Below are 57671 nucleotides of genomic sequence, written 5' to 3' on the forward strand. Positions count from 1 at the left end.
TTCTCAAGGAACGGACGCTTCCTTTGTACTCACCCGAGAGACTCTCTCAGGCTTTCCTCCGGGCGCTTCCCTTCGGTGTTTCCGACTCTATCAGATCTTTTCTCGATCCGATTTCCTCGGTGCTTTCCAGGTTCCCGCTTCCGCGTTTCCCTTTCCGGCTTTCCCGACTTTATCAGAAGTTCTGAGTCAGGATTTCCGCCCTGCCGGGGCTGGTCCCTGACGCTCATCGGCGCCGGGTTCCCCCGCTGGCGGAGCCGTAAACGTACTGGAGCGGGGACCCTCGATGCAAATCGAGGGTCCCCGCTCCCGGTTCACCCGCGTACGGAACCTGACCGACTGTCAGACCTCGACCACCACGGGCAGGATCATCGGTCTGCGCCGGTAGGTGTCCGAGACCCACTTGCCCAGGGTCCGCCGGATCAGCTGCTGGAGCTGGTGCGGTTCGACGACGCCGTCCTGCGCGGACCGCTCCAGCACCTCGGCGACCTTCGGGAGCACGGCAGTGAAGGCCGAGTCCTCGATGCCCGAGCCGCGGGCCTGCACATGGGGACCGCCGGTGATCTTGCCTGTGGAGGAGTCCACCACCACGAAGACCGAGATGATGCCCTCGTCGCCGAGGATCTTGCGGTCCTTGAGCGCCGGCTCTCCCACATCGCCGACCGAGAGGCCGTCGACGTAGACGTATCCCGCCTGGACCTTGCCCGAGATCTTCGCCTTGCCCTCGACGAGGTCGACGGCGATGCCGTCCTCGGCGATGACGATCCGGTCGTGCGGGACACCCGTGAGCGCGCCGAGTTCGGCGTTCGCCCGCAGGTGGCGCCACTCACCGTGGACCGGCATCAGGTTCTTCGGGCGGCAGATGTTGTAGAAGTACAGCAGCTCGCCCGCGGACGCGTGGCCCGAGACGTGCACCTTGGCGTTCCCCTTGTGCACGACATTGGCGCCCCAGCGGGTCAGACCGTTGATCACGCGGTACACCGCGTTCTCGTTGCCGGGGATGAGCGACGAGGCCAGGATCACCGTGTCGCCCTGGACGATGCGGATCTGGTGGTCCCGGTTCGCCATCCGGGACAGCGCCGCCATCGGCTCGCCCTGCGAGCCCGTGCACACCAGCACGATCTCGCTGTCGGGAAGGTCGTCCAGGGTCTTGACGTCCACCACCAGGCCGGGCGGCACCTTCAGGTAGCCGAGGTCCCGCGCGATACCCATGTTGCGGACCATGGACCGCCCCACGAAGGCGACCCGGCGGCCGTACTCGTGGGCGGCGTCCAGGATCTGCTGGATGCGGTGGACATGGCTGGCGAAGCTCGCCACGATGATCCGCTTGCGGGCGCCCGCGAAGACCTGGCGCAGGACGTTGGAGATGTCCCGCTCGGGCGCGGTGAACCCGGGGACCTCCGCGTTGGTGGAGTCGGAGAGAAGAAGGTCGATGCCTTCCTCGCTCAGCCGTGCGAACGCATGGAGGTCGGTGAGCCGGTTGTCCAGCGGCAGCTGGTCCATCTTGAAGTCGCCGGTGTGGACGACCATGCCGGCCGGGGTCCGGATGGCGACCGCCAGCGCGTCCGGGATGGAGTGGTTGACCGCGACGAACTCGCAGTCGAAGGGGCCGACGCGTTCCCGCTGGCCCTCCGCGACCTCGAGCGTGTACGGGCGGATGCGGTGCTCCTGGAGCTTCGCCTCGATCAGGGCGAGGGTCAGCTTGGAGCCGATCAGCGGGATGTCGGGCTTCTCCCGCAGCAGGTACGGGACGCCGCCGATGTGGTCCTCGTGGCCGTGGGTGAGGACGATGCCCTCCACGTCGTCGAGGCGATCACGGATCGACGAGAAGTCGGGCAGAATCAGGTCGATTCCGGGCTGCTCCTCCTCGGGGAAGAGCACTCCGCAGTCGACGATCAGCAGGCGGCCGCCGTACTCGAAGACGGTCATGTTCCGGCCGATTTCGCCCAGGCCGCCGAGCGGGGTGACTCTCAGGCCGCCTTCGGGCAGCTTCGGCGGCGGGCCGAGTTCGGGATGCGGATGACTCAAAAGACTCTCCTCACCACACGCGCCACGTACCGGTGGGGGCACGTGGCGCGCATGACGTTCGTGCAACAGCAGTTGTCGGTTGGAATGCAGGCACCTGAGTCCTGCCTATTCAGTTGTGAAGTCTGTGTCAGAGCTCTACCCCGCCGGCTGCAAGATCGATCTTGAGCTGGGCGGTCTCCTCGGGCGAAAGCTCCACCATGGGCGGGCGCAGCGGTCCGGCGGGCAGCCCCTGGAGCGCCAGCGCGGCCTTGGTGGTCATAACGCCCTGGGTGCGGAACATGCCGGTGAAGACCGGGAGCAGCTTCTGATGGATCTCCAGCGCCTTCTGGACGTCGCCGCCGGTGTAGGCCTCGGCCATGGCCCGCAGCTCCGGGGTGACGACATGGCCGACGACGGAGACGAAGCCGACCGCGCCCACCGAGAGCAGCGGCAGGTTCAGCATGTCGTCACCGGAGTACCAGGCCAGGCCGGACTGGGCGATGGCCCAGCTGGCACGGCCGAGGTCGCCCTTGGCGTCCTTGTTGGCGACGATCCGCGGGTGCTCGGCCAGCCGGACGATGGTCTCCGTGGTGATCGGGACGCCGCTGCGGCCCGGGATGTCGTAGAGCATCACGGGCAGCTCGGTGGCGTCGGCGATCGCCTTGAAGTGCCGGTACAGGCCCTCCTGGGGGGGCTTGTTGTAGTACGGCGTCACGGTCAGCAGTCCGTGGGCGCCGGCCTTCTCCGCCGCGTGCGCCAGCTCGATGCTGTGGCGGGTGTCGTTCGTGCCGACTCCGGCCACGACCTGGGCCCGGTCGCCGACGGCCGCCAGGACCGCTCGTACGAGCTCCGTTTTCTCCGCGTCGCTGGTGGTGGGCGACTCACCGGTGGTGCCATTGACGATCAGGCCGTCGTTGCCTGCGTCCACCAGGTGGGCGGCGAGCCGCTGCGCGCCGTCGAGGTCGAGCGCGCCGTCCGCCGTGAACGGCGTGACCATGGCGGTGAGGACCCGCCCGAAGGGGATCTGCGGAGTGGAGGTCGGAGCCATGGCATACACGCTACTCGTTGCTCAGGGCGGGGTCTGCCCGCGGGTGCGGGGAAAGTCCTGACAAAGGTGGAACCCGGCACTGCCTGCTCGGGGGTTCAAGCAGTGCCGGGTCCGTTTGATCAGGCTAGATGAACTTCTCGAAATGCCGCAATACGGACACTTCACTCGGCTGACCGCACATCTGTGCCCGGCCCAGCGGGCAGGGGCCTGATCGCAGGCGCCCGAAATTACGGCGCCACTCGGCCGTTGGCGTTGAAGGCCGCATGGGTCAGGGGCATGAGCGAGGCCCACTCCGCCTCCATGCGCTCGCCGACCATCTCGATCTCCCGCTGCGGGAAGGAAGGCACCTTGGCCAGCTCGTGCTGGGTGCGCAGACCGAGGAAGTGCATGAGCGAGCGGGCGTTGCAGGTGGCGTACATCGAGGAGAACAGGCCGACCGGGAGGACCGAACGGGCGACCTCGCGGGCCACACCCGCGGCGAGCATCTCCTGGTACGCCGCGTACGCCTGGACGTAGGTGTCCTCCATGACCCGGCCGACCAGCTCCTGCTGCGCCCGGGTTCCCTCCACGAACCGGTACTGGCCGGGGCGGCCCTCCTGCACCAGCTTGCGGGCCTCGTCGGGGACGTAGAAGACCGGCTCCAGCTCCCGGTAGCGCCCGCTCTCCTCGTTGTACGACCAGCCCACGCGGTGCCGCATGAACTCGCGGAAGACGAAGATCGGGGCGCTGATGAAGAACGTCATCGAGTTGTGCTCGAAGGGGCTGCCGTGCCGGTCCCGCATCAGGTAGTTGATCAGGCCCTTGGAGCGCTCCGGGTCCTTCTTCAGCTCGTCGAGGGACTGCTCGCCGGCGGTGGAGACACGGGCGGCCCAGAGCACGTCGGAGTCGGCCGCACTGTGCTTGACCAGCTCGACGGTGACATCGCTGCGGAAACTGGGCTTGAGGTCGTCGGCGGGGGTGTCGGTCACGGTGTGCAGGGTCCTTCCCATCACTGGCTCGGGCGGCGCCCACTCTACGGCCCGGCACCGACACCGGGGCGTTCGGCACCGGTCCACGACATCGGCGGCGAAGTTCCGCGAAATCGGCGAAAGGCGGGCACCCTTTCCCGATTCCGATCGTCTGTATGAGTGACGGCGCCCCGTTCGGGTCACCCGGTCATCAGCAAGCCCGGGGAACCCGGTCCCATCGAGCCCCCAGAGGAGAAGCACCCCCATGTTCCGTCGGCGCGAACCCGTACCGTTCGCCTTCCTCGCCGAAGCCGACTCCTTCCGCAGCAATGTCACCCGCCCACCCCGTGAGCGTGCCTCGGCCGGCCAGCTGGCCGGGCGCTGGCTGACGGGACTCACCATCGTGGCCGGGCTCGTGGGCGCCCTGGTCATCGGGACGCCCGCGATGTCGCACCAGTCGCCCGCGGCGACGCAGCACTCCGAGGCCTCCGACGGCCGCTGAGGCGCCGGGGGTGTCCCGCCGGCGCCGGGGGCCGCACTCCGTCGGACCCCCACAAGTGGTGGGCGGGGACACGGCTCGATAGCCTCACCGGGCACAGCCCCGTGACCGAGTGAGGATCAGTCGTGCCCCTGTCCTTTCTGACGGCCGACCGCGCTTTCGAGCAGGCAGCGGACGACAGCCCGCTGCCGTACGACGACCGCGACCGCTGGCGGCGTCCCTACCGTCCCGGCCCCTGGCGGGTCGCGGCCGCGGCGTTTCTGCTGCTCCTGGCCTCGTACGTGCTCTTCGCGGCTGTCGTCATCGCGCTCACCGGCACGATGTCCGGCGCCGTCCTGGTCCTGGTCATCGCGCTGGCCGTGGTCGCCGGAGCCCTGCGGCTGCTGCGCATGGGCGTCTGGGTGAGCGCACACGGGCTGCGCCGGGTGGGTTTCGTCCTCACGCGTACCGTCCCCTGGGGCCAGGTCGGCCCGGTGCGGACGACGCAGCAGCCGGTGCGCTGGCTCGGGCTTCCGCGCACGGTGCAGGGGCAGGCGCTGGTCCTCGTACGCCGCGATCGTGCGGACGAGGAGCTGCCGCCGCTGCTGACCACGCACAACGCCGACTTCCTGGCGCGCCCTGAGGCGTTCGACCGGGCCGCGGACACGGTCGAGGCGTGGGCCGCGGAGTACGCCGGGGCCGCACCGGCGGCGACCGCCGCCTGAGGCGCCGACTCACCAGGCAGGACGTTCGGAGAACACGGACCGGTATGGACGAGGGGCCGTCCCGCACAGTGCGGGACGGCCCCTCGTCCGTGTGTGTTCCGTTGGTACCGACGCTCAGGACGGGAGCGGTCTGCCCTCGTGCAGGGCGATCGCCCGCTGCATCGCCTTGCGGGCCCGGGGGGTGTCCCGGGCGTCGTGGTAGGCGACGGCCAGCCGGAACCAGCTGCGCCAGTCGTCCGGGGCGTCCTCCGTCTCGGCCTTGCGCCGGGCGAAGACCTCGTCGGCCGAGTCGCGGTCGATCCGGCCGCCGGACGTGCGCCTGAGTTCGTCGACCGGCAGACCGCCCTCGGCGTCCAGCTGGGCGGCGAGCCGGTTGGCCTTGCGGACGAACTGGGTGTTCTTCCACAGGAACCAGACGCCGATGACCGGCAGGATCAGCACCGCGATACCGAAGGGCACGGTGACGGCGGTGCCGGCCTGGATCAGCAGCACGCCCCGGCTGCCGACCAGGACGAAGTAGACGACCAGGACGGCGGCCGTGACGGCATAGGTGATCTTCGCGCGCATGGACCGGCTACTTCAGATCGAGGAAGTGTTCGAGGCCGAAGGTGAGGCCCGGGGTGGTCACGATGCGGCGGGCACCGAGCAGGATGCCCGGCATGAAGCTGCTGTGGTGCAGCGAGTCATGGCGGATGGTGAGGGTCTCGCCCTCCCCGCCGAGCAGTACCTCCTGGTGGGCGAGCAGGCCGCGCAGCCGGACCGCGTGCACCGGGACCCCGTCGACGTCTGCGCCGCGGGCGCCGTCCAGGGCGGTGACCGTGGCGTCGGGCTGCGGGACGCTGCCCGCCGCCCGCCGTGCGGCGGCGATCAGCTGCGCGGTGCGCGTGGCGGTGCCGCTGGGGGCGTCCGCCTTGTTTGGGTGGTGCAGCTCGACGACCTCGACGGACTCGAAGTACGGGGCGGCGACCTCGGCGAACTTCATGGTCAGCACGGCGCCGATGGAGAAGTTCGGGGCGATGAGGACGCCCGTCTCCGGGGACAGGGCCAGCCAGCCCTTCAGCTGCGCGAGGCGCTCCTCGGTCCAGCCCGTCGTGCCCACCACGGCGTGGATGCCGTGGCGCACACAGAAGTCGAGGTTGCCCATCACCGAGGCAGGGGTGGTCAGCTCGACGGCCACCTGGGCGTCCGTGTCGACCAGGGTCTCCAGCTTGTCGCCCCGGCTGAGGGCGGCCACCAGTTCCATGTCCTCGGCGGCTTCGACGGCCCGTACCGCCTCCGCACCGATGCGGCCCCTGGCGCCCAGGACCGCCACGCGCAGCTTGCTCATCTCTTGCTTCCTTACCGAAAGGGGGATTACGCGACCGCGTCGTGCAGACGGGACGCCTGCTTGTCCTTCAGCGGGCCGATGACGGACAGCGAGGGCCGCTGTCCGAGGACCTCGCGGGCCACGGACCGGACGTCGTCCGGGGTGACCTCGGCGATCCGGGCCAGCATGCCGTCGACGGACATCTGGTCGCCCCAGCACAGTTCGCTCTTGCCGATGCGGTTCATCAGCGCGCCGGTGTCCTCCAGGCCGAGGACCGTGGAGCCGCGGAGCTGGCCGATGGCGCGGGCGATCTCGTCGTCGGACAGGCCGTGCTCGGCCACCTGGTCCAGCTCGTCCCGGCAGATCTTCAGCACGTCGTGCACCTGGCTCGGTCGGCAGCCCGCGTAGACGCCGAACAGGCCGCAGTCGGCGAATCCGGAGGTGTACGAGTACACGCTGTAGGCGAGGCCCCGCTTCTCGCGGACCTCCTGGAAGAGCCGGGAGGACATGCCGCCGCCGAGTGCCGTGTTCAGCACCCCGAGGGCCCAGCGGCGGTCGTCGGTGCGGGCGAGGCCCGGCATGCCGAGGACGACGTGCGCCTGCTCGGTCTTCCGGCCCAGCAGCTCGACCCGGCCTGCCGTGCGGATGCCGCGGCGGCCGTCGCGCGGCCCGAGGGGCACGGCGTCCGGGCGGGTGAGCGCCCCGGCCTTCTCGAAGGCGGCGCGGACCTGGCGTACGACCTTGTTGTGGTCGACGTTTCCGGCGCAGGCGACGACCAGATGGGTGGGGTCGTAGTGCTTGCGGTAGAAGCGGCGGATGCGGTCCGCGGTCAGGGCGTTGACGGTGTCGACGGTGCCGAGGACCGGGCGGCCGAGCGGGGTGTCGCCGAGCATGGTGTGCGCGAAGAGGTCGTGCACGCAGTCGCCCGGGTCGTCCTCCGTCATCGCGATCTCCTCAAGGATCGCGCCGCGCTCGATGTCGACGTCCTCCTCGCGGATCAGCGAGCCGGTCAGCATGTCGCAGACGACGTCGATCGCCAGCGGCAGATCGGTGTCGAGCACGCGTGCGTAGTAGCACGTGTACTCCTTCGCCGTGAACGCGTTCATCTCACCGCCGACCGCGTCGATCGCGGCCGAGATGTCCAGCGCGCTGCGCCGTTCCGTGCCCTTGAAGAGCAGGTGCTCCAGATAGTGCGTGGCGCCGTTCAGGGACGGCGTCTCGTCGCGGGAGCCGACGTGCGCCCAGATGCCGAAGGTGGCGGAGCGCACCGAGGGCAGTGTCTCGGTGACGATGCGCAGTCCGCCCGGAAGCGTGGTCTTGCGTACGGTGCCGATGCCGTTCGCCCCCTTGATCAGGGTTTGGGTACGGGCGACGGCCCGCGCCTCCGAGGAGGTGCGGGCCGTCGCCTTCAAGCCACGGGACGTCACTTGTCGGTGTCGTCCTTCGCCTCGTCGCCCGCTTCCTCGCCCTCGATCACGGGGATCAGGGAGAGCTTGCCGCGGGAGTCGATCTCGGCGATCTCGACCTGGACCTTGCTGCCCACGCCGACGACGTCCTCGACGTTCTCCACGCGCTTGCCGCCGGCGAGCTTGCGGATCTGCGAGATGTGCAGCAGACCGTCCTTGCCGGGGAGCAGCGAGACGAACGCGCCGAAGGTGGTCGTCTTCACGACCGTGCCCAGGTAGCGCTCGCCGACCTCCGGCATGGTCGGGTTGGCGATGCCGTTGATCGTGGCACGGGCGGCCTCGGCGGCCGGGCCGTCGGCGGCACCGATGTAGATCGTGCCGTCGTCCTCGATCGTGATCTCGGCGCCGGTGTCCTCCTGGATCTGGTTGATCATCTTGCCCTTCGGGCCGATGACCTCACCGATCTTGTCGACCGGGATCTTGACGGTGATGATCCGCGGGGCGTGCGGGGACATCTCGTCGGGCCGGTCGATGGCCTCCATCATCACGTCGAGGATGTGGAGACGGGCGTCGCGGGCCTGCTTGAGGGCCGCGGCCAGGACGGAGGCCGGGATGCCGTCCAGCTTGGTGTCGAGCTGGAGGGCGGTCACGAACTCCTTGGTGCCGGCGACCTTGAAGTCCATGTCGCCGAAGGCGTCCTCCGCACCGAGGATGTCGGTGAGGGTGACGTAGTGCGTCTCGCCGTCGATCTCCTGGGAGATCAGGCCCATGGCGATACCGGCGACCGGGGCCTTCAGCGGCACACCGGCGTTCAGCAGCGACATGGTGGAGGCGCAGACCGAGCCCATGGACGTCGAGCCGTTGGAGCTCAGCGCCTCGGAGACCTGGCGGATCGCGTAGGGGAACTCCTCGCGCGTCGGCAGCACCGGCACGAGGGCGCGCTCGGCGAGAGCGCCGTGGCCGATCTCGCGGCGCTTCGGGGAGCCGACGCGGCCGGTCTCACCGGTGGAGTACGGCGGGAAGTTGTAGTTGTGCATGTAGCGCTTGCGGGTCACCGGGGAGAGGGTGTCCAGCTGCTGCTCCATGCGGAGCATGTTGAGGGTGGTGACGCCCAGGATCTGGGTCTCGCCACGCTCGAACACCGCGGAGCCGTGCACCCGCGGGATGGCCTCGACCTCGGCGGCCAGGGTGCGGATGTCGGTGACACCGCGGCCGTCGATGCGCTTCTTCTCCTTGATGACGCGCTCGCGGACCAGCTGCTTGGTGAGCGAGCGGTACGCCGCGGAGATCTCCTTCTCGCGGCCCTCGAACTCCGGCAGGAGCTTCTCGGCGGCGAGCTGCTTGACGCGGTCGAGCTCGGCCTCGCGCTCCTGCTTGCCGCCGATGGTGAGCGCCTGGGCCAGCTCGGGGCGGACGGCGGCGGTCAGCGCCTCCAGGACGTCGTCCTGGTAGTCGAGGAAGATCGGGAACTCGCCGGTCGGCTTGGCGGCCTTCGCGGCCAGGTCGGCCTGGGCCTTGCAGAGCACCTTGATGAAGGGCTTCGCGGCCTCGAGACCGGCGGCGACGACCTCCTCGGTGGGGGCCTCGGAGCCGCCCTTGACCAGCTGGATGGTCTTGTCGGTGGCCTCGGCCTCGACCATCATGATCGCGACGTCGCCGTCCTCGAGCACCCGGCCCGCGACGACCATGTCGAACACGGCGTCCTCGAGCTCGGTGTGCGTCGGGAAGGCGACCCACTGGCCGTTGATCAGCGCGACGCGGACGCCGCCGATCGGGCCGGAGAAGGGCAGGCCGGCCAGCTGGGTGGACGCGGACGCGGCGTTGATCGCGACGACGTCGTACAGGTGGTCGGGGTTGAGCGCCATGATGGTGGCGACGACCTGGATCTCGTTGCGCAGGCCCTTCTTGAAGGACGGGCGCAGCGGGCGGTCGATCAGCCGGCAGGTGAGGATGGCGTCCTCGGAGGGACGGCCCTCACGGCGGAAGAAGGAACCGGGGATCTTTCCGGCCGCGTACATCCGCTCCTCGACGTCGACCGTCAGAGGGAAGAAGTCGAGCTGGTCCTTGGGGTTCTTGGACGCGGTGGTGGCCGACAGGACCATCGTGTCGTCGTCCAGGTACGCGACGGCGGAGCCGGCGGCCTGCTTGGCCAGGCGGCCCGTCTCGAAGCGGATCGTGCGGGTGCCGAAGGAGCCGTTGTCGATAACGGCCTCGGCGTAGTGGGTCTCGTTCTCCACTAGCGTTTTCTCCTCGTCTTCGTCCTGTGCTGCCCGTGTGGCAGGGGGACGGTGGCGGAGAAGCGCGCCATCCGGTGCGGGCCGGTCTTCGATCGAAGCACCCGGGGTTCACTCCCCGGGGGCCACTACCGAGGACCGGCGGCGGCGAGGTGCGCTTCTCCTCGTTCGTTGTGCTGGGGCTGCGTCCGGCGGGGCCGGGCGCTCCGCCCACGGTGTCGTACTGGGTACTTCTTTTGTTGTGCGTTGTGCTACCACACTACAAAGCAGGGGTGACAGTCCGCACGTACAGCAAAGGGAGCGGCCCCCTTCTCGTGGGAACCGCTCCCTTCACGGCGTCTTACTTGGCGCCGCCGGCCGCACCGCGGCGGATGCCGAGGCGGTCGACCAGCGTACGGAAGCGCTGGATGTCCTTCTTGGCCAGGTACTGCAGCAGGCGGCGGCGCTGGCCGACCAGGATCAGCAGACCACGGCGGGAGTGGTGGTCGTGCTTGTGGGTCTTGAGGTGCTCGGTCAGGTCCGAGATACGGCGGGACAGCAGAGCGACCTGGACCTCGGGGGAGCCGGTGTCGCCCTCCTTGGTACCGAACTCGGACATGATCTGCTTCTTCGTAGCGGCGTCGAGCGACACGCGTACTCCTCGTAGTCTTCTGAGTGCCTCCGAGTGCCCCTGGTCTGCATCTCAGGAGAGCTTCTGTGACTCGGGAGGCCGGGCTCGCCGGGCGCGTCCTCCGGGATCCCTGTCGGCCCCTGGGGGCATGGGACGAGGTCCGGGAGTGCGTACACGAACGGCCGTCACACAGGGTACCAGCCCGCGGCCGACCGGTTTCCCCCACCTGTGATCCGGCGGCCGGTGCCCCCACCCGTGACCCGGCGGCCGGTGCCCTCAGCCGGCCCGCAGCAGCCGGTCCGCCACGACGACGGCGACCAGCCCGGTCACCAGCAGCCAGGTGCCGATCCTGGTCCGTCCCCGGCGGCTCAGCTCGATGACCACGCCGCACAGCAGGAGGGTGGCGCCGTAGACACCGACGGTGAGCAGCGAGGGCTGCTCGCGAAGCCCCACGACCAGGATGACAGCGGCCGCGGCCATGATCGTCCCGGCCACCGCGATACGTATACGGCGGGCCTGGCGGGGGGTGAGGGAGCGGTGGGGGTCTTCGTCGCCCTGGTCGTCGTCCTCATACCCCTGATCGTCCTGATCGCTGTGATCGCTGTGATCATCGTGCCACTCGGGCTCGGGCGGGTCCCCTTCTTCTGCTGCTCCGGCCGCTCCTGCCGCTCCGGCCGCTCCGGCCGCTCCGGCCGCTCCGGCCGCTCCTGGCTGAAGATCCCCCGGATTCTTCGGATCAGCCGGATTCTCCGGCTGATCCGGCTGCTCCGTCCCCCTGGCCCCCCTGCTCTCTCCTGCTCCCCCTGCTCCCCCGGTGTGCCGGGTCTCGTCGCCGTCGGATTCTTCTTGACGGATGTCGACGTTTCGTTCGTCGGTCGAGGTCATGGGGGCAGCGTAGAAGTGGAACAGCAGTTCGCGTCGGCAAAACTGCGGTCCCGGCCTCCGCTCGCGGGTCGTCGGGCATCGGCCGCCGGGGGCGTCAGATCCCGCCCCGCACCTTCCCGTAGACGCCGAGGACGGCCAGGCAGACCGGGACCAGGGAGAGCAGGACCAGGGAGTCCGCGAGGTCCAGCATCCTGCCCCAGAAGGGGGAGAGGCCCTTCTGCGGCACGATCAGGGCGATCGAGATCAGCAGCAGGACGCCGACCACGACCGAGGCGCCGAGCCACAGGGTCCTGATGTCGACGGGGCCGGAGTTGCCCTGGACCAGTTCGACCAGGATGTCGGCCGGGGGCGAGATCGCGAGGCCCAGGACCAGCAGGCCGAGGGTGCCGACACCGGCCACGAACAGGCAGGTCACCTGGGCGGTGTAGCGGAACAGGCGGGCGCGCAGCATCGCGGCGAGGCCGGTGCACAGGGCGAGCAGCTGGGCCCAGCCGCTGTCGCTGAAGCCGAGGACCGCGCCGCCCGCGCCGATGATGACCGCGGCGCAGCCGCCGACCAGTCCGAGCAGCAGTTCGTGGCCCCGGCTGGTCTGGGCGACGATGCGCTGGACGTCGACCGACTCCAGGTCGCCGTCCCGGCCCTCACGGCGGGCCCTGGCCAGATCCTCCGGGTTGCGGAAGCCGATGGGGAGTTTGGCGAAGCGGGCCGACCAGCCTGGCAGGAAGCCGATGACGGCCAGCGAGACGACCGCGGTGCCCGCGGCGATCTGGCGGGGCGCGGCGTCGGTGAGCACCCCGCAGAACACGGCGAGGGTGCCGATCGCGGCGGCGAGTGCGGCGGCCACGAAGGGGGCGTCGCCCTGCGGCAGCAGCATGATCAGCACGATCGAGAAGAGGAGGACGACGACACAGCCGACGAGGAACTGGATCCTGCCGGGGCCCTGGCCCGCGTCCTGGGGGATGACGCCGGAGCCCGCGATGAGGGCGTGCGGCAGGGCCGAGACACCGAGCGCGACGGCCGAACCGCGGTCGTCGTAGACGCGGGCGCGCACCCCGGCGAGTGCCGTCAGGGCGACAGCGACCACACCGGCGAGGATGCCCTGGAGGCCGTGCATGTCATGGCGTATCGGGTCCGCGAACCAGAAGACGAAGCCGAGCATGACGAGCAGCAGCGCGCCGGAGACCAGTCCGGCCACCCGCATCAGGTTGTCGTTCCAGCTGCGGAGGTCCTGCTTGACCGCGGCGGCGATCGCGTCCACCACGTCGTCGTGCACGGCCGGCGGCAGCGAGTCGGCGAAGGTGCGCAGCAGCAGCACCTCTCCGTCCCTGACCCGGTGCTCCAGCAACGACCGGCTCGCGTCGAGCACTTGGCCCTCGCGGCGTACGAGGTGGTAGCCGGCGGGGCTGGTGTCCGGCTGGACCAGGCCCGAGAGCCTGACGATCTCGGGAAAGAGGTCCTGAATCGGCAGGTCCTCCGGCAGCGCCACATCGACTCGGCTGTCCGGCGCTGCGATGGTGATTCGGCAGAAGCCTGTCGAAGTCCCCGTGCTCACCTGGTAGTTCCCCCTGATAGACAAGGCTTCTTCACGTCATTTTCACGTCCTCGCGCCGCTGGTGGGGCGCGGAGCGTCACCCTATCCGCTGCCGCCCGGGGGGCAGGGGCCGCCTGCCGCATTTCTCCCAGGACCCGCCAGGCATCTCCATCGTCCTGCCTCCTTTGCGCCTCGTGCGCATCAGTAGGATCGACGACTGCGCGGACGACGCCTACGCGAACGAGAAAAGGTCGCGGTACACGGGGGCGTCGGTACCAAGACGTGTCAATCGCGAAGGATGAGTGCATCGGTGAGCGTCGTCATCATCAAACGGCCGCCGCGGACAGCGCCCCCGGTCGTCCCGGACGGCGAGATCAGACTGGAGACGCCCCCCGAGATCCCGCGTGAGGGCGAGGAGAGCATGCTGATGACCCTGCTGCCCATGATGGGCATGCTGGGTTCCGTCGGCTTCTTCTTCATGCCGGGGCTTCCGTCCTATATGCGGGTGGTCGGCGGGCTGATGCTCGCCTCGACCGTGGCCATGGCGGCTGCCCAGTTCGCCAAGTCGCGTCAGGGCGGCGGCGCCGGGATGGCCCAGGACCGACGCGACTACTTCCGCTATCTCGAACAGGTCCGCAAGGACGTGCACAAGACCGCTGACCTTCAGCGGCGCAGCCAGCTCTTCCAGCACCCGGACCCGGACCAGTTGTGGGCGGTGGCGGTCGACAGCCGACGGCTGTGGGAACGGCGCCCGACCGACGGTGACTTCGCCTCCGTTCGCATCGGCCGCGGCATCCAGCAACTGAACACTCCGCTGGTGGCACCCGAGACGGCACCGAAGGAGGAGCTGGAGCCGCTGACCGCGGCAGCCATGAAGGCCTTCCTCGACGCGCACGGCAGCCTCTCCGAACTGCCGGTCGCGGTCTCGCTGCGCGCCTTCTACCACGTGACGGTGTGCGGGGAGCCCGACACGGTCTACGGCAACGCCCGCGCGGTGCTGGCGCAGCTGACGACGCTGCACTCGCCGGAGGACCTGATGGTGGCCGTGGTGGCGCACCCCTCCGCGGCACCCGAGTGGGACTGGGTCAAGTGGCTTCCGCACGCCCAGCATCCGAAGGCCAAGGACGGGGCGGGCTCGGCCCGGCTCCTCTTCGACGACCTCGGGGAGCTGGAGGAGGCGCTGGCGGACCAGCTGGAGGACCGGCCCCGCTGGAACCGTGACGCCAATCCGGTCTACGACCAGCCGCATCTGATCGTCGTACTCGACGGTGGCACGGTGCCCCCGGACTCCGAACTCGCCAGTACCGAGGGGCTCCAGGGCGTCACCTTCCTGGAGATCGCCCCGGGCGACCTGGAGGAGGAGCTGCGGGCCGGTCTGACGGTCTATGCGAAGCCCAAGGGGATGCGGCTGTTCGTCGGCCACGAGTCCGCGTACACCGGCAGGGCCGATGTGCTGAGCGCGGCGCAGGCCGAGTCCCTCGCGCGGCAGCTCTCGCCCTTCCGGGTCGGCTCCGCGGAGGAGGGCGAACCCCTGCTGTCCAACCTGGACTTCACCGATCTGATGGGGATCGGTGACGCGGGTGCCGTCGATGTCGCGCGCACCTGGCGGCCGCGCACCCTGCACGAGCGGCTGCGGGTGCCGATCGGTGTCGGCGAGAACGGCGAGCCGGTCATGCTGGACCTCAAGGAGGCCTCGCAGGAGGGCATGGGCCCGCACGGGCTGTGTGTCGGCGCGACCGGTTCCGGCAAGTCGGAGCTGCTGCGCACGCTGGTCCTCGGGCTCGCGGTGACGCACTCCTCGGAGACCCTGAACTTCATCCTCGCGGACTTCAAGGGCGGTGCGACCTTCGCGGGCATGGCGGACATGCCGCACACCGCCGCCGTCATCACCAACCTGGCGGACGACCTGACCCTGGTCGACCGTATGCGGGACGCGATCACCGGCGAGATGCAGCGCCGCCAGGAGCTGCTGCGCACCGCGGGCAACTACGCGAACCTGCACGACTACGAGAAGGCCCGGGCGGCGGGCGCCGCCCTGGAGCCGATGGCCTCACTGGTGATCGTGCTGGACGAGTTCTCCGAACTCCTCACCGCCAAGCCGGACTTCATCGACATGTTCATTCAGATCGGCCGGATCGGCCGGTCGCTGGGTGTGCATCTGCTGCTGGCGTCGCAGCGTCTGGAGGAGGGCAAGCTGCGGGGTCTGGACACCTATCTGTCGTACCGGATCGGTCTGCGGACCTTCTCCGCCGCCGAGTCCCGTACGGCGATCGGTGTGCCGGACGCCTACCATCTGCCGTCGATCCCCGGCTCGGGCTATCTGCGCTACGACACCGACACCATGGTCCGCTTCAAGGCGGCGTACGTGTCGGGGCCGTACCACGGCGAGGGTCCGTCCCGGGTGCACCGCTCCACCCAGCTGCGGCCCGCGCTGTTCACGGCGGAGCATGTGGCGCTGCCGCCGCAGCCGGTGGTCGAGGAGCCGGAGGCCGACAGCGGGGTGGAGGACGCGCTCGCCGACACGGTCCTGGACGTCGTCGTGGGCCGGATGGTGAACCAGGGGCCGCCCGCCCACCAGGTGTGGCTGCCGCCGCTGGAGGAGGCGCCCTCGCTGGACCAGTTGCTTCCCCAGCTGGCGGTGACCCCGGAGCGCGGTCTGACCGCACCCGACTACACGGCGCTCGGGCGGCTCAATGTGCCGGTGGGTCTGGTGGACAAGCCGTTCGAGCAGCGCCGCGATGTGCTGTACCGGGACTTCTCGGGCGGCGCGGGCCACGGTCTGTTCGTCGGCGGTCCGCAGTCCGGCAAGTCCACCCTGCTGCGCACCCTGGTCTCGTCCTTCGCGCTCACCCACACCCCGTCCGAAGTGCAGTTCTACTGCCTGGACTTCGGCGGCGGCGGCCTGATCTCGCTGGAGGAGCTGGCCCATGTCGGCGGGGTCGCGGGCCGGCTGGACGCGGAGAAGGTGCGCCGCACCGTCAGTGAGGTCGAGGGGCTGCTGAACGCGCGCGAGGAGTACTTCCGCGCGAACAACATCGACTCCATCCAGACCTACCGGCAGCGCCGGGCCGCCGGGCTGCTGCCCGACCAGCCCTGGGGGGACGTCTTCCTGGTCATCGACGGCTGGGCGACGTTCAAGATGGACTACGAGCTGCTGGAGGCGGCCGTCACCGACATCGCGACCCGCGGTCTCGGCTTCGGTGTGCATGTGATCCTGACCGCCAGCCGCTACACCGAGGTGCGGCCCGCGCTGAAGGACATGCTCCAGAACCGTATCGAGCTGCGGCTCGGCGACCCGACCGAGTCGGAGATCGACCGCAAGGTCGCCCAGAACGTGCCCGCCACCGTCCCGGGCCGCGGCCTGAGCCTGGACAAGCTGCACTTCATGACGGCGTTGCCCCGGGTCGACGGCTCCTCGGAGACCAAGGACCTGTCCGAGGCGACGGCGATCCTGGTCCGCGGTGTCAACGACAACTGGCCCGGCGCCCACGCCCCGGTCGTACGGCTGCTGCCCACGCTGCTGCCTGCGGAGCGGCTGCCCAAGGGGTACGAGCACCCGGAGCGCGGTGTCGCCATCGGTATCGACGAGTCGTCCCTCGCGCCGGTCTTCGTCGACTTCGAGGCCGATCCGCACTTCATCGTGTTCGGTGAGAGCGAGTCCGGTAAGTCCGCGATGCTGCGGCTGCTCATCAAGCAGATCACCGAGCGCTACACCCCGGACCAGGCGAAGATCGTCATGGGTGACTACCGGCGCGCCCATCTGGAGGGGGTGCCGGAGTCGCATCTGTCGCGCTACTGCGCCTCCGCGCCCGCCCTGACGGAGACGCTGGAGGGCCTGGCCGGGTCGATGGGCCGCCGTATGCCGGGCCCGGACGTCACGCCCGAGCAGCTGCGCAACCGCAGCTGGTACAGCAGCCCGGACGCGTTCGTCATCGTCGACGACTACGACCTGGTGGCGACGGGCATGAACCCGCTGGCCCCGCTGCTCGAATACCTGCCCTTCGCACGGGACATCGGCCTGCGCGTCATCATCGCGCGGTCCTCGGGCGGTGCCAGCCGCTCCCTGTACGAGCCGGTGATGCAGCGCCTGCGGGAACTGGGCGCGCAGGGCATCGTGCTCTCCGGCGACCGGACGGAGGGCGCCCTGCTCGGCAACATCGCGCCCTCCCAACTCCCGCCTGGACGCGGCAACTTCCACACGCGGCGGCGCGGCGGGCAGCTCATCCAGACCGGTTGGCTCCCGGCGCGGTTCTGAGGTCCGGACGGCATCGCCTGAAGCTGTGGAAGGGGCGGCACCGTCGGGTGCCGCCCCTTTGGCATGCGTGCGGGGTCGGCGCCGAGTGGGTCTACGCCGACGGGGTCGACGCCGAGGGGAGTCCGGTACTGGGTCGGGTCCCGAGTACGCCGCTAGTGTGGGCGGTAGAACAAGTATCGATTCACGGGGGGCACTTGTGGCGGACGACGGACTGCGCGCCGATCCCTCGGTCCTCAAGACCGAGGGCCACGCCATGTTCACGGTGGGCCAGGACTTCTCCCAGGCGGTGAAACGCCTGACGGACGGGCTGACCTCACTTGAGGGCGGCGGCACCCCGCCGTGGGGCGACGACGACATCGGCGAGAAGTTCGGGGTGGCCTACGAGGGTCTGCGCGACGGCATGTACCAGTCGATGGGCAGCCTGGCGGAACGTATCGCCGGGATGGGTGTGGCCTTCACCGAGATGGGCGTACGGCACGAGCGGAACGAGGGCGACGAGGACGCCGCCTGGCGTGACATCACCGCCGAGTACAACGGCCAGCTGGACATGCCGACGGGCCCGCACCATGTGCGCCGCCGCCAGGAGGCGTGATCGGGTCGCACCGGAGCGCCGGACCGTCCCCTTCCAAGCCCCGCCCCCTGCAACGGATTTGTGACAGCAACTCCTGAAGTCACCCGCGTCCGGATACGTAAGCTGTGCGCACGGCTGTTCGCTGCGCGATCCCCCTGAACGGGCGCGGAGTGGGACGCCGGTTGTCTACGGGGGTGTGCACTGCTGTGTCGATGATGCTGCCGGACGAACTCGAATGGGTTCTCGAAATGCTCGGCTACCGCTGGCCGACGGCAGACGAGGACAAGCTCAGGGAGTCCGCGAACCTGTGGCGCCGTTTCGGCGACGACGTCACAGGACTGCACACCGCGGCGAACGCCAGCGCGAGGACAGTGGTCGCCCACAACTCCGGTGCCTCGATCGACGCGTTCACCAAGACCTACGCCAAGTTCGACGGCGGCAACGGCTCCGACGGCTATCTGGCCAACGCGGCACAAGCCGCCTGCACCATCGCAAACGTGCTGGAGGCCTGCGCCTACCTCGTCGAACTCGCCAAGTGGGCGGTGATCGCCCAGCTGATCGCCCTGGCCTTCGAGATCGCCGCCGCCCAGGCCGCAGCGCCCTTCACCTTCGGCCTGTCCGAGGCAGGCGCACTCGGCGCCACCCAGGCCACCCGGCTCATCGTGCGCCGCCTCCTCGACGAGCTCAAAGAGGCGCTCATGGAGGCGATCGTCGAGGCGATGAAGGAACCCGCCATCTCGGCGATCGAGGCGATCATCACCGACCTCATCCGCCAGACGGTGAACGTCGGCTTCGGCGCCCAGCAGGGCTACGACCTCGGCACGACCGTCGCGGCCGGGGCGAACGCCGGCTGGGACGCCATCAAGCAGACCCCCCAGACCCTGGCCGAGGGGGTACGCGACAGCCTGGGCCAGAAGGCCGGCCACAGCTTCCACCACGCGATCGACAGCCGCAACAACGGGACCCACGGGGTTTCGGACGGGGCGGATGGGACGGATGGGGAGGGGGCGGACGGCGCGGGCATCGGGGAGGGAGACTCCGGCTCGGATTCCTCTGCGGACTCCTCATCCTCCTCCGATTCTTCCCCCGATTCCTCATCGAGTTCGTCCGATTCGTCATCGTCGACACGCTCGGACGAGGGTCCGGATTCGGGAGGGGACTCGAGAGGCGACTCGGGAACAGAGTCAGCCCCGGGGCGGCACATAGGCGGCGGGATATCCGCCGACATCGGTGGCGCCGATGGCACCGGTGTCCACACGCCCGATGTGGGCGGCGGCCCGGGCTCGGATTCCGATGCCCACTCCGGCAACCACTCCGGCCCCGGCTCCGGTCTGGTCTCCGACGGTGGCTCCCCCTCGGACGCACCGGCCCCGAGACATACGTCATCACTGGCGGACTTCGACGACCCCGCCCCCGGCGGACCTTCGCACACCCCCTCAGGCACCGACGCGCCGTCCAGCGCTCCCGGTACACCCGGCACCGGCCACTCGTCCGTCTCGGGCCTCTCCTCCCCCACCCCGCACTCCACCGCGCCCTCCCACCCGTCCTCCGACGGCACGGCGCCTTCGCCGGGCGGCGGCAGAGACGGCGGCATCAGCACATCCATCGACAGCCTGGCCGCGAGCGTCCCCACCCAGCCGCACGCCTCCCCCTCCTCCACACCCACCGACCACACCCCCGGCGGGACCGGCGGACGCCCGGACGGCGGCCCCACCGCCATGCCGACCGCGCCGACCACGGGCGACGGGTCGGCCCCGCGCCCCGCACAGAGCACGCCCGGCCCCACGTCCGCCACGGCAGGCTCCACCAGTCCGACGAGAAGCCCTTCGCCGGAGGGCCGCGCCTCCGGTCCCGTCGGAGGCCGAATACCGAGTTCGGCCGACGGGCGGCCATCCGGTGCGGGCAGCGGCCTCGTGTCCGGTACGAGGAGCGAAGGCCGCACCCCCGGCGCAGACGACGGCCGCACGCCGCGTACGCCGGAGGGGCGCCCCTCCGCCACTACCGACGGGCGCCCCTCCGGCACCGGTACGACCGACGGCCGCATACCGACTCAGCGCACCCCGGGGACCGCCTCGGACAACCGAACCACGCCACCGAGGAACACCCCGGGCGACCGCACAACTCCCCGTAACACACCCGACGAACGAACCGCACCCCGCACCGCCTCGGACGCCCGGGCCACTCCCCGTCAGGGCGAGCGCCCAAATCCCCGCAACACCCCGAACGAGAGTCCGAGTCCTCGCAACACCCCGAGCGACGGACCGAGCCCCCGCAACACCCCGAGCGACGGACCGAGTTCCCGCAACGCGCCAAACGACGGGCCGAACCCCCGCAACACTCCGGCAGACCGCACCACCCCCCGCAACAACCCCAGCACCGCACCGGGTGACCGCACCCCCACCCGCCCTCAAGACCCCAACGAAGCCCGGAGCGGGAGCGGGAGCGCAACCCCGGCCGCACCCCGTACTCCGAACCAGGAATCCAGCCGGACCACACCTCCCCCCAGCCCCTCCAACACCCCCTCGAACCGCACCCCGGCATCACCACCCCCCTCCCCGGACTCCCCCGACTCTCCCAACTCCCCCGCCCAGCAAGGCTCCGCCCAGACCCCCCGCGGCACCGGCACGCCCGGTACCCAGAACTCACCGGGCTCCCGCAGCACCCCCCAGCGGCCCAACCAGCCCGCGGGCACCACACCCGGCACCCCTCCCCACCCGAACGGCCCCCAGCAACCGGCCGCGCACCACCACACCCCCCAGTCGTCCGACGGCAGCCCGGACAACTCCCACCACCGCGGGCACGACCAGGTGACCCCGGTCCCCATCCATTCCGTCACCCCCGCGGCCACTCCCCCGACACCGCCGCCACCCACAGGCCACGCCGCCCCGCAGGCGCCGGGCGCGCCCCACGCCGATCCCGGGGCCTCCCCCCAGCAGCACCCGCACCAGGAAAGTCTGACCACCATCCGTGACGGCCTGGACCACTACCCGGGCGGTCTTACCGAACCCCACCCCGCAGACCAACAGGCCCTGGTCAACGCCGTACCGCACCAGCCGGACGGCACCCCGGAACGCTTCCCTGACCCTTTCGACAACTGGTCCCAGCTCCAGAACGACGGCGGCAATCAGGTCCCCGGACGCAGCAACAACTGCGCCGACTGCTCCCGCTCCTTCCTGGAAACCTGGTACGGAAACCCCCAGGTCTCGGCCCCCCGCACCCTCGACGTCGACGAACACGGCAACCCCGACCCCTGGTCGCCCGAACACGACGCCAACGAGAACCAGATCCGCTGGTCGGGTGCCACGCACATCTACGCCGGCACCGGCAACGACCCCGACACACCCGCCCGTATCGCCTGGGACCTCCACCAAGGCGGCCACGGCTCAGCGGCCATCGTCCAGGTCGACTGGCCCGGCGGAGGCGGTCACGCCTTCAACGCCGTGAACCACCACGGCAACATCGTCTGGATCGACACCCAGAGCGGAGCGGTCAGCCACCAGCCGCTCCACATCCCCAACGCGGCCCGCGTCTGGCACATCCCCCTGGACCCCCACCGCAACCCGATCCACCCACCCCCGCCCCCCACCACCCCGCACCACGACTCGGCCAATCCCCACGAGGGCACCGGCACCCCCCACGAGACCGCCGCACAGGGAGTTCCCCATCAGCCAGGGGAAACTCCGCACGACCCTTCGCACCACGAGTCGCACCACGAGGGATCCACGGACGGCAAAGCGGCCGCCGGACCAGACCATCCCCTTCATGACCCCAGCCGCACCAGCCATCCACGACTTCCCGAACCGGAAGCTGTCGACTCGACGCATTACGGAATGGCGCCGATGGAGCATCAGGCGGCGCTGCGGGAAACGAATGACGTCCGCCAGGTGGACCTGGATCCCGTTCATCAGCATCTCAACGACTGGCTTACCCCTGTCCCCAACGAGGACGGCAACAGCACCCGTATCCCGCTCATCGACGCCGTTCAGTCATGCAGTCCGCCGCGAACGGACGACCCCGACCATACGCCGGTGATTCTGCGCCACGACGATCTGGCCAGAATCCTCCCGGGATTCGAGGACATGCATCCGGGTGAGCGGGGTGCGGTGGTCGCCTCACTGGCACGCTTGAGCCACAACTTTCATGCATCCCACGCGGTGGGCGCGAGCCCGGAGCCGACGGAGGGGTATGCGTCGCACGGCTCGAATGCGCATCAAAAGGCGGGCTGGAACGCAAGTCACCGCGATGACCAGGAGTTGAGGCAGGCGATTGAGAAGGAATTCGGAAGGTCGGGGATATCCGGAGCTTTGCGAAGTTCAGGAGATCACCATCCCGACTTCACCGGCAGAAACTATGCGGCACTCGAAGTATACGATCCCGCCCATCATCGCATAAGCTACGTGGTGGACAGTTCCTACCCGAACCCCGGCGGCGGGGAAAAGGGGAAACACTCGGAACCGAACCTTCTCGACTACCTCGAAAAGGTCAACGCCGCGCGTACTGAAGGAGGGGCATACGAGCCCCTGAGCATGTACTCCGACAGGGAGCCGTGCGGCCACGGGCAAGGTTACGCAAACTGCGCAAACCTACTCTCGCTGAAAATGCATAACGTCGATGTTTACTACGGAACCGGCTACCGAAAGAACGCACCGATCGTCGATCCGACTCCACCCCCACAAGGGACGTACAAGAAGCAGTTCGACAAGGACCTGGCCAGGAACCTGGCGACGCTCGGTAAGATATGGATCCGCGCCATGTCGGAAGGCGGCTTGCGAGCCAATCCGGATCAGTGAGACCCGAGGGAAGACCGTTATTCAGAATGGACAGCACACACAATTCAACCGAGCTCACCGCTCACATTCACTCATGGGCGAGTGACGCATCGGCCGAGCACAACGTCCTGTTCGTAGATGGACCTTCGGGCGCCGGGAAGACCGAAGTCCTCCGGACTGTCGCCCGGACCACCCCGGAAACCTCACTGATCGACGCCTCGGGCCTCTCCACCGAGCAAGTGATGGACAGCGTCATGCAGACCCTCGGCGTGCCGTACGGGGACTACCGGGATGCGGATCTCCTCATCGACGACATCGGGGACCAGTGCCGGAGTCGCGTTCTGCTCGTGGCCAATACCCAGTGGGCCGGGCAAACCAGGAGCACAGCCGAGCCACGCCATCTCACCAGCCTGCTCGTACGCGGCCTGGGCAGCCCCTACAGAAAGTCCGGCGTCAAGGTCGTGCTGGAGGTCAGCAGCGATGCCCACCCGCTCGGCAACTGGTTCAGGTCCCCCCTCACACTTCCGCCTCGCCCCCGACGAATCCGATCCGACATTCAGTCCCTTCCATCCCCGCACCGGGCCGCAGTAAAAGCTTTGGCACTTGCCGAGCTGCGCAGCGTCAGCTTCAGGGAATGGCGCGACCTCTGCTCCGCACTGGGCGCGCATCTGAAGGAATCGGAACTGCAAGAAATTGCCGCCGATTTGAACCTGGCATCGGTCGATGAGAGTGGCACCGTGAGCGTGTCGCTGAACCCCGAGTTCGACACCGACGCACTTCGGGAGCAGATTCCCCACGACGAGTCTCACGCCTTTCATGATGCCCTCGTCGACCGAATGTTCACCTGCGCCGAGGACGACCCACTCACGGGCTATCTGGCTCGCGCCCTGCCGGCCCACGCAGCCGTAGCGGGCCGCTTCGAGGAACTGTCGTCCACGCCACATGTACTCGCCAAATGCGCCCATACCGCCTTGTTCGAAGCGCTACCCGTCGCCTTTCCCGACGGCGTTCCAGCAGGCACCCGTTCCGCGGACCTGCACTACCTCGATGCCCTGGGCGTAGCGCCGTCCTCGCACACTGAATGGCTCTCTCTCCTGCACCTTCTGGCTCTGAGTCAGGGTGATGTCGAGCGCGCACGCATGCTGATGGAGTCTGCTGCCGCCCCTCTGCCCTGGCACACCGTGTGGACCCATTGGCGGGCGCCCGGCTGCTTGCGTTTCCCCGGCACCCAGACCGACGCAGTCGAATCCCTGAGGACCGGCACCGCCGACTCCACGATCACCAGTACCAGTGAAAACGGACAGGAACGGACGTGGGACGCAGCTACCGGACATCCCATCCAACCGGCCGAACGGGATCCTGAAGCGCATCCACACAGTTCAGCGCCCCCACACCGCTGGCAGGCGGAACCTTCCTGGAACCTGCTCCGGCTCCGGCTCGCCACCGCCCCCGACGACGTCCGCACAGTGCAGGCTCCTGCCCTCCGAGATGCAGCTTGTACTGGCGATCTGGTGGTGCTGGGCGGGGATCGGGGCGTCTACGCCATCAAACCCGACGTCCATTACCGCCCGAAGGCCCCACTCCGTGCACTTCCGGCGGTCGGGCCACGCGTAGGAATTTCGCCACGCCCCTATGACGAGGCCGCCTGCCGCCCCACCCGTGAGCGCGTTCTCCAGATCTGGGCCGCCGAGCACGTCCCAACGATTCCCGAAGAGCACTTGCCCGCCGGTCTGACGCACGAACCGACCCGCCGTTTCCTCTCCCAGGTCGGCTTTCCAGCGGTCTCCGACTTCTACAGCCTCAACACTCACCACCTCGCCGACACCGGCCTGGCGGAGCGCGGCTGGGAAGGCGGCACATCGTTCAACACATCTGTCGGAAATGGCCCGTTCTACGAGCTGGGAACCTGGATCGGCGGCGTCCTGCTCCTCGACGGGCCCACCGGCCGCGTCCTGCGCCTGACACAGCCGTCAGCCATCGACAGCGACCACCCCGGAGAGCCGCTCGCCGGCTCCTCACTCGCCCAGTTCGTCGCCGCGGTCTCCCTCCAATGGGAGTACATGCTGGCCTACACCACATCCGGCGGCCTCGACAGCGCAGACCTGCTCGCGGAACTCACATCATGGCTCTCGAAACTGGACCCCGCAGCCGCACAGACCCAGAACTGGGGCCACGTATTGGATCCGGACAACTTCTCTTACCTGTAACAGTCATTGACGAGCGTCCTGAGTTGCCGATTGCCGATTGCGATGGCTGATGGCTGATGGCTGATGAGACAGCAATCGATCAACAGCCCACCGTCGGCCACGGATGGCTCGCGACCACCCACCCCGAAGCCTCCAACCCCCGCTTCAGAGGCGCCCTGCCTATCTCAACGATCCCTATGAGAGGACGTCATGGCCAACGCCGTTGCGCAGATAGTTGATTGGTGGCGACATGGGGGCAGCCGGGAAGGTTCCGTCGAGCTACTGGGGCACACGGGATCGGGCCGAACGGACATCCTCCTACAGGTACGGGATGCCCTGCCTGACGCCGTGTGGGTTGATGCTTCAGGACTCTCCGCCGAAGGACTACTGGAGGAGATTCTCGACGCCTTCAGGGTGTCGGACCCTTGGGGTCGAAGGTCGAACTGGGCATGGGAACTGAAGATGGCGGGGGTCCGCGACCGACCTCTGATCGTGGCAAACGCCCATCGCGCAGGTCGTACCAGACGATCGATGCAGTCGGGCCGGGTCGTCCAGAGTCTGCTCGGCCGCATGGTGCTCCGGGCCGGTGCCCGGGTGATTGTCGAGTCTCATCCGGATGACCGATGGTCGCGGGACTGGTTGACTCTTGACCTCACGGCGTCCGCAGGACCGCCGCCGGGCGTCGAAGCGGCACGCGGTGAGCCGGCCGTACAAGCGCTGGCATGCGCCGAGCTGCGACGCTGCCCCCTCACGGTGTGGTCGGAATTGGCTCGAGGGATGGGCGCCGAGACCTTCACCGAAGGGGAACTCGTTGCCCTGGTCGGTCAATTGCCCGGGATACTTGAAGTCGACTCGGGCCATGTCCGATTCCTGGACGAGCGAATCGCGGAGGATCTACGGCAGGAGGTCCCGGCCGAAGTCAGTCGCCGAGTCCATGCACAGGTAGTCGGTCGGTTGATTGCCCTGACGGGTGAGCTGCCGCCCGAGGAAGGCTGGGCGGCGACCGGCCCCGTCGGACAGTACGCCGCTCATGCCCTTCCCATGCACGCTCTCCAGGCCGGCATGTTCGACGAACTCTTCGTCCATGGCCATCTAGTGGCACATGTCGACCAAGGCGCTCTGCTCGATGCGGCAAACTGCCGTGACGCTCTTATGCCTGCCGAAACGCCTGCGGCAGACGCGGCCGCGCTGTGGACGAGCGGTGTCAGCTCCTTGAGTCAGCCTGAGTGGGCTTCCTGGCTGCACCTCATGAGCACTGCACGTGGCGATCTGGAAACCGCCCGTGAGATCGAGCTGTCAGGAATCCGGCTTCCCTGGCGTGTCCGCTGGGCACACTGGCGGCCGCCGTACGGCTGGCGTTCCGACTATGTGTGGCCCGGACCCTTGCGGGAGATTGCCGCCACTCACCAGGGCGGCCGCGAAGTCGTTGTCGGCAGCGGGCAGTGGGACAGGCGAGTCCGCCTGTGGGACACCGCAACCGGTGATCTCATTGCGGGGCCCTGGAGCGACGGCATCCCGGCGCCGGGCCAGACGGAGCCCCTCTGGCCACGCGGTAAAGACGTGGAGCTGATGCAGCCGTGGCTGGAGTTGACACCGTATGGAGGCGGGGCGGTGCCACTCCTGACGGAGACGCTGAAGGCAGACGACGTGGTCGTACTGGCCGGGGTCGGAGGGGTACTGGCCGTTGAGCCGCACGACCCGGCCGCCTTCACCAAGCTGGAGCGCACCTTTGGAGAAGCAACTCTCGGCCACTTCGGCCTGGTCGACGGCGGTGCACCGGCTACCTGGTTCACACCGCAGCGTGATGTCCTGGAGAAGCTGTTCGAGGAGCAAGCCGTACAGCGCCTTCAGACACCCGCATTGCCCGCTGGCCTTCAGAACGATGACGCCCGCCGTACGCTCTGCGACATCGGCTTCCCCACTTTCGTGGGTGCCGGACTGGACCTGGTGGCCGTTGCGGACGACGGCCTCACCGAACTCTCGGCGGATGATGTCTGGGGAGAGGATGACGGCAGCGGCGTCTACTACCGGCTGGGCACCTGGTGGGACGGCCGCATCGTCGTGAACGGCGCGGACGGCAGGGTCTATCGCCTTCCGGCGGAGGACGAGGACGGGAACGGGGACTCCGACGCAGTCGTGGCGACGACACTCAGCAACTTCGTCGCCATGCTCCAGGTCTACGTCCTCGGGCGATGCCTGTTCCCGATGGCCTCCAGCCGCAGCGAGCGTGAGGACATCCGAGACGACATCGACAACAACCTGACGGCGATCGATGAGGAAGGAGGGACTCATCCGGCATGGAGTTACGGGCTCTGGGAGGACGCCTGAGCCGACGTACACCTCCACTGCCCCGGCGTCAGGCCAAGGTCGTTGCACGTGATCCATCTTCATCAGGAGTTGCATGTCCGAGCCCACCTCTGAGCCCGAACACCTGTCAACGTGTCAGCTCAAGGCTTGGTTGGCGAACTGGTGGAACGACGGGCGGATTGGCGGCTCCCAGGTCCATGTCATCAGCCGGTCCGGCATTGCTCATCTGCTCGGCGAAGCGATCCACCAGATCCCCCGCAGTGCCGTCATCGACGCCACAGGCGCGGATGCTGAGGATGTCTTCCGGCGCATGCTCACCGCCATCGGTGTAGCCGACTCCGACCTGACACCTCACAGATGGCACCGTGCTGCCAAGCGGCTGGCCAAAGACAGACTCGTCCTGGTCACGAACGCCCGGCGAGCGGGTTCCACGCGGCGATCCGCCCAGCCGAGCGCGGTGGTGGACTTGGCCGCCGGACGTCTGGCCCTTCGAGGGGCCGACGTGATGGTCGACATCGGTCCGCAGGGGCAGGAACGGGTAGGCCACCGACGGGGAATCGTCACTCTCGTAGTAGACGATTCAGTGGTCGACGATTCGGTGACCGACGCTTCGGTGGTCGACGCTTCGGTGGTCGGCGATCAGCACAAGCGCCTTGATGCGCAGATCAAAACCGCGATGGCCTCTCCACACCTCCAGGCACTCGCCCTGTCCGAACCCAGGCATGTCCCGCTGCCGGTATGGAGTCAACTGGTCCAGGGGGCGGCGATCCCGGACCACGACGAGGACTCTCTACGCCGAACTGCCGAACAGCACTCGGACCTCATCACCATCCTCAGCGACCAAGTCGTTGTCTTCACCGATGAGTCCGTGCCCGACGCTGTGCGCCGCCAGACACCCGAGGCACTCAGCACTCAGGTCCACCGGCACATGGCGCAGTGGCTCCGCAGTACCAGCCCACGATTCCGCCACCCCGATGGGTGGGCCGCCTCCGGCCCCCTCGGCCGTTATGCCGCCGAGGGACTGGCCATGCACGCGGTCCAAGCAGGTATGTTCGAAGAACTCCTCGATGACGGCAGAGTGGTGGCCAACCTGCCGCAGACAGCACTCCTGGACGCGGCACACTCCGCTTTCGACGGTTCACTCTTCGGCTCGAATGCCGCCGCCGACGCGGTCTTCCTCCAGATGTACGGCGTGACTCCCGCTTCCCAAGCACAGTGGGCTGCATGGCTTCATCTCATGGCAACAGCAAGGGACGATGCCGAACTGTGCACGGGCATCGAGAACTCGGGAGTGCACCTCCCCTGGAAGGCGCTGTGGACGCACTGGCGCCCACCCGGCGGGTATGACCCCGGCTACCTTCAGCCCGGACCGATTGACGAACTCTTCGCTGTGCGATGGCGGGGGCAGCCTGCCGTGGCTGGCCACTCAATCGACGGCACCGTCCGCGTCTGGGACATCGCATCGTCCGAACTCCTGGCAGGCCCCTGGAGCGACGAAGCATTTCCCTTCGACCAAGTGCGCGATCTGGACTGGGCTGCGGATACCCCCGCCCAGCACCGCGGCCCCAGAAGCATCAGCGAACTCCGAACCCAGGAACGGACTGTCGAGGGACCGAGCGACGACCACGACTTCCTGCCCGTCGCACTCGATATGGATGACACCACGGTAATCGCCGGAGTGGGCGGCATCTTCGCGGTGGCTTCGGCGACACCGGAGACTCCTGCGGAGATCGCCCCGCTGGGAGACACACCCCTGCTCGGAATCCGCACCGCAGCCGGGCCCACCAAGCCGAAGCACAGCCCCAGGGTGACCGCTTCCGCCTTCGACAGGCTGTTCCCGGACGCCTCGGTTCTGAGCACCCAGGATGACGACATTCCTGCTGGCCTGACGGACGAGACCGCACGTCATGTGCTGGCCGAGATCGGCCTCCCCGCGATCAATGAGAAGGGAGTCGAACTTCAGTCAGGCGATACGCGATTCCTGGAGGAGCGACCATGGCCCAGTGATGCGGAGCCACCCCGGGAGACCGGCCCCTTCTTCCGCATCGGTCGGTGGATGGGCGGCGTGGTCGTCATCGACGGTCCCACCGGGCACGTACTGCGGATGCCCCACAGCATCGAAGAGAGCGGCCTCGACGGCACACTCCTCGCCAACGACATGGACCGCTTCCTGAGAATGCTCACCCACTGGATCACCGGCCTCCGAACCCTGGAGAACCTGGACAACCAGGACGAAGCCCATCTGCTGCGCCAGCACATCGACGATGCACTCTGGGACCTCGACACCGAGGGTGCCAACGCCGGTGCCTGGAAGTATGCGCTGCACAACGAATGACCAGCCAGCCCGATACCACCACCCACGACGACAAGGAGACCCGTTCCATGACCTCGGACACCCCGGCCCCGGCTCCCCCCAGCACCCCCGAGGAAGCCCTCGCCATCGTCCGCAGCCGATATGCCCAACCGAAGCTGCCCGATGGGACCCCGGCCACCCTGAACGTGCACGAGTTCGACATCGGGTATCTCGTGTACGCGACCTTCCCGCCCGTCACCGACGCCGAAGGCCGTCCGCAGCCCTCGTCGCCGGGGGGAAGCAAGATCGTGGTCGCCAAGGACACCGGTGAGACCGTGACCGTCCCCAACTATCCGACCGAGGACGCCATCGCGCTGTATCGCCGTCAGCACCAGGCTCGGCGGCCGAACGCCTGAACCATCCCGACGTCGAGGGTGCAGCGAAGGCGCTCCGCGTGCGGGGCTGTGGACAAACTCCGGCTGTCCGTGTGCGGCGCCTAAGATCGGCGTTGTAGTCGTATTCGGCGTATTCGACGTATGCGGCGTATGCGGTGGCGGAGGGCGGGGAGACGGGGACCATGAGCGGCTCGAGCGAGAACAGTCAGGTTACGCAGCAGGCACAGGGCACCCGGCACGCCCAGGACGTCCGGGAGTACGTGCCCCACCCGCACCTGGGCGGCCGAAACGCCGCCCTGCGGGCGTTGGCCGCGTGGCGGGCGGGCGCGGCCGGGGCACCGCGCGTGATCGTGGTCACCGGTGATTCCGGCAGCGGACGTTCGCGCCTGCTGACCGGCTTCCTGATGCTGTGCGAGCCGGGGTTCCGCAAGCAGTTGCCCCTGGATGCGATGGACCCGTCGGCGGTCCCTCCGGAGCTGCCGCCACCGGCGGTTCCGTCCCCGGAAGGCCTGACCGCCGCCCAGGTGCTGTGGCTGCTCGCCGACCACTACGAGCTGAACGCCACCAGCATCCAGGAGGTGTTCGCCGAGCTGGCCGCGTTCGAGGAGCCGGTCACCATTGTCGTACCGGATGTGGACCGGGCCGGGCCGGTGCGGGCCGCGGGAGAGCCGGCGCGGCTGGTACGGGAGGTCCTCGCGCCGCTTGCCGCCACCGGTACGGTGCGGTTGCTGGCCGAAGTACCGCGTCCGCTGGCCGCCGAGCTGGCCCTCGCTCTTCCGTCCGGCACCGTAGGAGTCATCGACCTCGACGAGCCGGAGTGGGCCGATCCCCAGGACCTGGTACGGCACGCCGAGGCGGCCCTGAGTCCGGAGTTCGGTGCGCCCGAGCTGCCGTTCACGGTCGACCCCGCCGCCCGTCTCGCGCTTGCCGCAGCGATCGCCAGCCGGGCGGGGACGAGCCCGCTGGTGGTGCAACTCGCCGTCCAGGGGCTGCTGATGGCGCCCGAGGGATTCGATCCCGCCGATGAGAGCCTGCTGCCTGCTTCCGTCGGCGAGGCCCTCGATCTGCACGCCCGGCGACTCGGCGCCGACCCTCAGACGCTACGCCTGATGCTGGCACCGCTGGCTCTGGCGGAAGCCGACGGCGTACCCGTCCACCTGTGGCCCAGGATGGCGAGCGCGGTCGCCGGTCGGGACATGAGCCGGGACATCGCGGACGGCATGCTGCTCGCCGGGCCTTTCGTACAACCCGAGGAGCGGAACGAGGACGGAAGCGAGGAGCAAAGGGAGGGGCGAAACGAGGGGCAGTCCGAGGAACGGGCTCGGCAGCGGACGGGAGGACCGGAGGAAGAGGGGCGGCAGGGGCGCGGAACCACGCTGCTACGGCTGCTGCACCCGGCCATCGGCGACGAGATCCGCGCCGGTCTGGCGAACGTCCCCGCCGCCCAGTCGCGGATCGCGACGGCGCTCCTTGAGGCCGCCGTACCGGAGCAGGACTGGAGCAGAGCCGACCCGTATGTGCGGGACCACATCGCGGGGCACACCCTGGAGGCCGGGCTGCTGCCCCAGCTCCTCACCGACCCGGGGCTGTTCGTCCACGCCGACCCGGTGTCGCTACGGGCAGCCGTCGAAGCCGTACCGGTGGAGACGCTCGGGGCACCGGCCCGTACGTATCTGCGGACGGCTCCCCTGCTGACCCGCGCCCAGGTGTCCACCCCCCTGCGCGCCGCGCTGCTGGAGACCGCCTTCGTCGAAGATGGTCTGCCCGACTACGCCGAAGCCGTGCACCGGCTCGGTTTCGAACTCCCCTGGCGCACGCTCTGGAGTCTGCCCGTCGCTGGCATCAGTGCCGTCACGGTCGGGAGCCTGCCCGGCCCGGAGGGGGATGCCGTCCCCGTCGCCGTACTCGTCGTGCCCGCGGACACTCCCGGCGCGCGACCGGTCGGAGCAGCGGAAGAGGACGAAAAGGTCGAGGAGGGCGAGCAGGGTGCGACCGGCGGGGTGGCCGGTACGGCCCGTTCCGCGGTGCTCGTCCACGGACTCCTCGAGCCAGTCTCCCTCGACGACATCGATCCCGGGCGGATTCTGCGCCCGTCCGAGGACGAGCGGGCCGCCGCCCCGCTGGGGCTCAGCCGGGGCGCCGACTATGTGCGTGTCTGGGACCGGGCGAGTGGGAAGATCGTGGCCGCGCTGATCTCCGATAGACCCTTTGTCGCCGCCGACCTCTCCCCCGACGGTGTCCTCGTCGTCGCCACCGAGCGCGGGGCGAAGGCCCTGCTCATCCGGTCGGTGGCCACAGCGATAGCCTCATAGGCCGATAGGTTCACGGGGTCATGCGTTCGCGGGTTCACGATTTCACGGGTTCATGAGCCTGTTCACGCGCTAGAGGTCGTCGACCGCCGGACCAGTGAGGTGGCGGTCCGGCCCTCGGCGCCGGTCGAGGAGGTCGTACGGATGTACCAGGAGAAGCACGGCGGCGGGACGGAGGGCGCGGCTCCGCAGGGCGGAACCCCAACTGCGGGCGCGCGTCCGGTCACCGGCCCCGGCAACACCGCCGTCTTCACCTACACCGACCCGGCCAATGGAGAGGAGGCCACCCTCTTCCGGACCTCGGGACCGGGTCTGCCCCCCGCCGAGTACCAGGCATGGGCCGAGCTGCGCCGGATGAACGTACCCGAGAGCAGTGTTCTCGCGATCCACACCGATCTGCGTCCCAGCCTGCTCCCCGGCGGCTACACGGCCGAACTGCTGAACCAGTTCCGCAATGCCCAGCTCTCCTGCACCCAGAACTACGGTGCTCGCCCCGAGGAACGCGCGGAAGGCGTCGCGGCTCTGGTCGAGCAGGTCGAACTGATGCACCGGATGGCCGGCCAGCAGCCGCCGCCCCGCCCGCACCGCCTCCCCGTCCCCGCGCAGGTGCAGCTCGCCGAGCCGATGCGGGACGTGGCTCTCGGCCGCCACCTCGTGGAGGTCTTCGGGCAGCAGGGTGTTCGTCGTTACGACGCCGACGATGTCGCCCAGGGCCCGCTGCCCCAGACCGCCCAGTCGACCCTGACCTGGGCGGGGCTCCCCGCCGATGTCCCGCTCTTCTTCACCGCCGACCGGCCCGACGCGCCCCCGGCCGGGGGCCTGTTCACCGATGCCGCCACCAATCTGCGCGAGCGCCGCAGCCCGGCCGGGGAGGAGCGGATCGGCGCCCTGGCCCATCTGGTGCGGATCGGGTTCGACGGGGTGGCGGTGGTGGCGGTCCAGTGCCTGCCCGGTTCGACGGAGCCGGACGGCCTCGGCGCGGTGTGGGCGGTGGACCCGGTCACCGCCGATGCCCGCTACATCAATATCTCGCTGGCCGCTTTCGCCCGTGCCCTGGCACTGCTCTTCACCGCGCGGCAGCGGATGCAGGGCCTGGACCCGGTCGGGGCGGGCGCGGCGGTGGCGTCCTTGCAGGAGCAGCTCGCCGCGGTCGACCCCTCCTCACTGGGGAACCCCGACACCTGGTGGTCCCTGATCGTCGAGCAGATGTGGCACGGATTGTTCTGAGCGTGTCGCGCCCTTCCGCACCATGCGTCACACCGTCCCGCGCCGCTTCGCACTGTCGCCTGCCATGTCGCGCCGCCTTCAGGCACCGTGCCGCGCGGTGCCATGTCGCACCGCCTTCAGGCACCGTGCCGCGCGGTGCCGTGTCGCACCGTTCGTGCCTGTTCATGCCGTAGGACGGCGCTCAGTAGAGCGAGAACCCGCCGCTGTGCCGCCCCTGGCTCTTCTTCCGGGGCTGCTGCTCCGCCGTTCCCCTCGGCTCGGGCCGGGCCGAGGCGGATTCCTCGCTCGTCAGTGCCTCCCCATGCCTGACCTGCTCGCGCTCTTCCTCGGAGAGTGACTCCCACTGCCCGCGCAGCGACCCCATGTCCGCACTCAGGGCGCGCGCCACCGCGGGATCGTCCAGGGAGTCGCGCAGCGCGAGGCGACCGGAGAGCAGCCTCTTCGCCGCGTCCTGCATACCCTTGTCGACGCCACCGGTCTCGGACAGCCGACGCAGGGCGGAGTTCAGGGAACGTATCTGCGCCGGTTCGAGCGCCTCATCCAGCACACCTCGGTCCGGTGAAGGACCCTTCGGATTAGGGGTGTTGTCGGATCGCACGGTCATATGGTCTCTCCTCGCTGCCCTGGTCTCTCGGACACCCGAAGTATCTCCCGCCTCGCCCGTTTGCCATGCTGCCCCCGCGGGCCACAGCGGAGAAGGCAGAGGAGAGAGGACCCCCAACTGTCATGAATGGCACCCAGGGAGCAGGAAAGCGCAAGGGGACCGGTCCCTCCCTCGACGGTCTCGTCGGCAGGGCCTTCGGCCGCCTGGGGCGAGCCGGCGGACTGGTCTTCCTCCTCGCGGGACTCGCGCTGAGCGGATGGGGCGCCTATGAGGGTGCGTACGTGTCCGGTTGGGCGGGCACCCACGGCACCCTGACCGTGAAGCAGTGCGAGGTGAGCTACCCGAACAACGCCTCCCGCAGCAGCCGCAAGAACCGTCGCCCCATACGGTGCGAGGGCAGCTTCGTGTCCGACGACGGCAAGAGCGTCGATGCGGGTGCCGCGGTGCAGGTCAGGCACCGGTATGCGCCGGGGATGGAACTGACGGTGCAGCAGACGGAGGCACCCACCAAGGGTGGCTCCGCGGACGGCGACTACATCCAGAGCGGGATGGACCGCGCCTGGCGCTACTTCGCCGCCTTCTTCGGCGGCTGGGTCCTCACGACGCTCGGCGCCTTCTGCCTCGCCACCGGATACACGCCGTTCGGAGAGAGCCGTATCCCGTTCGACGAGGCATGGGAGTCGGCCGGACGGGGCGCGATGCGCGCGGTCGTGGTCGGGCTGATCTGTATGGGGCTCGTGGGCGCCGGGGTGTCCCTCCTGACCAGTTACCTCGCGTGACCTGCCCCGGCGGCAAGGCGACGGCGGAGGCTTCGGCGTCCGCGTACGCCAAGGCTCACGACCCGGCCGAAGGCGATTGCGTCAAGAACCAGGATCCCAAGGGCGAACCGCTTCCGACTACGGCATTCAGTACAGCGGTGGTCACAGCGGCAGCCACCCGCTGTGCTTCACCAAGGTCTGGGCTCCGGCTCGTGATTGGGCCGTTGTCCGCGGGCGCGGGCGGCGGCCGCATCACGAGCCGGTCGCGGCACCCGAAGCGCGTGAGTCACCGGAGGCCCGCAGGAACCGGTCTGCCGTGCGGGCAGGCCGACGGCCTCACCCGAACTCGCTACGAGCCCAATCATGCGTATGGGGAGTGGCGTCGGAGTCCGGCGCCGCCGCCGCAGGGGCACCGCGTCCGCTGAGCGTGTCCGCACCGTGCTGCACACGCGCCCCGACCGCCTCACTGGCCCGCTCCGTCACATGGTCCGTCGCGTTCTCCACGGCGTTGTCCACCGCGTTGCCCAGGTGTGCGTTGAGGTCCGTGGACTCGGCGAAGGTCGATCCCTCGCCCCCGGTCGCCTCGTTCTTGAGGTCGTCCACATACTCACCGGCGGCCGTCCTGGCGACATCCGCCGTCTCACCGAAGTCGATGCCGGACCGGGCGTCGAAGTAGGTCTCGATGCTCTGCTGGCCGATGTTCTGCGCCATTCCTACGGCGGCTTCCTTGGCCTTGTCCTTGGCGGCGTCGACCACCTTCTCCTGGACGAAGTCCTTGGCCCGCTCCTTGATCTGCTCTGTGGCGTACTGCTTGACCTTCTCCTTGGTGACCTTTTCGAGCTGATCCTTGGCGATCTTCTTGAGGGCGTCCAGGGAGGCGTGTTCCATGGCCCGGGTGATGGCCTCCACGGCCTCCCTCTTGAGCTTGTCCAGCAGCTCGCGGACGATCACCCGGGTGACCTGGGTCGCGCCCAGTCCGCCGATCTCGGACAGTCCGAAGGTGAAGGGGGCGGAGGCCTGCGCCGCGATGATCTCCATGGCCAGGGCGATGAGCTGCGCGATCACGGCCAGCTTGGCCGTGAGGACCGCGACCGCGGCCGCGTCGAAGGCGGTGGCGATCACCTCGCACGCGGTTCTCGCGTCCGGGAGGTAGCTGTCCTGCCCGTTCGCACCGGTGTAGGCGCCCCAGGCCTTGCTGAATCCGTCGACGGCGGAGCCCGCGTTGCACGACACAACGGTGCGGGCGAAGCCTTCGCCGTGCGTCTGGACCTCCGCGAGCTGGGCGCCGAAGTTCCGCCACGCCTCGGCGACCTGGTGCAGAGCTTCTTCGTCCGCCTCGGGCCAGCTGTACCCGAGGAGGTCGAGTACCCATTCCAGCTCGTCCGGCAGTGTGAGCGACATGCCAATAGCCCCGTGTGTGATGTGACCCGTATGAAGTGCGCCGATATGACGCGACCCGAGAGCGAACCGAACTGAGAGCGACCCGGCCTGATAGCGACCCGGCCCGAGTATAATCCGATCCGATTGCGATTCGACCCGATTGCGATTCGACCTGGGGCGTTTCGATCAGAGTCGGCCGGAGATGCCGCTCAGCAATCCGCTGTTCGACGCGTCCGATCCATCGTAATGATGGGCCATTCCCTCAAGGTTGTGGCCGATCCGCTGGAGCCGTTTCCCAAGGCTTTCCATCGACGTGAGAATCCCGTCGCGAATCGGCGTGTAAACCTGACCGAAGAGAGCCCCGAAGTCGGCGTCGTCCCAGGGTTCCCCCAACCCCTCCAGAGCGTCCTCGAATCCCTTGGACGCCCTCGAGAAATCACCCCCGAGGTCGACGAAGTTACGCCCCTGCTGCCTCAGCACAGCCGTATCCACGTCAAAAGCGCCGAACGTCATCAGTGTCCCCCGAACTTCCCCTGCTGCACGTAAAGTTGCACGTCAGGCCGATACCTTAGACTCCTCGGGCACGACCCGGCCAGCCGACCGGTCAAGAGATCGTCAAGTTACCCAGGGGGACCGTCAACAGTGCTGATAACACGGCCGCGTTACACCGGCACAGGGAGCCTGTGGAAGGGAAGACTCCTCGGCCTGGGGCTGCTCCTTCTGGTCGCGATCGTCACTGTGGTGACCATTCCGAAACTGCGCAGCGAACTTTCCGGCGAGGGTACCGACGGAACCCTCACAGTTTCTTCATGTGAAACGCACACCACGCATCATCACAGCAGGTACCGGCGCACGACGGAACTGAAGTTCAGCTGCACCGGAACGTGGTCCGCAGAACGCGGTGGAGCCACCTACCAGGACGTGACGGTAGCGACGTCATCGCGCCTGGAAACCGGTGACAAAATCCCTGCGGTCCAGGTGGACAACACCTTCCAGCAGCCGCAGGACCGGGATCCCGGAAAAGACGCCGCGTTTCTCGCGCTGTGCCTTTCCCTGCTGGCATTCGGTATCCACTGCCTCCTCACCGGCTTCGGTGCACGGGGCGGCCCCGGCTTCGCGACCTCCTGGCAGCGTCTGCCCGCTCCGACCGTCACCGGCCCCCTCCTGGGCGGCCTCTTCGCCCTGGGCCTCCTGGCAGCGCTCGTCTGCTCACTCGCCCTGTGATGCCCGTATCCGCACTCTGAGGAGTCACCCCACCCATGGCACAAGTTCACGGGAACGCCGCGTCGACCGCCGCCGCACCCGGAGAGCGGGCGGGCCTCGGCCGCCTCATCGGCGCAGGCCTGATCCTCGTCAGCCTCGTCCTCCTGGCCCTCGGCGCCTATCTCGGCCCCTACACCCAGGCCACGTCCACACCGGGCAAGCTCACCGTCCAGAACTGCACGGTCGACTACAAGTACCGCAGCAGGAGCAGCAGTTCACGGAAGCGCACCAAGACCAAATGGTGCTACGGCACTTTCGCCGCCGACAACGGCACCGCCAAGGACCTCAACGCCGAACTCAAGACCCATTCCGTATACCCCCGCGGCCACGTCATCGACGCCCGCAAGACGGGTGACACCTCCTACGAGCTGGACCAGAGCTGGACCGCCGCCATCGCCACCGGCTGCGCCTGGTGGTTCGGCGCCCTGATCCCCCTGGCCCTGGGCCTCTTCTTCACCGCCACCGGCTTCGCCTTCGGCGGCCCCTCCGACGTCCACCGCTCCAGGCAAACAGCCAGCCAGGGCCTGCTCCGCACCGTCTACATCCTGGCCACCACAGGCCTGATCGGCTGCATCCTCAGCATCCTGGTGTCCTTCATCGCCTGATGCCGGCCGGAGGGGGCCTCGCAGATCACGGAGAGCCGACGCCGAGATACCCACTACGGCGCTGTCACCGCACGACAGGTCGCTTCTTCTACGAACTTTCCAGGGACGCCAGCGCCAACGTCAACGGGAATGCGGAGAGGGCGAGCACAGCCGCCGTGGCCGCCATCCCCACACGTATCTCTCGTCTTCCCCGCACTCCCAAGTACGCGGAAATCGGCGGGAGGGCGGCACAGACGAGGAAGCTGAAGTGCCAGCCTTCTTCCCTGACGAGGAACACCATGGCGCACCAGCAGACCAGCACCGATCCGAGGCTCAGATAGGAGCAGCGTGTGAGGAAGCGCTCCAGTCCATAGCCGTCACCGAAGAATTCCATGATCTGGGATCAGTCTCTCTGCTATATCGCGCGGTGGTCATAGCCACCACTCACCTGCGGGAAGCCGTCAGCCGCCGAGAACCCGTTGATGGCCGTGGACATGGTCGCCCCCAGCGCGGTCAGTGCCATGGCGACCTTGTCGAACGCCTCGGCCGCCTCGGCCCACATCTCCATCAGCCGGATGCCTTCGGCCGCAGCCAGCGCGAACATGGCCGCCGACGCGACCTGTCCGCCGACGGGGATCGCATTGACCGCCTGCGCCGCCAGCAAGTTGACCAACCAGACGACCAGCATGTCGCTGAACATCACCAGGAAGGACTTGAGGAACTCTGCGAACTGGAAAGCCATCTGCGCCCCCTGCGCGTAGCAGGTCCGCAGGGACTCGAAGGTCTTTTTGATCTCCTCGAGTTTCTGGGTGAACTCATCGAAATACACGGTGGCGGCGTCAGCGGCGTTGCCGTCCCAGCTGAGTCCGACGTTCTGGTTACCCTTACGAACATTGGCGGCCACAGCGTCGCCGAACGACGCGAGGCTCCCCCAGACGCTCGAGCAGTCGTTGTACTTGTTCCAGTCTCCGAACACCCAGTTCGTTATCTCGGCGAAAGGGTCGAAATCGAAGAGGAGCTTGGATGCTTCCACGGCCATCGCGGAGGGGCTGCCCAGGTCTAGTGCGGTACCGAGGGTCTTTTGCACCGGGTTCATCCTGTACTCGTCGCCGTGGCCCGCCAGATAGGCGACGAATGAGCTGCCACTTCCGCCGCCAGGCGCCTTGAGCGTCTCCATCGCGTCCTCGACGTCGGAGAAGTCGTGCGGGTCACCGGCGGAACCGAGGGACGGCGCCTTGGAACGGGGGTATGTGGCGTCGAGTTTGGCCGCCTCATCCTGGTCCGTGTCCCTGTAGTACTTGGCCGTCCCGGTGAGTTCCCTCCCCGAGGTCTCAAGGACGCCCCGGACCTTTTCTAGGGCCTTCTTCGCCTCGCTCACATAGTGGTCGTGGTCACCTGCGACAAGGTCCCAAAGTTTACCGCCGACCGTTTTGTCGATCTGCGCGTTCGTAGCCATGTACGAGACTGCCTGCGCTCCACCGTCCGCGCCACGCCCCACCAGCTTCGCGAAACCGTCGATCGCGTCAGGGTCTACCCGAAAGCCCATAATTCCCCCGTTGCCCACATAGGCTCAGTCATCGATCACCGGGCGACAGATCCGCTGGGTGTTGTTCACGCCTATCGCTCAGTACAGGGACCAACCACGCCCATCGTGACGCGCCTTGGTACCCGAGCGATTCTCTGCTTCCGCGCGCCGGCCGTCCTCGAGTTGCCGACGTTCCTCGTCCAGGCGGGATCGTCCCTCCGCGGCAAGCGCCTCGCGCTCGCCCTCAGACAGAGCCGCCCACCTCTCGGCAAGCGGAGCAGACTGCTCCACGGCCTCTTCGGCATAAGCCGCCACAGCGGCTGCGTCACGCAAACCCATGCGCCCGGAGAGAACTTCTTGTGCCATCTCCTTGAGCGTGTCTCCCGCGAGCCCCGAAGCAAGGTGTTCCAGGGACTGCTTCAGGATCTTGGCCTGGGCGGAATCCTGCTGAGCCATCTCCAGCAACTCGGAGTGGTCCATCGTCCGGGGAGAGCTGTAGGGGATCTTGTCCACGGGGTACCTCATCAGCAGCGCCGGACCATCTCGACAAGCGCCAACTTACCAATGCGCATGCAAACACTTCAAATACGCGGCTGGTGACACGAACACGCGCAGCACCCCCAGCCCCTTTCACCAGGCTGAGCCCACAGCAGTTCGGCAAGCCGGTCTCTGCCCTACGGCGGCATGGGGCAGACCCGGAGCGCAAGAGGCAGCCCTGGAGAACCGAGTCCTGCTGATCGCTGCGTACTGCCGGACCCATCTCACCCTGCGCCAACTGGCCCCGCTGTTTGGGGCGTCGTTGTCGGCCTCCGACCGCATCATCGATCACCTCGAGCCGTCGCTCGCCCGGTAGCGGCGCAGGAGCCTCCGCACGGACGACGTACTCACCGTGGCCGGCCCCCTGTTGCCCACCCTCGACCACGCGGTGGCGGAGCAATCGAAGAACTACCGATACACGCCGCCAACCACCAGGTCGTCATCGACGGCGGAGCCCGTCTCGCCATCGCCGCCGACTGGCCACTGCCCGGCAATCGCAACGACTGCAAGGCAGGGAAATGTCCGGCACCAAGGACGACGTCGGCAACACCACACTGATCGTTGGCGGCAGCTACCGCGGCACCGGCCGGGTCACGGGACAACGCTTAGATGACCCTTCGGGTGAGGCCGGCTTCCTGGGCTCGGGTAGCGCGGTCGGCGGGCGCCAGCTTGCGGTCCTGCACTGCCGCGTCCCATGCCTCGGGCTGCATAAAGAAAAACGCTCCGGAATCCGGCACATATCCGACGGCGCCGAAGGCCAAGTCCCCAGCTACGTATACGCCACTCTCCAGGCCTCTGGGCCAAGGGTTCCGCCACGGGGCGTGCCGAGGTACAGGGTTCATCCGCATCAGGGGGGAATCCTGGATCCCGTGGGCTCGCAAGGTGAGCGTCATATTTTCGGGCGATCCATGGTCGTCTGGGCACCGTCGACCTTGACGACCTGCGTCCAGAAGGAATCAAAGGAATACCGTGCGAGCGTCTCGCGACAGCCACGAGTGACAACAACGGCAACCGGGATGCTGCCGAGAGTGGCGAAAAAGCCTACGATGCCGATGAGAGTTATCGGCCCCATGACGATGAACACCCAAGACAGACCTACTCGAGTCATGGACGCGCCCAGTGCCGGTCCCCCGATCGCCATGATCCCGTAGATACCGCCATTGCGGATTCCGGATCCCCACACCTGGCGGGTCACCTTCCTGCGCAGCTCGGGGGTGTCCAATGTATCTGCCGCGGAGGCATCTTCAGTGTCGTTCGACGCTGGTCCTCCTAAGGTCTACTCAAGTCCGGCTGGCACTATCCGAAGTCGCTACGCATGGCCACTAAAAGCACCCATCGGATTCTCTGGTTCAAGGTCCTGAGTGTCCACAGGTCGCGCCGGATCGACGAATGTCACGGTTCGAGCGATACCTCGGGCGCCTCGGGCAAACATCTCCATCAGCCCGACGGCCACCGCCGCGGCCAACGTGAACACTGCTGCCAACGCGACCTGTCCTCCGATGAGGGGCACCTTGACCACCGATGCCGCCAGCAGGTTGACCAACCACACGACCAGCGAGTCGCTGAACCTCACCGGGAAGGACCCGAGTCCGACGTTCTGATCGCTCATATCGCTCCACGAGGCTGCCTGAGCACCGCCGTTCGCGCCACGCCCCACAAACTTCACGAAACCCGCATCGGCTCAGTCATCGAACGACGAGCGACGCACCTCGGTTCGATTCGAGACGTCCAGAAAATTCTTCATCGATTGCATGAGGGGCGGGGATCAAGGCCTGAGTCCCCACCCGTCATATCTTCAAAGCAGGACTGCCAGGGCGCATGCCCTCAGGGTCATGAACAGGGCTCGCGCGCATCGCCTACTGCCCCTGGTGCGGAAGCTGCTGCATGTATGGGTTGGGCTGCTGCGGGACCTGCCCCGGAGGAGCGGGGTACCCCTGGTGGGGAGGCACACTGGGGTACGGCGGCTGGGCATACGGGTGGCCCGCGCCCTGCGGGGAGACTCCGCCGCCGGAGCTGGGGCCGCCGTTACCGCCGTTGCGGCGGTTTCGAGCAACTACGAAGGCGACGGCCCCGAGGACCACCACCGCAGCGATGCCGCCAGCCACAATGAGGACGTTGTGGCTGATGGACTCGTTGTCCGCCTGCGATGAGGCGCTCGTTCCTTGAGGTGCCTTGCCCGAGGTGGAACTGGACGCCTCGAGTTGTCCGAGGGGGTTCCCCTTGGGGCCAACGGGAATATTCATCGTGAGCGCCGAGTACGGCCGGACGATTCCGTAACCGTATTCTTCGTCGGGAGCCTTCAGTCCCTTGTGGTTCGCGAAGGTTGCCGACTTGATCAGGCGGTTGATCACCTGCCCGGCGGTGAGGTTGGGGAATTTTGCGCGAACCAGGGCAGCAGCCCCGGACACAAAAGCCGTGGCATCCGAGGTTCCACTGCCCACACCATACCCATTCGACTGAGTGGGATCTGCACCAACAATATCTGCACCCGGAGCTGTTAGGGCCAGCCCCTTCCCCTTGTTCGAGTCCCCCCACAGGTTGGCGTTCCTATCCACGGCGCCAACCGATACGACGCCTGGCAGCGCTGCGGGATCACTTACAGCAGAAAACCCATCGTTTCCCGATCCCGCCACAACGATGACGTCGTGATCCTCTGCATATGCGATGGCATCACGGCCCGAGCTCAGAGTTTTTCCGCTCTCGCTTGCGAAGGACAAATTAATTACTTGTGCGCCATGGTCAACCGCATATCGAACTGCGGCACTCCACGTCTCATCAGAGTTACTGTCATTTCTCGTCCGAAGCGTACGCAGGGGCAAGATCTTTGCCTTTGGCGCGAGCCCAACAACGCCAGAGGAATTTCCTGCTCCGTGACCATGGCCGGCAATAATGGCGGCCATCTCTGTTCCGTGACCAATCACATCCTTTTGGGCGTCGCCCCCATTGGTGAAGTCCTTGCCTTCAAGGACCTGGCCGGTCAAATCAGGATGGCTGCTATCAACCCCGGAATCGACAACGGCAACGGTGATCCCGGCTCCCTGCGACTCAGCCCAAACGTCCTCTGCGGAAATGGCGTTCAATGGCCACTGCTGATCTCTGACGTAGTCAGCTGCCGCAGCTGAGGCTGCAGTGAGGAGCAGCGCTCCTGCCAGGGAAACGACCCCCGTCACAGAAAGGACTCGCCCAAGACTCACGCTGCTGGCCCGCATTCCAACTATCAACTATTCCACTACTTTCAGACGGAAGTGAAGAATCACGCGGAAATGATCATTCGCCCCTGCGGTGCGCCTGCCGGTCGCTATGCCGAGCATGCGGATAGAGTGACCACCACCTCGGAGCGAATTAATTGCTCTCGCGGTCTGGGGGAGTGTTCTGAACAGAACGGTATATGGAGGGACGGAAAACCCGCACTCTGCGGGAGAATATCAGACCCCAACGCCGCGACTGCGAAACCTTCGACGCCTGCCACCCACAGCAAAAGCCACGGCAACGGCGATCACTGCAACCCCGGCACTGGCGAGGATGAGAAGGCCGCCGAGGGAAGAACTCTCGCCCTTACGAGCTTGATTCGCACCATCGCCGCCTTTGGAGACTCCACTTGAGTCCGGCACTTGAGCAAGAGGACCTTCTTTTGAGCCGACCGGAATTTCCATTGTCACCGCCTGAAGTGGGCGGATGACTCCGTATCCGTACTCCCTGTCCGGAGCTTTCAATCCCCTATGCTTAAGGAACGACGCCGACTTGATTAGGCGATTGATAACTTGCCCGGCGGTGAGATTGGGATATTTTGAACGCACCAGAGCCGCAGTAGCGGAAACATAGGCCGTAGCATCCGAGGTACCCGTTGACAGGCTATATTTCGGCGAACGAGTTGGATCCGCTGCCAGAACTCCAACACCGGGAGCCATCAGAGTAAGACCATTCCCAGTGTTGGAGTCTTCCCAACGGTCACCGTCTTTATCTACGGCGCCGACAGAAACAACGCCAGGCAATGCGGCCGGTTCGTCGACCGCCACAGAGCCCTGATTTCCTGCGGATGCAACCACTACAACATCGTGCGATTCCGCATACGCGATGGCTTCACGACCCTCGCTGAGAGTTTTGCCGCCATCATTAGAGAAAGACAGATTGATGACCTTTGCTCCATGGTCCACGGCGTAGCGGACAGCCGCAGCCCAGGTAGCATCATGATTCGGGTCTCTCTGAGTCTCCAGCACCCTGAGAGGCAAAATCTTCGCTTTCGGCGCGAGCCCCACCATTCCAGCGGCGTTTCCCGCACCATGACCGTGTCCGGCGATGAGGCTCGCCATACTGGTCCCATGTCCGTCCAAGTCCTGCTGGGCGTTGTTCCCACCGGTAAAGTCCTGACCCTCAAGGACTTGACCAGTTAGATCAGCGTGACTGCCATTCACGCCGGAATCGACGACAGCAACTGTCACGCCCTCTCCCTGAGTCTGCGCCCAGGTGTCATTCATCCTGTATACGTCCAAGACCCATTGTTGGCCCCTGACATAGTCAGCCGACGCAATCGGGGCTGAGACGAGAAGCGCCGATCCCGCCAAAACCGCGACGCCCGTCATTGACAAGACCCGCCCGCACTTCAATGACTAACCCCTTCTCAATTTCTATTACAGTTGACGGCGAAACACCAAGACAATGTTTCCAATGATGACGACAGTAGCTGCAAGATCACCGACAAGGAGTAGAGGTCCATCAGACTACGTTTGAGGCGAGGTTTCCCGAACTGGAGCCATTAGTAGTGCTATTAGGGATGCAGATTGCGTCGTAGGCAACGGCTACCACGACCACGATGGCTGCGATGCCGCCGGAGGAGCACTTCGTCTTAATTCGCCTGACTTGGCCGACTCGATGAGAATATTCGACGAACGGCTCCTGCCGCTTCCCCTGCCAACCGCCTTGTCGGCCTACGCATTCTTAGCCATGTACGAGGCTGCCTGCGCACCGCCGTCCGCACCACGCCCCACAAAATTCACGAAACTCGCATCGGCTCAGTTATCCATCGATTGGGTTCGAGACGGCCTTTGAGATTCTTCATCGATTGCATGAGGGGCGGGGATGAAAGCCTAAATCCCCGCCCCTCATATCTTCAGAGCAGGACTGCCAGGGCGATGCCCTTAGGGTCATGGGCCGGACTTGCGCGTATCGCCTACTGCCCTCGGTGCGGAGGCTGCTGCATGTAGGGGTTGGGCTGCTGCGGGACCTGCCCCGGAGGAGCGGGGTACCCCTGGTGGGGAGGCGTACTGGGGTAGGGCTGCTGGACTCCGCCACCGGACCCGGGGCCACCGCTACCGCCGTTGCGGCGGCTTCGACCAACTACGAAAGCGATTGCGCCGAGGGCCACTACCGCTGCGATACCGCCAACCACTACAAGGGTGGTAGAGGACTTCTTTTCTGCCTGAGGTGAGGCGCTCGCCCCATTGGCTTCCCCGCCGGCAGTGGAGCCGGACGACTCGAGTTGACCGAGTGGGTTCTCCTTGGGACCGGCCGGGATGTTCATCGTCAGCGCCGAGTACGGCCGCACGATCCCGTAACCGTACTCTTCGTCAGGAGCCTTCAGTCCCTTATGTTGCGCGAAGGTCGCCGACTTGATCAATCGGTTGATCACTTGCCCGGCGGTGAGATCGGGGAACTTTGCGCGAACCAGGGCGGCGGCTGCTGATACATAGGCCGTAGCATCTGATGTTCCGCTAGCGATGCCGTATCCCTGGGAACGCGTCTTGTTGGCAGCGAGGATATCGACGCCCGGAGCCGTAAGCGCGACTTGTTTTCCGGTATTGGAATTGTCCCAAAGATTGGCTTCCTTGTCGACCGCGCCCACGGCTACGACGCCAGGCAGGGCGGCCGGATAGCCGACATCTCCGCCATTGTTCCCTGAGCTCGCAACAACGATTACGTTGTGTGCTTCCGCATAGGAGATAGCCTCTCGGCCAGTGCTCCCTGTCTTGCTGTAGTCATCCCCAAAAGACAGGTTGATGACCTTCGCCCCCTGGTCCACCGCGTAGTGAACTGCAGCGGCCCATGTCTCGTCCTGATTCTTGTCGGACTTGTTTTGAATGACGCGCAGAGGAAGGATCTTTACTCTCGGAGCGAGACCCATCATGCCAGATTCATTTCCCCCGCCATGGCCATGGGCAGCGATGATACTCGCCATTCGAGTTCCATGGCCCGCCAGGTCCTCCTGAGCATTGCCCCCACCGGTGAAATCCTTGCCTTCGAGGACCTGACCGCTTAGATCAGGGTGACTGGCATCGACTCCGGAGTCGACAACAGCAACAGTGACGCCCTCCCCCTGAGACGAATTCCAAACGGATTTTGCATCGAATACCTTTAGAGCCCATTGCTGATCTCTAACATAGTCCGCTGATGCGATTGGGGCTGCAGTGAGGAGCAGAGCTCCTGTCAGCGCCGCGACTCCCGTCGCAGACCAGACTCGCTTGAAACCCACTTCTCTGCTCCTCACTCAACCACGACTGGTTCCGCCAGCCTTCATACCGGTGAGCCGCGCACTCTCTACGTGCGGCTCACCCAGTTCCTACTCGATCGTCCGAGGGACGTTACGGTTGCGGTCGTCTTCCGAGATCCAGGTCTCTTCGTCCTCGACCAGGTAGTCAGGACGGTCGCCCTGGTTCTTCCCTTCCTCAGGCTTTCGGCCCTTGCGACCGTTGGCTCCCATGGCACCGCCTTGGGTTCCGCCGCGACTGCCATGCAGTCCCGCCCCGCCCCCGGCCCCCTTGCCTACGCCCTTCGCAGCGCCGACCACCCCTCCTCGGGACCTTGCGAGAGCTCCACGGCCACCGGCTCCGGTACCGCCACGACCAAGCGAACCAGCTCCCCCGCCGATGCCCCCCATACCGGCTCGACCACCGACGCCACGCCCCGCTGCCGTACCGCCACCAGTCACACCGCCACGAGCCCCCAGCCCCCCGATGCCACCACGTTCGGCAATGGCCCCTCCGAATCCTCCCGTCGGAGGAACGATGTTTGAGCCCTGGACTCCGCTAGCGCTGATATTGGCGCCCCCACCGACTCCGACTGGGCCACCGCCGGGAGCGGGTCCCGCAATGCCGGGACTGAGGCTGTCGATGTTCGTCTTGGTGGTCGGGAGCCGCGTTACTCCCATGCCCTGATCATGGGGCACCGCAACGTCGGCGCCCCTGGGGACCGTTGGCGCCGGCTTGATCGTGCTCGTCGGCCCAGCGCTCCATGGCTTTGGAGCCGTGCCCGATTCTCCGGGTCGCGATGCCCCTCCCGTTCCGACAGGCATGACGGGCGGCGGGTACTCTACGTTACGGCTGGGCTCCTTGATGTTCCCTTCACCGTCATCTTCCATGTGGTTATTCCTCAAGTTTCGCGTGATTCGCGAATACTGGGCCCCGAGGTTTTCCATGACAGAGACGCCATTGAGCTGGGCTTGTCGGCTGGCGCCGATCTTGCTTTCGTCGGCCTGGGCGATCTGAGCGGCAGTCATCTTGCCTGCGTGGAGGTCCTTGGCCACCGTTTGGCCGTCGTCCCACTTCCAGTCGCTCAGCGCGTCGCCAACCTTGTCCATGGTGCTGGGCTCTTTGACGGCGTCCAGCTGTTCCTTGTACGTGCGCAGCTGGTGGCCGGCATCGACCATCTGGGAGCTGTTCAAGTCTGCGTGCCATGCAGCATTTCGGATGCTCTGCGCGATCTCGCGGGCCTTCTTTTCGAAGCTGCTGGCCGCATCGCCTTCCCAGTGCTCCAGAACGTTGTCGACAGCCTTATCGAGGAGGCCGGCGATCCCGCCTCCCTCGCCACCGGCGAGGATCTCGTTCACCTTGCCCCAGTGACGACCGACCTCCTCGATCGTCCCGGGGTTGGTGCCGTCGAGCATTTGCTTGAGCTCTTTGAGCGAGTAGTCGATGAACTGAGTCTTGGTCTTGGGACGTCCCGCGATGCAGACCTCGTTCTCGATGACTGGCTTCGGCAGTTCCTTTTCACCGGCCATGTTGAAAGCTTCCCCTCTGTAGGTGATTCTCGATCGGTCTACTTGGCCCAATCACCGTTCGAGCCCCCGGAATTACCACCCATTTGCTGCTTGTTTGCGTACTCCTGCTCGGTGTACTTGTCCTTCACCTTCGACGTGCTTTTGCCGAACTTGTCAATCAGCTCATGCAATCCCTTAATCCCGCGCTCCAGATCGGTCTTCATGTCCTTGTGCGCAGCATGAAGATCCCCCGCCTCCAAGAAGGTGCAGGTGTTTCCGAAGGCGTCCATCGGGATCTCTGTGTTGTAGCGGGACGTCTGGCCTGCCTTGTCCATGTCGTCCAGCAACGTCCAGAGCTTTCGGATGACCTCGTCCAGTGCGCTCAGGTCGACCCGCATTCCGTTGCTCATACCCCGTTGTCCTCTCCCCTGTTTTCTGCGTTCACGTCGTGTGTTTAGGCGGGCGGGTGCGAAGGTTTGGTTCGCTTGGTGCGCCAGTCTCGTAGGGCTACTCCGCTTCCTGCGATCACCAGGGTCAGGGTGAGGGTGACGCCCAGGACGTAGATGGCGGTGCGGCGTTCGCGGTCTGTTGCGCTTTCGCCCATCGTCACGGCCATCGGGACGACCTCGCCCGAGCGGGCCGCGGTGGGCGGGTCCGGGTGGGGGGTGCTCGCCGGTGTGGTGTCGTCCGAGAGGGCGGCGACCGGGTCGACCACGCCCCAGCCGGTGAACTGGTTGGGGCCGCGGCCCGGGCGTTGGGCGGTTTCCTCGATGCGCGTGGTGATCTGGGCCGCGGTCCAGGCCGGGTGCTTCTGCTTCAGCAGGGCCGCGACGCCCGTGACGTAGGGGGCGGCGAAGCTGGTGCCGTCGGCGGTGCACTGGCCGCCCTTGGGGACGGTGGAGACCATGCCGACGCCCGGTGCCGCGACGTCCACGAAGTCGCCCGCCTGGGAGAAGAAGGCGCGTTCGTCGTTGCGGTCGGAGGCGGCCACGGCCAGGACACCCGGGTAGGAGGCCGGGTAGGTGTCGGCCGGTCTGCCGTCGGCTCCGTCGTTGCCGGCGGCCGCCACGATCAGGGCGCCGGAGCGTACGGCGGCGGCCACGGCGTTGCGCAGCGGGAGGTTGTCCTTCTTGTCCGCGGTGTCCGAGGAGATGTTGATGATCTTCGCGCCCTTGGCCACCGCCGCGGTGATCGCCTCGGACATGGTCTTCGAGTCGCCCTGCTTGTCCTGCGCTCCCGTATAACGGAAGGACAGGATCCTGGCGTCCGGGGCGATGCCCGCGAAGCCGGTTCCCTTGAGCGGGCGGGCGGCGATGATGCCCGCCACCCGGGTGCCGTGGCCCTCGTCGTCCTGGGTGCCGCCGCTGTGGCCGACGTAGTCGCCGCCGGGGAGGACGGCGCCCCTCAGCTGCGGGTTGGAGTCGTCGACGCCGGTGTCGACCACGGCGACCGTGACGCCCTTGCCCGTCGCCTGGCCGCGCAGCTGGTCCAGGAGGAGCCGCTGGAGGGACCAGGGCGTGGACTTGATGACAGCGCCGCCGAAGACGCACTCGGTGCTGCCGGAGTCGGCGAGGCGGGTGGGCGTCGGCGGTGCTGCCGGTGCCGACGCGGCCGTGGCGAGGCAGATTCCCGTGGCTGCGAGCACGCCGAAGGCACCCCGCAGGGTGTGGGTCCGGATGTCGCTGCGGTGCGAACGGGCTGTCAGGCCCCCCATGTTCAGGCCCCCAGGGCTTGGTGCTTCCGGCGAAGTCGAAGCTGTGTCGTGTCGGTGGGTGTGGTCATGCGTCGGGGGCCGGTGGAGGCGCCCCGGCGCATGTGAAGGTGTGTCGCATTTTCTGTGCGCGGCCCCGGAGACGGGGTCGGCCCAGCGGACGCCGCGGCGTCGGCTGGGCCGATCCTCCTCATACCGTGTCCCTCGGGATGCCGACGGCTCAGCCCCAGGTCGAGGCGTTGCTCTTCTCGGTGGCCTGGTAGCTCTCGGCGGCGCTCTGGAGCGCGGTGGAGATCTTCAGCAGGGTCGCGTGCAGGTCGGCGGCGGTGGTGTCCCACTCGCGCTGCTTGCGCTGGTAGCCCTCCTGCGCCTCGCCCTCCCAGGTGCTGGCGACGCGCTTGACGGCCGCCTCGAGGTCGTCGAGCTGCTGCTTGATGCGGCCCGCGGTGCTGCGGACGTCCGTGGACGCGTTGGTGATGGTTGCGTAATTGACGAGGATCGACATCGCGTTCCCTTTCAGGAAGAGTCGAGGAAATCAGTGGAAAAGAAGGGAAGAGTGCAGAAAATCGTGGAGAATCTGCGCCCGAGGGTCTGGATCAGCCGAAGTCGGACATGATCTTGCTGATCTCGGAGTTCTGCTGCTCTTCCGAAGCGGAGTAGTTGCTCCGCGTGGAGTCCACGGCTTCCTTGATGTCGTTGAGGATGTCGCTCATCCTCTTGGCGTCCGCGTTCCAACGCTCCTGAAGCTGCCGGTAGGACTGGGCCGCCTGGCCCTGCCAGCCGCCCGCGATCTGGTCGATGACGCCGTTGAGCCGGCGGATCTCACCCTGGATCTGACCGTTCGCGGTGCTGATGTCCCCGGAGAGCTTGGTCAGTTCGTCTTCTGTTACCCGGAACTGGCCGGCCATGTTGAACCTTCCCCCATGTTGTTGTTGATCCGGGAAGCCTGCACCAGGTGCCCGGAAAGCTTCGCAGCCTTGAGTGCTGCAAACACTCTATCGTCCGCCTGTCACGCATCCACCGGCAAGGGCAATCAGTTACACGGCTCACACACTTGAGCGATGCTTTTGTGATCGATTGCTTCAAGTGCGCGCCGGTACAACGCTGTTGGCGGCCTACTGGGCCTGCGGCTGGGCCGCGCCGCCGGTGTCCAGGGTGGGTCCCTTGGGGATGAAGGTCGCCCAGGACTGCGGTACGACCGCGGGGTTGGAGACCTTCTCGTAGCCCAGGCGGGTGCGGGCCTTGTCCGTCTCACTCGCGTCCGACGAGGAGGACGAGGTCGACGTCGAGGGCGACGAGGACGCGGCCGAGCTGTCGTTGTTCGACGGGAGCGAGTAGCGCAGGCCCGTGTCGGTCAGCAGATAGGTGGCGCCGCCGCCCTGTGCCGTACCGGTGACCTCCTGGAAGAGGAGTCCGGAGCCGGAGGAGACATAGGCGCTGAGCGAGTCGGCGACCACCTTCTTGGGGTACGCCGTCCCGGCCCAGGCGGCCAGCCGGGGCTTGCGGTCGGCGCCGACGGTGCCGTCGTAGACGCTGCACGAGGTGGTGCGGGCCTGGCCGGTCGCCGTGGCTGCCGGGTTGGCCTGCCGCGGGACGGTCTGCGGCCAGCCCTTGTCCGCGTAGAAGGTGGCCGCCCCGCCGCCGTTGGCGGCGATGATGTCGGGGGTGGCGACCTTGATGTCGGCGATCGGGTCGGTGCCGTAGGCCAGTTTGGCGGACGGGGAGTTCTTGAGGAGGCTGGCCACGAAGGGCGTGATCGTGGCGACCTTGTCGGGCAGGACCACGTAGTACTGGGTGCCCTGCGCGTCATCGGCCTTGAGTACCCGGCCCACCGTCTGCGCCTCCTGCGGCAGGCCCTTGAGCGCGGTCGGCCGGCCGGCGGAGGGCACGGTGGGGAAGGTGATGGCGCCGCCCGGGTTGAGGGTGTGCAGCCACTGCTCGCTCACCGGCTGCGGCCGGGCCGTGGTGCCGACGACGGCCGCGCGCAGCTGCTCCATGGTGGTGCTGTCGAGGCCGGAGGGGCCGCCCAGCAGGAAGGCGCTGCCGCGGCCGTCCACCAGGTACTCCTGCGAGGTCTTGGAGTCGACGACGTAGAGGGCCTCGCCCGCGTCCACCTTCCCGGCGTCGGCGAGGGAGGTGGCGTCGCCCGCGTCGAGGACGAAGACGGCGCGGTCGATGGCGTCGGCGGAGCCCGGGGCGGGGCGTTCGCACACCGCCCAGGTCTTGGCCTTCTCCGCGTCCTCCGTGGCGGGCAGCCGGTCGGGGGCGTACGGGATGCCGAGGGTCGCGCCGTGCGGGATGCCGCTCTTGTCGATCGCCTTGCCGGGGACCTCGATGACGCTGCCCTTGTCCTTGTCCAGCAGGAGCTTGGCGGAGGCGTAGTTGAGGACCGGGTGCAGGGTGGCGACGTCCTTGCCGTTGGCCGCCTTGTCGTCGAGGACGACGTAGCGCGTCGTGGAGTCGCTGTCGACGATGATGTACTCGCCGGGGGTGTCCCAACCGGGCGGCGCCGTGGGCTTGATGACGCCCCAGGCGATGAATCCGACCACCAGGACGACACCCATGGCCAGACTGGGCATCACCGTCTGCATCGGGCGCGGTGCACCTTCGTCGGAGCCTCCCGGCGACGGCGCCAGGAAGGCCGCGACGGTGCGCTTGCGCGCGTACGTGTAGGCGGCGAGCTCGTCCCGACGCTTTGCCATGGTCCCCAGGTCTCCCGTTGTGTGATGCTCTGCGTGTTCGACGTGTGTGTCGACGTGCGTACTTCGGCGTGCGTGTTTCGGCGTGTGTGTGACGTACTCGGAGGGCCGCTGCGGCCGAGCAGGCATTTACTATCGCACTGCACCGCGGGCCGACGGCTCGTCAGGTGGGCGGCCGCCCCCGCATCTTCACAGAGCCTCACACGGCGCACCACCGTACGGGAGCGGTCCGTGGCAGGCTGACCGCCCGGGGTACCGGTGTCCCCTGTGTCGCCCCGCGTTCAGCAGCGGGTACCGTGAGCCAGCGCATGGACGACGTGGGCCTTCGGTGCCCCTGGCCCGTCGCGGGATCCCCACAGCGGATCCGCCCGACGAACGGCCATTATTTCGCGAAAGGGATGTCCCGGGGGATGACCAGCGCTACGAGCACTCGGCGCGGAGGCCGCGCACCGCAGCAACAGGACGGCCCGGGCGGCGGACGCGGGCCCGCTGCGGCCCCCGCCGCGTCGCCGCGTACGCTGCCCCGCCCGGGCGGCATGGGACCGCTGCGGCTGCCGCAGCTCGTGCTGATGGAGCTGGCGGTGGCGGTCGTGCTGGCCGCCTGGGCCGCGGGCGCCCCCTGGCTGCTGGCTCCGGCCGTTGCCGTGGCGGCGCTGCTGCTGCTTCCGGCCGTGCTGCGCCGGGGCCGCCGTCCGCTGCCCGAGTGGTACGAGACGACGCGCGCCCTGAGGCGGCGGCTGCGGGAGGCCAAGCTGCCCGTGCCGCCGGGGACGGAAGCGATGCTGGCGCCGGTCGTCGAGTGCGACCCGGCGCTGCGCACCTGCCGTTTCGTGTCCCGGGACGACCGTTCGATCGGCATGATCGGCGACGGGACCTTCCTGACCGTCGTCCTCTTCGTACAGCCCGGGGACCAGCCGCTGCGTCCCGAGTCCGCCGGGCGGCAGCTGCCGCTCCATCTGGTGCACGACGCGCTGGAGGTCGACGGGATCCGGCTCGCGTCCGCGCAGGTCGTGCAGCACACGCAGCCCGCGCCCGCGCCGCATCTGCCGCCGCAGTCGGTCGCCGTACGGTCCTACGGTCCGCTCCAGGCGCAGGCGGGCTCCCCCGCGCTGCGGCTCACCTGGGTCGCGCTCAAGCTCGATCCGGAGCTGTGCCCGGAGGCGGTGCAGGCCCGGGGCGACGGCGTGCCGGGGGCGCAGCGGGCGCTGCTGCGGGTGGCGGACCAGCTGGTGAGCCGACTGGCCGGGGCCGGTTTCAAGGCGACCATCCTGGACGAGACCGAGCTGGTGCAGGCGCTGGCGACGTCCAGCTGCCTCAACCCGCGGGCCAACGCGCAGCACGCCCAGGAGGGGCGGCAGCCGCAGCGGCGCACGGTCGAGTCGGTGCGCAGCTGGCGCGTCGACGACCGGTGGCACACCACGTACTGGCTGTCCCGCTGGCCCCAGTTGGGCAACGGCGGGGTCGGACTGCCCGAGCTGGTCACGCGCTTCACCTCGATGCCCGTCCTCGCCACGACGTTCAGTGTGACCCTGGGCCGGGCCGGCAGCCGGGGTGTCTCCCTCGCCGGGCACCTTCGCATCACCACCCGCGGTGACAGTGAACTCGTGCAGGTGGGACGGGAGTTGGAACGGGCCGCGAGCGCGGAGAAGGTCGGTCTGGTGCGCCTCGACCGGGAGCAGGTTCCCGGAGCCCTCGCCACCCTGCCCCTCGGAGGTACGTACTGATGTCCCATCCCGCTCCCTCCGCGTCGCCCGTCCCGCCGGGCCAGCACGGCCGGGCCGCCGGGCGCACTCCCGCGCATGTGGCCTCGCCCACCGACACCGGGGTGGTCCCGGTCGCCCACCAGCCGCAGGCGGCGCCGGAGCAGCGGCGCGTCGTCAGCCCCGGGTTCGGGCTGCGCGGGCCGCGCCGCAACCGCCATGTGGTCACCGTCGACGAGCTGGCCGCGATCAGTGTGCCGATCGGTGACGACGGTGTGCTCATCGGCACCGATCCGGAGTCGCGTCCGGCGGTGCTCGGCCTGTCCCGTCCCACTCCCTACGAGATCGTCCTGGTGGGCGGGCTGTGGCTGGCGCAGGTGCTGGCGCTGCGTGCCGCGGCGACGGGCGCCCGGGTGGGGGTGGAGACCGGCCGTCCGGGGGCCTGGCAGCAGTTGGCGCAGGCGGCGGGCGGCGGCCAGCAGTGTGTGACGGTCTATCCGGTGGGCCGGGTGCCCGCCCAGGGGCCCTCCGTCTCCAGTCCGGTGGTGCTGATCCGGGACTGCGGTGTCCGTCCGCCGCGCGGACGGGTGACCTCCCTGCCGTGGCAGTCCGTTGTGACGGTGCTGCCCTTCGTCAGTGAGCATGCGCCGCGCTGGCTGGCGCAGGCGCATCTGGTCGGCATCCAGCGCATCTCGCCGCAGGAGACCGAGGTTGTACGGGACACGCTGGGCATTCCGGACGAGCAGCTCCAGGCGCTGCCGACCCTCTACGACGGGGTCGCCCTGTGGTGCACACGCCAGCACCGCAGATTTGTGATGACCGAGCCCACGGACGCGGAGACGGGCCTGCTCGGCGCTGCCCGCCGCATGGACTGACGCCTCGTCGCCCCGGGTCGCGGCACGGGGCACAGGCGCCGACGGGCACTTTTCCCTCGCGCGATACGAGTGATTAGTCTTCTGGTGATGCGGTGACGTTCGCAGCCGCGTGGGCTCGCCACTCGGTCCGCCCGGCCGCGACGACGACCAACTCAGCTCAGCAGCAGTGGCTGACCAGGAGGCAAGCAGTGAACAGCGATCGGTCCGAGTACAACGGCGGCAGCCCGTCCTCGGACGGGGACGATCAGGAGGTTGACCTCACCGGCGAGTTCGAGATCGTCTACACGCCTCCCGCCTGGTATGCCCAGAGCACCACGCAGGGAGCTCCGGCCGGTGGGCCGGGGGACGCCGGGCAGACTCCGCCACCGCCGCCGTCCGGGTCACCCTTCGGGCCTCCGTCCGGGTCTCCCCTCGCACCGCCCTCCGGGTCTCCCGTAGGACCGCCGTCCGGTTCTCCTGCCGGTCAGCCGTCCGGGCCTCCGGCCGGGCAGCCGGGGGGTCCCGGTCCCGCACCGCACGCCGTTCCGCCGCACGCTGCCCCGCCCCCGGCTCCCGCGCCGCATGCTGCTGCCGCGCCCCAGACTCCTGCTCCGCATGTTCCGCCCGCTCCCCAGGCACCCGCACCGGCGCAGCCGTACGCCCAGGGCGTGCCGCCGCAGCCCGCGTTCGGGGCTCCTGGCGTACCGGGTGCGCCCGCCGCACCGGGTGCACCGGACGCATCGGGTGCACCCGGCCCGAACGGGATGGGTGGCTACGGTTTTCCGCCGCCGCAGTCCGTTCCGGGTACGCCCCCGGGGGCGCCCCTCGGCTACGGCTATCCCCAGGGCGCGCCCCCGGCGGCCACGGGAATGGGCGCGCCCCCGACGCAGCCCCACCAGCAGGTACCGGCCCACCAACAGGCACCGGCCCAGCCGCAGCCGCCGGTCCAGTCGCAGGCACCCGCCCCTCAGCAGGCGCCCGTTGAGCCGCAGGCCCCGGCCCAGCCGCCGAGCGCGCCCGGTTTCCCCGTACTGCGGCCGGTCGACGACGACACCCCGGCCCAGGAGCCCCCTGCGGCCGCTCCCGTGGCGGAGGTTCCCCGGGGCGCCGCCCCCGAGGAGCCGGTGTCCGAGCTGAACCACGCTGCCGCCGACGCGGAGGCCCAGAGGCTGTTCGGCGGTGACTCCGACGACGAGGAGCCGGAGGAGAAGCGGACCGAGGACGCGGAGCCGGAGGCAACCACCGGGTCCGCCGGGTCCAATGGACCGGACGGGGCCGCCGAGTCCGCCCCGGCGGCGGAGGGCGAAGGTTCGGCGGATGCCGTACCCGCCCCCACCGACCCCACCGCCCCCGCACCCGCCGCCGCGGACAACGTCGGCGCCCAGGAAGGCGCCACCGGCACCGCACCCGCTGGGGAGCCGAACTCCCCCACGGCCACGGACATCGCGGCGCAGACGCCCCCCGCCCCCGGCCCCCTCCCTGCGCAGCAGCCGCCCGCGCAGGCCCCCGCCGCGCCCTTGGCGGACCAGGAGCTTCCGCCGCTGCCGCAGGGCTATGTGCCCGCCCAGTCCACCCCGGGCGTACCGCGGCAGGCCGGGCAGCCGGGCCAGGCTCCGACGGCGCCCGCCACCGGCTTCGGTCCCCCACAGCACCCTGTCCAGCCCGAGCACCAGGTGCCCCCGCAGCATCCCGCACCGCCCGAGCACCAGGTGCCGCCGCAGGGCTCGTTCGGGCCGCCCCAGCCGCCCACCGTCCCGGCCCAGGGCGGCCGTCCGGTCGACCCGCGCCAGGCACCCCAGCCCCCGCAGTCGCAGGCCCCCCAGCCTCCGCAGCCCCAGGCCGCCGGTTACGGCTACCCCCAGCCGCCCCACCAGCCCCAGCCGGGTCCCGCCGGTTACGGCTACCCGCAGCCGCCCGCGCAGCCGGGACCGCAGCAGCCGCCCGCCCAGCCGCTGCCGCAGCAGCAACAGCCCGGACCGGTCGCCTACGGCTACCCGCACCAGCAGCCCGGCTACGGCTACCCCCTGCCCGCCCAGCCGCAGCAGCCGCAGCAGTCGGCCGCCCAGCAGCAGCCGCCCGCCCCGTCCGTTCCGCAACAGCAGGCGCCTCAGCCGCAGGCATCTCAACCGCAGGCGCCCCAGCAGCAGACACCGCAACAGCCCCCCGCCGCCTACGGCAACCAGGGCTGGACCGCGCCGGTCGGCCCCCAGGCCGGTCCCGGTGGCCCGCAGCCGCAGGCCACGCCCGGCACTCCGCTCGGCTACAACGCCGCCGTGGAGCTGTCCTCCGACCGGCTGCTGCGCAACCAGCCCAAGGTGCGCAAGAACAACACGAGCCCGTCGCGGTTCAAGTTCGGCGCCAAGAAGGAGGAGGCCGAGCGGCAGCGGAAGCTGGGGCTGATCCGTACGCCGGTGATGTCCTGCTACCGGATCGCGGTGATCAGCCTCAAGGGCGGCGTGGGCAAGACCACGACGACCATGGCGCTCGGCGCGACGCTGGCCACCGAGCGCCAGGACAAGATCCTGGCGATCGACGCCAACCCGGACGCGGGCACTCTCGGCCGACGGGTGCGGCGCGAGACCGGTGCCACCATCCGTGACC

The 57671-nt window shown here is 68.1% G+C and carries 44 protein-coding genes and 1 pseudogene (1 of these 45 running past the window's edge); 18 read left to right on the forward strand and 27 right to left on the reverse strand.

All coding sequences use genetic code 11. The features are described 5' to 3' along the window. Nucleotides 1–339: 339 nt before the first annotated feature. From ACIHAA_RS16200 to thyX, 3 genes are all read right to left on the reverse strand, one after another. On the reverse strand, nt 340–2025 hold the full coding sequence (locus ACIHAA_RS16200; protein WP_399817457.1) for a ribonuclease J: 1686 nt from the start codon (nt 2023–2025) through the stop codon (nt 340–342). 127 nt (nt 2026–2152) lie between these two features. Continuing rightward, nucleotides 2153–3052, reverse strand: coding sequence for a 4-hydroxy-tetrahydrodipicolinate synthase (gene dapA / locus ACIHAA_RS16205; protein ID WP_399817459.1), 900 nt, complete (start codon nt 3050–3052; stop codon nt 2153–2155). A 227-nt stretch (nt 3053–3279) separates the two neighbouring features. Then, the gene (gene thyX, locus ACIHAA_RS16210) at nt 3280–4020 is read right to left on the reverse strand and encodes an FAD-dependent thymidylate synthase (RefSeq protein WP_399817461.1); all 741 of its coding nucleotides are present in this window, start codon (nt 4018–4020) and stop codon (nt 3280–3282) included. Between the two features lie 244 nt (nt 4021–4264). Here thyX and ACIHAA_RS16215 point away from each other — a divergent pair, with 244 nt between their 5' ends. Together ACIHAA_RS16215 and ACIHAA_RS16220 are read left to right on the forward strand one after the other, a co-directional pair. Then, entirely contained in the window at nt 4265–4501 is a 237-nt protein-coding gene (locus ACIHAA_RS16215; RefSeq protein ID WP_399817463.1) for a hypothetical protein, read from the forward strand. A 122-nt stretch (nt 4502–4623) separates the two neighbouring features. After that, nucleotides 4624–5202 (forward strand): hypothetical protein, encoded by a 579-nt coding sequence (locus ACIHAA_RS16220; RefSeq protein WP_399817465.1) that lies wholly within the window; start codon nt 4624–4626, stop codon nt 5200–5202. Between the two features lie 114 nt (nt 5203–5316). Here ACIHAA_RS16220 and ACIHAA_RS16225 read toward each other — a convergent pair whose 3' ends face one another. From ACIHAA_RS16225 to eccD, 7 genes are all read right to left on the reverse strand, one after another. Continuing rightward, nucleotides 5317–5769, reverse strand: coding sequence for a hypothetical protein (locus tag ACIHAA_RS16225; protein WP_399817467.1), 453 nt, complete (start codon nt 5767–5769; stop codon nt 5317–5319). A 7-nt stretch (nt 5770–5776) separates the two neighbouring features. Further along, on the reverse strand, nt 5777–6529 hold the full coding sequence (gene dapB, locus ACIHAA_RS16230; RefSeq protein WP_399817469.1) for a 4-hydroxy-tetrahydrodipicolinate reductase: 753 nt from the start codon (nt 6527–6529) through the stop codon (nt 5777–5779). A 26-nt stretch (nt 6530–6555) separates the two neighbouring features. Continuing rightward, on the reverse strand, nt 6556–7935 hold the full coding sequence (locus ACIHAA_RS16235) for a M16 family metallopeptidase (protein ID WP_399817472.1): 1380 nt from the start codon (nt 7933–7935) through the stop codon (nt 6556–6558). Further along, nucleotides 7932–10151: a polyribonucleotide nucleotidyltransferase gene (locus tag ACIHAA_RS16240; protein ID WP_399817474.1), complete on the reverse strand. Its 2220-nt coding sequence runs from the start codon at nt 10149–10151 to the stop codon at nt 7932–7934. Before ACIHAA_RS16240 ends, ACIHAA_RS16235 begins: the two co-directional genes overlap by 4 nt. Nucleotides 10152–10488: 337 nt before the next feature. Next, complete coding sequence (gene rpsO / locus ACIHAA_RS16245) at nt 10489–10779, reverse strand: 30S ribosomal protein S15 (RefSeq protein WP_399817476.1); 291 nt, start codon at nt 10777–10779, stop codon at nt 10489–10491. 255 nt (nt 10780–11034) lie between these two features. Then, a complete protein-coding gene (locus ACIHAA_RS16250) occupies nt 11035–11643 on the reverse strand; it encodes a hypothetical protein (RefSeq protein WP_399817478.1) in 609 nt (202 codons plus the stop codon). A gap of 94 nt (nt 11644–11737) precedes the next feature. After that, complete coding sequence (gene eccD / locus ACIHAA_RS16255) at nt 11738–13195, reverse strand: type VII secretion integral membrane protein EccD (protein WP_399817480.1); 1458 nt, start codon at nt 13193–13195, stop codon at nt 11738–11740. 289 nt (nt 13196–13484) lie between these two features. On the opposite strand from eccD, the gene eccCa reads away from it, so the two are divergent. From eccCa to ACIHAA_RS16300, 9 genes are all read left to right on the forward strand, one after another. Next, a complete protein-coding gene (gene eccCa / locus ACIHAA_RS16260) occupies nt 13485–17429 on the forward strand; it encodes a type VII secretion protein EccCa (protein ID WP_399817482.1) in 3945 nt (1314 codons plus the stop codon). A gap of 196 nt (nt 17430–17625) precedes the next feature. After that, nucleotides 17626–18021, forward strand: coding sequence for a hypothetical protein (locus ACIHAA_RS16265; protein ID WP_399817484.1), 396 nt, complete (start codon nt 17626–17628; stop codon nt 18019–18021). Between the two features lie 173 nt (nt 18022–18194). After that, nucleotides 18195–22790, forward strand: coding sequence for a toxin glutamine deamidase domain-containing protein (locus ACIHAA_RS16270; protein ID WP_399817486.1), 4596 nt, complete (start codon nt 18195–18197; stop codon nt 22788–22790). Between the two features lie 26 nt (nt 22791–22816). Then, nucleotides 22817–24976 carry an SUKH-4 family immunity protein gene (locus ACIHAA_RS16275; RefSeq protein ID WP_399817488.1) on the forward strand — a complete coding sequence of 720 codons (2160 nt, stop codon included), beginning with the start codon at nt 22817–22819 and terminating at the stop codon, nt 24974–24976. 756 nt (nt 24977–25732) lie between these two features. After that, nucleotides 25733–27283, forward strand: a complete 1551-nt coding sequence (locus ACIHAA_RS16280; protein WP_399817490.1) for an SUKH-4 family immunity protein — start codon at nt 25733–25735, stop codon at nt 27281–27283. A 73-nt stretch (nt 27284–27356) separates the two neighbouring features. Further along, entirely contained in the window at nt 27357–29597 is a 2241-nt protein-coding gene (locus tag ACIHAA_RS16285) for an SUKH-4 family immunity protein (protein WP_399817492.1), read from the forward strand. Further along, on the forward strand, nt 29594–29971 hold the full coding sequence (locus ACIHAA_RS16290) for a hypothetical protein (RefSeq protein ID WP_399817494.1): 378 nt from the start codon (nt 29594–29596) through the stop codon (nt 29969–29971). Before ACIHAA_RS16285 ends, ACIHAA_RS16290 begins: the two co-directional genes overlap by 4 nt. Before the next feature lie 161 nt (nt 29972–30132). After that, nucleotides 30133–32262: an ATP-binding protein gene (locus tag ACIHAA_RS16295; RefSeq protein WP_399817496.1), complete on the forward strand. Its 2130-nt coding sequence runs from the start codon at nt 30133–30135 to the stop codon at nt 32260–32262. Between the two features lie 99 nt (nt 32263–32361). Next, nucleotides 32362–33486 (forward strand): SUKH-4 family immunity protein, encoded by a 1125-nt coding sequence (locus ACIHAA_RS16300; RefSeq protein WP_399817498.1) that lies wholly within the window; start codon nt 32362–32364, stop codon nt 33484–33486. Nucleotides 33487–33667: 181 nt separating this feature from the next. On the opposite strand, the gene ACIHAA_RS16305 is transcribed toward ACIHAA_RS16300, so the two are convergent. Then, on the reverse strand, nt 33668–34033 hold the full coding sequence (locus tag ACIHAA_RS16305) for a hypothetical protein (protein WP_399817500.1): 366 nt from the start codon (nt 34031–34033) through the stop codon (nt 33668–33670). Nucleotides 34034–34212: 179 nt separating this feature from the next. On the opposite strand from ACIHAA_RS16305, the gene ACIHAA_RS16310 reads away from it, so the two are divergent. Next, complete coding sequence (locus ACIHAA_RS16310; protein WP_399817502.1) at nt 34213–34869, forward strand: hypothetical protein; 657 nt, start codon at nt 34213–34215, stop codon at nt 34867–34869. A 315-nt stretch (nt 34870–35184) separates the two neighbouring features. On the opposite strand, the gene ACIHAA_RS16315 is transcribed toward ACIHAA_RS16310, so the two are convergent. Together ACIHAA_RS16315 and ACIHAA_RS16320 are read right to left on the reverse strand one after the other, a co-directional pair. Further along, on the reverse strand, nt 35185–36249 hold the full coding sequence (locus ACIHAA_RS16315; protein ID WP_399817505.1) for a PE-PGRS family protein: 1065 nt from the start codon (nt 36247–36249) through the stop codon (nt 35185–35187). A 165-nt stretch (nt 36250–36414) separates the two neighbouring features. Further along, nucleotides 36415–36741, reverse strand: coding sequence for a WXG100 family type VII secretion target (locus ACIHAA_RS16320; RefSeq protein ID WP_399817507.1), 327 nt, complete (start codon nt 36739–36741; stop codon nt 36415–36417). Nucleotides 36742–36969: 228 nt separating this feature from the next. On the opposite strand from ACIHAA_RS16320, the gene ACIHAA_RS16325 reads away from it, so the two are divergent. After that, nucleotides 36970–37452 (forward strand): hypothetical protein, encoded by a 483-nt coding sequence (locus ACIHAA_RS16325; RefSeq protein WP_399817508.1) that lies wholly within the window; start codon nt 36970–36972, stop codon nt 37450–37452. Between the two features lie 35 nt (nt 37453–37487). Beyond that, a complete protein-coding gene (locus ACIHAA_RS16330) occupies nt 37488–38096 on the forward strand; it encodes a hypothetical protein (RefSeq protein ID WP_399817510.1) in 609 nt (202 codons plus the stop codon). Nucleotides 38097–38184: 88 nt separating this feature from the next. Here ACIHAA_RS16330 and ACIHAA_RS16335 read toward each other — a convergent pair whose 3' ends face one another. From ACIHAA_RS16335 to ACIHAA_RS16345, 3 genes are all read right to left on the reverse strand, one after another. Further along, nucleotides 38185–38469 (reverse strand): hypothetical protein, encoded by a 285-nt coding sequence (locus ACIHAA_RS16335; RefSeq protein WP_399817511.1) that lies wholly within the window; start codon nt 38467–38469, stop codon nt 38185–38187. Nucleotides 38470–38490: 21 nt separating this feature from the next. After that, nucleotides 38491–39531, reverse strand: a complete 1041-nt coding sequence (locus tag ACIHAA_RS16340) for a hypothetical protein (RefSeq protein ID WP_399817514.1) — start codon at nt 39529–39531, stop codon at nt 38491–38493. A gap of 168 nt (nt 39532–39699) precedes the next feature. Continuing rightward, entirely contained in the window at nt 39700–40113 is a 414-nt protein-coding gene (locus ACIHAA_RS16345) for a hypothetical protein (RefSeq protein WP_399817517.1), read from the reverse strand. An 80-nt stretch (nt 40114–40193) separates the two neighbouring features. Here ACIHAA_RS16345 and ACIHAA_RS16350 point away from each other — a divergent pair. Beyond that, a pseudogene (locus tag ACIHAA_RS16350) lies at nt 40194–40742 on the forward strand (transposase family protein); the annotation flags it as partial. Nucleotides 40743–41026: 284 nt separating this feature from the next. Here the strand turns inward: ACIHAA_RS16350 and ACIHAA_RS16355 are convergent. The 11 genes from ACIHAA_RS16355 to eccB form a co-directional block, all read right to left on the reverse strand. After that, a complete protein-coding gene (locus tag ACIHAA_RS16355; protein ID WP_399817518.1) occupies nt 41027–41332 on the reverse strand; it encodes a hypothetical protein in 306 nt (101 codons plus the stop codon). Between the two features lie 114 nt (nt 41333–41446). Further along, on the reverse strand, nt 41447–41746 hold the full coding sequence (locus ACIHAA_RS16360; protein WP_399817520.1) for a hypothetical protein: 300 nt from the start codon (nt 41744–41746) through the stop codon (nt 41447–41449). A gap of 247 nt (nt 41747–41993) precedes the next feature. Beyond that, nucleotides 41994–43217, reverse strand: coding sequence for a type VII secretion-associated serine protease mycosin (gene mycP / locus ACIHAA_RS16365; protein ID WP_399817522.1), 1224 nt, complete (start codon nt 43215–43217; stop codon nt 41994–41996). 345 nt (nt 43218–43562) lie between these two features. Further along, nucleotides 43563–44717 carry a type VII secretion-associated serine protease mycosin gene (mycP, locus tag ACIHAA_RS16370; protein ID WP_399817524.1) on the reverse strand — a complete coding sequence of 385 codons (1155 nt, stop codon included), beginning with the start codon at nt 44715–44717 and terminating at the stop codon, nt 43563–43565. A 587-nt stretch (nt 44718–45304) separates the two neighbouring features. Then, the gene (gene mycP, locus ACIHAA_RS16375) at nt 45305–46603 is read right to left on the reverse strand and encodes a type VII secretion-associated serine protease mycosin (RefSeq protein ID WP_399817525.1); all 1299 of its coding nucleotides are present in this window, start codon (nt 46601–46603) and stop codon (nt 45305–45307) included. An 87-nt stretch (nt 46604–46690) separates the two neighbouring features. Further along, complete coding sequence (locus tag ACIHAA_RS16380) at nt 46691–48127, reverse strand: hypothetical protein (protein ID WP_399817527.1); 1437 nt, start codon at nt 48125–48127, stop codon at nt 46691–46693. Between the two features lie 38 nt (nt 48128–48165). After that, nucleotides 48166–48516: a hypothetical protein gene (locus ACIHAA_RS16385; protein ID WP_399817529.1), complete on the reverse strand. Its 351-nt coding sequence runs from the start codon at nt 48514–48516 to the stop codon at nt 48166–48168. Between the two features lie 44 nt (nt 48517–48560). Next, entirely contained in the window at nt 48561–49820 is a 1260-nt protein-coding gene (gene mycP / locus ACIHAA_RS16390) for a type VII secretion-associated serine protease mycosin (protein ID WP_399817531.1), read from the reverse strand. 217 nt (nt 49821–50037) lie between these two features. Beyond that, complete coding sequence (locus ACIHAA_RS16395; protein ID WP_399817533.1) at nt 50038–50322, reverse strand: WXG100 family type VII secretion target; 285 nt, start codon at nt 50320–50322, stop codon at nt 50038–50040. A gap of 91 nt (nt 50323–50413) precedes the next feature. Beyond that, complete coding sequence (locus ACIHAA_RS16400; protein WP_361665786.1) at nt 50414–50725, reverse strand: WXG100 family type VII secretion target; 312 nt, start codon at nt 50723–50725, stop codon at nt 50414–50416. 207 nt (nt 50726–50932) lie between these two features. Continuing rightward, entirely contained in the window at nt 50933–52519 is a 1587-nt protein-coding gene (gene eccB / locus ACIHAA_RS16405; RefSeq protein ID WP_399817535.1) for a type VII secretion protein EccB, read from the reverse strand. A gap of 407 nt (nt 52520–52926) precedes the next feature. On the opposite strand from eccB, the gene eccE reads away from it, so the two are divergent. From eccE to ACIHAA_RS16420, 3 genes are all read left to right on the forward strand, one after another. Continuing rightward, complete coding sequence (gene eccE, locus ACIHAA_RS16410; RefSeq protein ID WP_399817537.1) at nt 52927–54240, forward strand: type VII secretion protein EccE; 1314 nt, start codon at nt 52927–52929, stop codon at nt 54238–54240. After that, nucleotides 54240–55091, forward strand: a complete 852-nt coding sequence (locus tag ACIHAA_RS16415) for a hypothetical protein (RefSeq protein ID WP_399817539.1) — start codon at nt 54240–54242, stop codon at nt 55089–55091. Before eccE ends, ACIHAA_RS16415 begins: the two co-directional genes overlap by 1 nt. Nucleotides 55092–55279: 188 nt before the next feature. Continuing rightward, nucleotides 55280–57671, forward strand: the 5' portion of a protein-coding gene (locus tag ACIHAA_RS16420; protein WP_399817541.1) for an SCO5717 family growth-regulating ATPase. Its footprint extends 851 nt past the window's final position; the window shows 2392 of its 3243 coding nt (coding positions 1–2392); its start codon is at nt 55280–55282; its stop codon lies beyond the right edge, outside the window.

Source organism: Streptomyces sp. NPDC052040 (assembly GCF_044548405.1).
Taxonomy (GTDB): domain Bacteria; phylum Actinomycetota; class Actinomycetes; order Streptomycetales; family Streptomycetaceae; genus Streptomyces.

Coding starts and splice junctions, on each gene's coding strand:
- ACIHAA_RS16290 (WP_399817494.1), top strand. CDS start 29,594: ATGACCAGCCAGCCCGATACCACCACCCACGACGACAAGGAGACCCGT.
- ACIHAA_RS16280 (WP_399817490.1), top strand. CDS start 25,733: ATGGGCGCCGAGACCTTCACCGAAGGGGAACTCGTTGCCCTGGTCGGT.
- ACIHAA_RS16275 (WP_399817488.1), top strand. CDS start 22,817: ATGGACAGCACACACAATTCAACCGAGCTCACCGCTCACATTCACTCA.
- ACIHAA_RS16295 (WP_399817496.1), top strand. CDS start 30,133: ATGAGCGGCTCGAGCGAGAACAGTCAGGTTACGCAGCAGGCACAGGGC.
- ACIHAA_RS16320 (WP_399817507.1), bottom strand. CDS start 36,741: ATGACGTTCGGCGCTTTTGACGTGGATACGGCTGTGCTGAGGCAGCAG.
- ACIHAA_RS16310 (WP_399817502.1), top strand. CDS start 34,213: ATGAATGGCACCCAGGGAGCAGGAAAGCGCAAGGGGACCGGTCCCTCC.
- ACIHAA_RS16415 (WP_399817539.1), top strand. CDS start 54,240: ATGTCCCATCCCGCTCCCTCCGCGTCGCCCGTCCCGCCGGGCCAGCAC.
- mycP (WP_399817524.1), bottom strand. CDS start 44,717: ATGACGGGCGTCGCGGTTTTGGCGGGATCGGCGCTTCTCGTCTCAGCC.
- ACIHAA_RS16250 (WP_399817478.1), bottom strand. CDS start 11,643: ATGACCTCGACCGACGAACGAAACGTCGACATCCGTCAAGAAGAATCC.
- ACIHAA_RS16340 (WP_399817514.1), bottom strand. CDS start 39,531: ATGGCTACGAACGCGCAGATCGACAAAACGGTCGGCGGTAAACTTTGG.
- ACIHAA_RS16385 (WP_399817529.1), bottom strand. CDS start 48,516: ATGAGCAACGGAATGCGGGTCGACCTGAGCGCACTGGACGAGGTCATC.
- ACIHAA_RS16285 (WP_399817492.1), top strand. CDS start 27,357: ATGTCCGAGCCCACCTCTGAGCCCGAACACCTGTCAACGTGTCAGCTC.
- ACIHAA_RS16225 (WP_399817467.1), bottom strand. CDS start 5,769: ATGCGCGCGAAGATCACCTATGCCGTCACGGCCGCCGTCCTGGTCGTC.
- mycP (WP_399817531.1), bottom strand. CDS start 49,820: ATGGGGGGCCTGACAGCCCGTTCGCACCGCAGCGACATCCGGACCCAC.
- ACIHAA_RS16395 (WP_399817533.1), bottom strand. CDS start 50,322: ATGTCGATCCTCGTCAATTACGCAACCATCACCAACGCGTCCACGGAC.
- ACIHAA_RS16360 (WP_399817520.1), bottom strand. CDS start 41,746: ATGAGCGATCAGAACGTCGGACTCGGGTCCTTCCCGGTGAGGTTCAGC.
- ACIHAA_RS16215 (WP_399817463.1), top strand. CDS start 4,265: ATGTTCCGTCGGCGCGAACCCGTACCGTTCGCCTTCCTCGCCGAAGCC.
- ACIHAA_RS16380 (WP_399817527.1), bottom strand. CDS start 48,127: ATGGCCGGTGAAAAGGAACTGCCGAAGCCAGTCATCGAGAACGAGGTC.
- eccB (WP_399817535.1), bottom strand. CDS start 52,519: ATGGCAAAGCGTCGGGACGAGCTCGCCGCCTACACGTACGCGCGCAAG.
- ACIHAA_RS16335 (WP_399817511.1), bottom strand. CDS start 38,469: ATGGAATTCTTCGGTGACGGCTATGGACTGGAGCGCTTCCTCACACGC.
- ACIHAA_RS16400 (WP_361665786.1), bottom strand. CDS start 50,725: ATGGCCGGCCAGTTCCGGGTAACAGAAGACGAACTGACCAAGCTCTCC.
- eccE (WP_399817537.1), top strand. CDS start 52,927: ATGACCAGCGCTACGAGCACTCGGCGCGGAGGCCGCGCACCGCAGCAA.
- ACIHAA_RS16330 (WP_399817510.1), top strand. CDS start 37,488: ATGGCACAAGTTCACGGGAACGCCGCGTCGACCGCCGCCGCACCCGGA.
- dapA (WP_399817459.1), bottom strand. CDS start 3,052: ATGGCTCCGACCTCCACTCCGCAGATCCCCTTCGGGCGGGTCCTCACC.
- ACIHAA_RS16315 (WP_399817505.1), bottom strand. CDS start 36,249: ATGTCGCTCACACTGCCGGACGAGCTGGAATGGGTACTCGACCTCCTC.
- dapB (WP_399817469.1), bottom strand. CDS start 6,529: ATGAGCAAGCTGCGCGTGGCGGTCCTGGGCGCCAGGGGCCGCATCGGT.